56 protein-coding genes (1 of these 56 only partly in view) are annotated in these 55,755 nt (G+C 71.4%); 17 read left to right on the plus strand and 39 right to left on the minus strand.

The annotated features are described in order from the left end of the window. Positions 1-857: 857 nt before the first annotated feature. The 4 genes from LPA41_RS00005 to LPA41_RS00020 all read right to left on the minus strand — a co-directional run bounded on the left by LPA41_RS00005 (position 858) and on the right by LPA41_RS00020 (position 6,253). Positions 858-1,172, minus strand: coding sequence for a YbaB/EbfC family nucleoid-associated protein (locus LPA41_RS00005; RefSeq protein WP_229067337.1), 315 nt, complete (start codon positions 1,170-1,172; stop codon positions 858-860). Between the two features lie 893 nt (positions 1,173-2,065). After that, positions 2,066-2,479: a zf-TFIIB domain-containing protein gene (locus LPA41_RS00010; RefSeq protein ID WP_229067338.1), complete on the minus strand. Its 414-nt coding sequence runs from the start codon at positions 2,477-2,479 to the stop codon at positions 2,066-2,068. A 1-nt stretch (position 2,480) separates the two neighbouring features. Further along, on the minus strand, positions 2,481-3,728 hold the full coding sequence (locus LPA41_RS00015) for a glycosyltransferase 87 family protein (protein ID WP_229067339.1): 1,248 nt from the start codon (positions 3,726-3,728) through the stop codon (positions 2,481-2,483). Further along, positions 3,725-6,253 (minus strand): bifunctional diguanylate cyclase/phosphodiesterase, encoded by a 2,529-nt coding sequence (locus LPA41_RS00020; RefSeq protein ID WP_229068066.1) that lies wholly within the window; start codon positions 6,251-6,253, stop codon positions 3,725-3,727. Before LPA41_RS00020 ends, LPA41_RS00015 begins: the two co-directional genes overlap by 4 nt. Positions 6,254-6,723: 470 nt before the next feature. Between LPA41_RS00020 and moaC the strand changes: the two genes are divergently transcribed. From moaC to LPA41_RS00040, 4 genes are read left to right on the plus strand one after another with little or no spacing between them, the layout of a single operon-like run. Next, positions 6,724-7,215, plus strand: coding sequence for a cyclic pyranopterin monophosphate synthase MoaC (gene moaC / locus LPA41_RS00025; RefSeq protein ID WP_229067340.1), 492 nt, complete (start codon positions 6,724-6,726; stop codon positions 7,213-7,215). After that, positions 7,212-7,679 carry a molybdenum cofactor biosynthesis protein B gene (locus LPA41_RS00030; RefSeq protein ID WP_229067341.1) on the plus strand — a complete coding sequence of 156 codons (468 nt, stop codon included), beginning with the start codon at positions 7,212-7,214 and terminating at the stop codon, positions 7,677-7,679. Before moaC ends, LPA41_RS00030 begins: the two co-directional genes overlap by 4 nt. Before the next feature lie 23 nt (positions 7,680-7,702). Continuing rightward, a complete protein-coding gene (locus LPA41_RS00035; protein WP_229067342.1) occupies positions 7,703-8,911 on the plus strand; it encodes a molybdopterin molybdotransferase MoeA in 1,209 nt (402 codons plus the stop codon). Between the two features lies 1 nt (position 8,912). Further along, complete coding sequence (locus LPA41_RS00040) at positions 8,913-9,347, plus strand: molybdenum cofactor biosynthesis protein MoaE (RefSeq protein WP_229067343.1); 435 nt, start codon at positions 8,913-8,915, stop codon at positions 9,345-9,347. An 82-nt stretch (positions 9,348-9,429) separates the two neighbouring features. Here LPA41_RS00040 and LPA41_RS00045 read toward each other — a convergent pair whose 3' ends face one another. The 4 genes from LPA41_RS00045 to LPA41_RS00060 all read right to left on the minus strand — a co-directional run bounded on the left by LPA41_RS00045 (position 9,430) and on the right by LPA41_RS00060 (position 13,568). Then, entirely contained in the window at positions 9,430-10,815 is a 1,386-nt protein-coding gene (locus tag LPA41_RS00045) for a glycosyltransferase family 87 protein (RefSeq protein WP_229067344.1), read from the minus strand. A gap of 243 nt (positions 10,816-11,058) precedes the next feature. After that, complete coding sequence (locus LPA41_RS00050; protein ID WP_229067345.1) at positions 11,059-11,637, minus strand: DoxX family membrane protein; 579 nt, start codon at positions 11,635-11,637, stop codon at positions 11,059-11,061. A 28-nt stretch (positions 11,638-11,665) separates the two neighbouring features. Continuing rightward, positions 11,666-12,871 carry an ATP-binding protein gene (locus LPA41_RS00055; protein ID WP_229067346.1) on the minus strand — a complete coding sequence of 402 codons (1,206 nt, stop codon included), beginning with the start codon at positions 12,869-12,871 and terminating at the stop codon, positions 11,666-11,668. 91 nt (positions 12,872-12,962) lie between these two features. Continuing rightward, a complete protein-coding gene (locus LPA41_RS00060) occupies positions 12,963-13,568 on the minus strand; it encodes a hypothetical protein (RefSeq protein WP_229067347.1) in 606 nt (201 codons plus the stop codon). Positions 13,569-13,704: 136 nt separating this feature from the next. Between LPA41_RS00060 and LPA41_RS00065 the strand changes: the two genes are divergently transcribed. After that, on the plus strand, positions 13,705-14,412 hold the full coding sequence (locus LPA41_RS00065; RefSeq protein ID WP_229067348.1) for a prepilin peptidase: 708 nt from the start codon (positions 13,705-13,707) through the stop codon (positions 14,410-14,412). A 27-nt stretch (positions 14,413-14,439) separates the two neighbouring features. On the opposite strand, the gene LPA41_RS00070 is transcribed toward LPA41_RS00065, so the two are convergent. The 5 genes from LPA41_RS00070 to LPA41_RS00090 form a co-directional block, all read right to left on the minus strand. After that, on the minus strand, positions 14,440-17,568 hold the full coding sequence (locus LPA41_RS00070) for a UvrD-helicase domain-containing protein (RefSeq protein WP_229068068.1): 3,129 nt from the start codon (positions 17,566-17,568) through the stop codon (positions 14,440-14,442). Between the two features lie 65 nt (positions 17,569-17,633). Further along, positions 17,634-18,983: a metallophosphoesterase gene (locus LPA41_RS00075; RefSeq protein WP_374238098.1), complete on the minus strand. Its 1,350-nt coding sequence runs from the start codon at positions 18,981-18,983 to the stop codon at positions 17,634-17,636. A 980-nt stretch (positions 18,984-19,963) separates the two neighbouring features. Beyond that, entirely contained in the window at positions 19,964-20,206 is a 243-nt protein-coding gene (locus tag LPA41_RS00080; protein ID WP_229067350.1) for a MoaD/ThiS family protein, read from the minus strand. A 3-nt stretch (positions 20,207-20,209) separates the two neighbouring features. Further along, positions 20,210-21,226: a GTP 3',8-cyclase MoaA gene (gene moaA / locus LPA41_RS00085; protein WP_229067351.1), complete on the minus strand. Its 1,017-nt coding sequence runs from the start codon at positions 21,224-21,226 to the stop codon at positions 20,210-20,212. Positions 21,227-21,393: 167 nt separating this feature from the next. After that, positions 21,394-22,272 carry a fructosamine kinase family protein gene (locus LPA41_RS00090; protein WP_229067352.1) on the minus strand — a complete coding sequence of 293 codons (879 nt, stop codon included), beginning with the start codon at positions 22,270-22,272 and terminating at the stop codon, positions 21,394-21,396. A 56-nt stretch (positions 22,273-22,328) separates the two neighbouring features. On the opposite strand from LPA41_RS00090, the gene LPA41_RS00095 reads away from it, so the two are divergent. After that, on the plus strand, positions 22,329-22,832 hold the full coding sequence (locus LPA41_RS00095; RefSeq protein ID WP_229067353.1) for a GNAT family N-acetyltransferase: 504 nt from the start codon (positions 22,329-22,331) through the stop codon (positions 22,830-22,832). Between the two features lie 114 nt (positions 22,833-22,946). After that, positions 22,947-23,969, plus strand: a complete 1,023-nt coding sequence (locus LPA41_RS00100) for a DUF4192 domain-containing protein (RefSeq protein WP_229067354.1) — start codon at positions 22,947-22,949, stop codon at positions 23,967-23,969. 32 nt (positions 23,970-24,001) lie between these two features. On the opposite strand, the gene LPA41_RS00105 is transcribed toward LPA41_RS00100, so the two are convergent. Together LPA41_RS00105 and fdhD are read right to left on the minus strand one after the other, a co-directional pair. Then, on the minus strand, positions 24,002-25,645 hold the full coding sequence (locus tag LPA41_RS00105) for an alkaline phosphatase (protein WP_229067355.1): 1,644 nt from the start codon (positions 25,643-25,645) through the stop codon (positions 24,002-24,004). Positions 25,646-25,716: 71 nt separating this feature from the next. Continuing rightward, complete coding sequence (fdhD, locus tag LPA41_RS00110; RefSeq protein WP_229067356.1) at positions 25,717-26,544, minus strand: formate dehydrogenase accessory sulfurtransferase FdhD; 828 nt, start codon at positions 26,542-26,544, stop codon at positions 25,717-25,719. A gap of 86 nt (positions 26,545-26,630) precedes the next feature. On the opposite strand from fdhD, the gene LPA41_RS00115 reads away from it, so the two are divergent. The 3 genes from LPA41_RS00115 (at position 26,631) to LPA41_RS00125 (ending at position 28,617) form a co-directional block, all read left to right on the plus strand. Then, entirely contained in the window at positions 26,631-27,230 is a 600-nt protein-coding gene (locus LPA41_RS00115; RefSeq protein ID WP_229067357.1) for a molybdenum cofactor guanylyltransferase, read from the plus strand. After that, the gene (locus LPA41_RS00120; RefSeq protein WP_229067358.1) at positions 27,227-27,472 is read left to right on the plus strand and encodes a DUF6457 domain-containing protein; all 246 of its coding nucleotides are present in this window, start codon (positions 27,227-27,229) and stop codon (positions 27,470-27,472) included. The genes LPA41_RS00115 and LPA41_RS00120 overlap by 4 nt, the downstream gene beginning before the upstream one ends. Before the next feature lie 77 nt (positions 27,473-27,549). After that, positions 27,550-28,617, plus strand: a complete 1,068-nt coding sequence (locus LPA41_RS00125; RefSeq protein WP_229067359.1) for a YbjN domain-containing protein — start codon at positions 27,550-27,552, stop codon at positions 28,615-28,617. An 8-nt stretch (positions 28,618-28,625) separates the two neighbouring features. Here LPA41_RS00125 and LPA41_RS00130 read toward each other — a convergent pair whose 3' ends face one another. The 3 genes from LPA41_RS00130 to LPA41_RS00140 are packed head-to-tail and all read right to left on the minus strand — an operon-like array spanning position 28,626 to position 29,908. Beyond that, on the minus strand, positions 28,626-28,928 hold the full coding sequence (locus LPA41_RS00130) for a transcriptional regulator (protein WP_229067360.1): 303 nt from the start codon (positions 28,926-28,928) through the stop codon (positions 28,626-28,628). Beyond that, complete coding sequence (locus LPA41_RS00135; RefSeq protein WP_229067361.1) at positions 28,925-29,380, minus strand: hypothetical protein; 456 nt, start codon at positions 29,378-29,380, stop codon at positions 28,925-28,927. Before LPA41_RS00135 ends, LPA41_RS00130 begins: the two co-directional genes overlap by 4 nt. A gap of 54 nt (positions 29,381-29,434) precedes the next feature. Continuing rightward, positions 29,435-29,908 carry an Lrp/AsnC family transcriptional regulator gene (locus LPA41_RS00140; RefSeq protein WP_229067362.1) on the minus strand — a complete coding sequence of 158 codons (474 nt, stop codon included), beginning with the start codon at positions 29,906-29,908 and terminating at the stop codon, positions 29,435-29,437. A 68-nt stretch (positions 29,909-29,976) separates the two neighbouring features. Here LPA41_RS00140 and ddaH point away from each other — a divergent pair, with 68 nt between their 5' ends. Next, positions 29,977-30,807 carry a dimethylargininase gene (gene ddaH, locus LPA41_RS00145; RefSeq protein WP_229067363.1) on the plus strand — a complete coding sequence of 277 codons (831 nt, stop codon included), beginning with the start codon at positions 29,977-29,979 and terminating at the stop codon, positions 30,805-30,807. Positions 30,808-30,841: 34 nt separating this feature from the next. After that, positions 30,842-31,411: a bacterial proteasome activator family protein gene (locus tag LPA41_RS00150; protein WP_229067364.1), complete on the plus strand. Its 570-nt coding sequence runs from the start codon at positions 30,842-30,844 to the stop codon at positions 31,409-31,411. 193 nt (positions 31,412-31,604) lie between these two features. Here LPA41_RS00150 and LPA41_RS00155 read toward each other — a convergent pair whose 3' ends face one another. From LPA41_RS00155 to LPA41_RS00170, 4 genes are all read right to left on the minus strand, one after another. Next, positions 31,605-32,399, minus strand: a complete 795-nt coding sequence (locus tag LPA41_RS00155; protein WP_229067365.1) for an HAD family hydrolase — start codon at positions 32,397-32,399, stop codon at positions 31,605-31,607. Next, positions 32,399-33,214, minus strand: coding sequence for an HAD family hydrolase (locus tag LPA41_RS00160; RefSeq protein ID WP_229067366.1), 816 nt, complete (start codon positions 33,212-33,214; stop codon positions 32,399-32,401). Before LPA41_RS00160 ends, LPA41_RS00155 begins: the two co-directional genes overlap by 1 nt. A gap of 108 nt (positions 33,215-33,322) precedes the next feature. Then, a complete protein-coding gene (serS, locus tag LPA41_RS00165; protein ID WP_229067367.1) occupies positions 33,323-34,585 on the minus strand; it encodes a serine--tRNA ligase in 1,263 nt (420 codons plus the stop codon). Between the two features lie 65 nt (positions 34,586-34,650). Continuing rightward, positions 34,651-35,340, minus strand: coding sequence for a hypothetical protein (locus LPA41_RS00170; protein ID WP_229067368.1), 690 nt, complete (start codon positions 35,338-35,340; stop codon positions 34,651-34,653). Between the two features lie 67 nt (positions 35,341-35,407). On the opposite strand from LPA41_RS00170, the gene LPA41_RS00175 reads away from it, so the two are divergent. The 3 genes from LPA41_RS00175 (at position 35,408) to LPA41_RS00185 (ending at position 37,146) form a co-directional block, all read left to right on the plus strand. Then, positions 35,408-35,836 (plus strand): OsmC family protein, encoded by a 429-nt coding sequence (locus tag LPA41_RS00175; RefSeq protein ID WP_229067369.1) that lies wholly within the window; start codon positions 35,408-35,410, stop codon positions 35,834-35,836. A gap of 84 nt (positions 35,837-35,920) precedes the next feature. Beyond that, positions 35,921-36,268, plus strand: coding sequence for a metallopeptidase family protein (locus LPA41_RS00180; protein ID WP_229068071.1), 348 nt, complete (start codon positions 35,921-35,923; stop codon positions 36,266-36,268). 134 nt (positions 36,269-36,402) lie between these two features. Continuing rightward, positions 36,403-37,146, plus strand: a complete 744-nt coding sequence (locus LPA41_RS00185; protein ID WP_229067370.1) for an AIM24 family protein — start codon at positions 36,403-36,405, stop codon at positions 37,144-37,146. 664 nt (positions 37,147-37,810) lie between these two features. Here the strand turns inward: LPA41_RS00185 and pheA are convergent. The 5 genes from pheA to LPA41_RS00210 form a co-directional block, all read right to left on the minus strand. After that, positions 37,811-38,749 carry a prephenate dehydratase gene (gene pheA, locus LPA41_RS00190; RefSeq protein ID WP_229067371.1) on the minus strand — a complete coding sequence of 313 codons (939 nt, stop codon included), beginning with the start codon at positions 38,747-38,749 and terminating at the stop codon, positions 37,811-37,813. A 582-nt stretch (positions 38,750-39,331) separates the two neighbouring features. After that, entirely contained in the window at positions 39,332-39,712 is a 381-nt protein-coding gene (locus LPA41_RS00195) for a hypothetical protein (RefSeq protein ID WP_229067372.1), read from the minus strand. Between the two features lie 414 nt (positions 39,713-40,126). Next, on the minus strand, positions 40,127-40,519 hold the full coding sequence (locus LPA41_RS00200; RefSeq protein WP_229067373.1) for an ACT domain-containing protein: 393 nt from the start codon (positions 40,517-40,519) through the stop codon (positions 40,127-40,129). An 83-nt stretch (positions 40,520-40,602) separates the two neighbouring features. Beyond that, positions 40,603-41,064, minus strand: a complete 462-nt coding sequence (locus LPA41_RS00205; protein WP_229067374.1) for a PAS domain-containing protein — start codon at positions 41,062-41,064, stop codon at positions 40,603-40,605. 75 nt (positions 41,065-41,139) lie between these two features. Continuing rightward, the gene (locus LPA41_RS00210; protein WP_229067375.1) at positions 41,140-41,874 is read right to left on the minus strand and encodes a hypothetical protein; all 735 of its coding nucleotides are present in this window, start codon (positions 41,872-41,874) and stop codon (positions 41,140-41,142) included. Between the two features lie 286 nt (positions 41,875-42,160). On the opposite strand from LPA41_RS00210, the gene LPA41_RS00215 reads away from it, so the two are divergent. Beyond that, positions 42,161-43,357, plus strand: a complete 1,197-nt coding sequence (locus LPA41_RS00215; RefSeq protein WP_229067376.1) for an arginine deiminase — start codon at positions 42,161-42,163, stop codon at positions 43,355-43,357. Between the two features lie 58 nt (positions 43,358-43,415). Here the strand turns inward: LPA41_RS00215 and LPA41_RS00220 are convergent, their stop codons facing one another. From LPA41_RS00220 to LPA41_RS00260, 9 genes are all read right to left on the minus strand, one after another. Continuing rightward, on the minus strand, positions 43,416-44,291 hold the full coding sequence (locus LPA41_RS00220) for a DUF5926 family protein (protein WP_229067377.1): 876 nt from the start codon (positions 44,289-44,291) through the stop codon (positions 43,416-43,418). A gap of 69 nt (positions 44,292-44,360) precedes the next feature. Next, complete coding sequence (locus tag LPA41_RS00225) at positions 44,361-45,524, minus strand: sensor histidine kinase KdpD (protein WP_229067378.1); 1,164 nt, start codon at positions 45,522-45,524, stop codon at positions 44,361-44,363. Between the two features lie 84 nt (positions 45,525-45,608). After that, a complete protein-coding gene (locus tag LPA41_RS00230; protein ID WP_229067379.1) occupies positions 45,609-46,403 on the minus strand; it encodes a glycerophosphodiester phosphodiesterase family protein in 795 nt (264 codons plus the stop codon). Positions 46,404-46,414: 11 nt separating this feature from the next. Continuing rightward, entirely contained in the window at positions 46,415-46,750 is a 336-nt protein-coding gene (locus LPA41_RS00235) for a rhodanese-like domain-containing protein (RefSeq protein ID WP_229067380.1), read from the minus strand. 19 nt (positions 46,751-46,769) lie between these two features. Then, positions 46,770-47,951 carry an LCP family protein gene (locus LPA41_RS00240; RefSeq protein WP_229067381.1) on the minus strand — a complete coding sequence of 394 codons (1,182 nt, stop codon included), beginning with the start codon at positions 47,949-47,951 and terminating at the stop codon, positions 46,770-46,772. A 117-nt stretch (positions 47,952-48,068) separates the two neighbouring features. Further along, positions 48,069-49,286, minus strand: a complete 1,218-nt coding sequence (locus LPA41_RS00245) for an LCP family protein (RefSeq protein ID WP_229067382.1) — start codon at positions 49,284-49,286, stop codon at positions 48,069-48,071. A 148-nt stretch (positions 49,287-49,434) separates the two neighbouring features. Beyond that, entirely contained in the window at positions 49,435-51,105 is a 1,671-nt protein-coding gene (locus tag LPA41_RS00250) for a cation acetate symporter (RefSeq protein WP_229067383.1), read from the minus strand. Then, positions 51,105-51,464 carry a DUF485 domain-containing protein gene (locus LPA41_RS00255; RefSeq protein ID WP_229067384.1) on the minus strand — a complete coding sequence of 120 codons (360 nt, stop codon included), beginning with the start codon at positions 51,462-51,464 and terminating at the stop codon, positions 51,105-51,107. Before LPA41_RS00255 ends, LPA41_RS00250 begins: the two co-directional genes overlap by 1 nt. A 119-nt stretch (positions 51,465-51,583) precedes the next feature. Then, positions 51,584-52,108 carry a flavin reductase family protein gene (locus LPA41_RS00260; RefSeq protein ID WP_229067385.1) on the minus strand — a complete coding sequence of 175 codons (525 nt, stop codon included), beginning with the start codon at positions 52,106-52,108 and terminating at the stop codon, positions 51,584-51,586. A 94-nt stretch (positions 52,109-52,202) separates the two neighbouring features. On the opposite strand from LPA41_RS00260, the gene LPA41_RS00265 reads away from it, so the two are divergent. Further along, entirely contained in the window at positions 52,203-52,430 is a 228-nt protein-coding gene (locus LPA41_RS00265) for a hypothetical protein (protein ID WP_229067386.1), read from the plus strand. Positions 52,431-52,466: 36 nt separating this feature from the next. On the opposite strand, the gene LPA41_RS00270 is transcribed toward LPA41_RS00265, so the two are convergent. The 3 genes in view from LPA41_RS00270 to LPA41_RS00280 are tightly spaced (at most 42 nt apart) and all read right to left on the minus strand, a layout consistent with a single transcriptional unit that may run on beyond the window. Further along, positions 52,467-54,056, minus strand: a complete 1,590-nt coding sequence (locus LPA41_RS00270; RefSeq protein ID WP_229067387.1) for an ABC transporter permease — start codon at positions 54,054-54,056, stop codon at positions 52,467-52,469. Continuing rightward, the gene (locus LPA41_RS00275; protein ID WP_229067388.1) at positions 54,053-54,847 is read right to left on the minus strand and encodes an ABC transporter ATP-binding protein; all 795 of its coding nucleotides are present in this window, start codon (positions 54,845-54,847) and stop codon (positions 54,053-54,055) included. The genes LPA41_RS00270 and LPA41_RS00275 overlap by 4 nt, the downstream gene beginning before the upstream one ends. A gap of 42 nt (positions 54,848-54,889) precedes the next feature. Further along, on the minus strand, positions 54,890-55,755 hold the 3' portion of the coding sequence (locus LPA41_RS00280; protein WP_229067389.1) for a cation acetate symporter. Its footprint extends 760 nt past the window's final position; the window shows 866 of its 1,626 coding nt (coding positions 761-1,626); the start codon falls outside the window, past its right edge; it ends in the stop codon at positions 54,890-54,892.

Below are 55,755 nucleotides of genomic sequence, written 5' to 3' on the forward strand. Positions count from 1 at the left end.
GACATCGACCACTACCTCCCCCGGCAGGACACAGGAAGCCCACCACACCACGACCATCCAGCCACCACCAACCACCACACGCCAGCCGACACGCCCACCACACCAAATGGGCAACAGAGTCGCTAGCAGATCAACATCTCGACAGGGACGGCGTGTCCGGCGCCACCGGGACCGGGAGGACGCGGGGTGATGCGCGGGCGGTCTCGGCTGGACGGCGATCGGTGTGCGGCGCTCGGGGAGGGCGCTGGCCGCGCGTGTCGACGGCGAGGCGGTCCTGGCCGCGGGTGGCGGCGGTGGGGGCGGTGCTGGCCGCGGGTGGCGGCGGTGGGCGTTGCACGTGGGCACAGGCTGAGCCGATCGGTCCGGCTGTCGCTCACGGTTGGTGGAGAGCGCTTTTTGTGACCGTGAGCGACAGCCGGATGGACCGGCTTGCGCTCGTGGTTGCTGAGACCGGTCGCGGGCGACCACATCCACAAGCCGGCAGCGACCCGTCCCCGATCCGGCTGCAGGGACCAGCGTGGTGGAAGTCGAGCGTCGGAGGCCGGCAGGACCCCGGCGGCCGACCCAGCAGGAGCGGCAGGACCCGGCAAGAGCGGCCGGAGGAGCGGCCGCAGCCGGCAGGAGCGGCCGGAGGAGCGGCCGCAGCCGGCAGGAGCGGCCGGAGGAGCGGCCGCAGCCGGCAGGAGCGGCCGGAGGAGCGGCCGCACCCGGCAGGAGCGGCCGGTGATCGTTCGCCGGTCAACGGCCAGGCATGTCCGGCGACGCCCAGGGCTCTCCGTCGGCAGTAGTCCTTTGTGGTCCACGCCGGGTCGCGGCTCGGCCGCGGCCCCCGTCCGGCGTGAACGACAGCGGTACTGTCAGGCTTCGTTGCGGTGATTGATGACTAGGTTTTCGATTTGCCGGTGTTTGCCGGCGGATGCGTTCTGCACGGTTTCCACGATTACCCGGGCGAGGGTGCTGGGATCCCACTCACGGCAGGCCTGTGGATTCAGCAACAGATTCACGAGGCGGCCGTCGGCATCCACGGTGGCGCACACCGCGCCGTCCTCGGACTCCGCGCTCACCTGCATCGTCGCGATGCTGCGCTGGAGTTCGTCCACACCGGAACGAAGTTCCTCGTAGCGGCCGTAGACATTTTCCAGATCGCTTCGCAAATCCGTAGTTTCAGTCACGGTTCTTCCTCCGTTCGCCGCGACAGGGGGCGTCGTGACAATACCCAAGATCCGCGACGTTGCGTATTCCGACAACTTCGTAACGCACACGAAAAGAGAGCCTTATCGAAATAGTTCTCTCTTAAGTGATGGAGTGACTCCGGTTGGTGCTCACGTAGCGTGATGAAGAGCACTCCGCCGGGGAGCGGGGCCTCAGCCGATTCCTGGCTTGACGGCCGGTTTTGGCAGGGCCGGGCGGTCGTGGACACAGTGGAGACGACTCGCTGAGAACACGGCGGGTGATCGTTCAGGGGGCGAGCGCGGCGGCATGTGGCCGACGATGGCGGAAAGACAGCGATCCCACAGCGCGGAACTGGTGACGTCCACATGCTGCAAACAGCGAGGTCGACACGGGTCGCGATCGAGCCGCGGAGCCCGGCGACGGACGCGGCGATCAGAAGCGGAGCGCGTGGCGCGGTCAGAAGCGGCGCGGGCAGGTGCGGCGCGGGCAGGTGCGGCGCGGTCAGGTGCGGCGCGGGCAGAAGCGGCGCGGGCAGGTGCGGCCCGGTCAGGAGCGGCCCGGTCAGGTGCGGCCCGGTTAGGTGCGGCGCGGGCAGAAGCGGCCCGGTCAGGAGCGGCCCGGTCAGGAGCGGCGCGGGCAACCGGGCGGGGTAGGGATAGTTCGAGGTCCGGCGCTCAGGGCACCCGGCGGCCGACGTCCTGACCCGCGGGCGGTGTGGTGACCGATGCTGCGTGCCCGGCCCGGCGCGGCTGCGTGCCCGGCCCGGCGCGGCGGAGAGTTGAAGCCCGGATGGGAGAGGCCCGAAATGTCAGGACTCAGGCGGAATGGTGACAAGGCTGCGGGCCGCCGAGGTAGGCCTCGGCGGCTTCGCCGTGTCGCGTGACCGGGTGGGTCAGTCGAACAGGTTGTGCAGGAAGCTCTTGCGGCGGTAGTGGCCGTGGTGCTGCTGCTGCCGGTAGTGGCCGTGGTGACCGTAGCCGGGACGACCGTAGGCCGCGGCTGCCGGCGGGTAGGCCGCTGGGGCGCCGTAAGCCGGCGGGGGCGGCGGCGGGGGCGGGTAGCCGGGCTGGTGGCTCTGGTGCGGTGCGTGCTGAGAGTAGGGCGGGGGCGGCGGGGCTTGCCCCGGGGCGCCGGGACCGTGCCCCGGTGCGCCGGGCCGCGCGTTGAAGGACGCCTCGGCAGCGAAGATCTTTTCGAGCTCACCGCGGTCCAGGAAGATCCCACGGCATTCGGTGCACTGGTCGATCGTCACATTGCTGCGCTCGTAGACCCGCATTTCGCCATGACACTTGGGACAGGTCATCATTTCATTGACGGTACAAGGCCGTGTCGCGCCGTGCAGCGGTTGTAGCTGTGTCCTTGCTGAGTGCACTCGCCCAGATGAGGAACGCGGCCGGGTAGAGGATGTAGCCGAATCGGGTGGTCGGCATCAGCAGGATCGCCGCGAGCAGGCCGAAGCCGCAGAAGAGTGCCGCACTGCGGGCGTCCCGGGGTGGCCGGCGGATCAGCAGGAGACCGATGACGGCGGCGGCCGCGATCAGCAGGCCGGCGGCGACGTAGCGGCCGCCGGGCAGGGCCTGCGAGATCAGGTATCCGGGGAACGGTGACTGTGCGGGGCTGGTGACCAGGCCGTGCCCGAGCGGGAAGCGCAGCACGTTCTCGACGAGGGCGTCGGCGTCGGTGAGCAGGGGCGGGATCAGGGCCAGCAGCGGCAGGCCGAGCGCGGGTGGCAGCAGGCGGCGCCAGTGGCCGGTGGCGACGGCGAGCACGACGAGGACGGCGACGACCGGCAGGGCGAAGAGTTTGCAGGCGGCGGCCGCGCCGGCGGCGGCGCCGGCCCATCCCCAGCGGCCGGCGGCGGTCAGCGCCAGGGCGAGCAGGCACAGGGCGAGGACCGGGATGTCGTCGCCTCCGGTGGCCAGGGTGAGTGCGGTGACCGGCAGTACGGTGGCCGACTGGATTGCCCGTACCCGGCTCGGGGTGGAACGCAGCAGGGTGACCGCCGCCGCCAGCGCGGCCACCGTCGCGATCGCGAACCAGAGCCGGGCGTCGGTCCACCAGTGATCGCCGGCGAAGCCGCGCGGGAGACCGAAAACGGCCATGCCGGGCTGGTACGGGCGATAGCCGAGCAGCCGTTCGTCGAGGGGGATCGCGGCGATTTCGGCACGGCTCAGGTAGGGCGTGCCGGTGCTCAGCAGCGACTCGCCCATGTGCTCGACGACGAGGACTTCCTCCTGGGCGCGGTCGGTGCGCCCGCCGGCCCGCTGCACCGCCTGCACGACCAGGGGCAGGAGGGCGACGGCCACCCAGGTGAGCCAGGCGAGCAGGGCACGGTAGCGGGTCGTGACGGTGCGGCCGGACCGGGCCAGGAGCAGCTGCACCACGACCGCGAGCGTGGCGGCCGCGTAGCCCCACGCCGCCACCGAGCCCCACGCGCGGTGCGGCAGCAGGGTCGAGGTGAGCGCGGTGACCAGGGCGAAAACCGCCGACACCAGGTAGAGGCCGAGGTCGGCAGCGAGCCCGTCGGCTGCTCGGTCGAGGCGTCGCAGGTTCACGCGGGCAAGTGTGGCAGAGGCGATCTTCCGCTGCGGGTGGACCGGCGGACCGGCATCCGGACCACGGCGCCGGCGTCGTGCAGTGCGGTGGCCAGCACGCCCGGCCGGCCGGCGGAGCCGCGCCGCAGAGCGCCGAGGAAACGTGCCGCGGAGTAGGGCCGGGCGAAGAGGTGTCCCTGGCCGGCGAGGCAGCCCAGCTCCCAGAGCGCGCGGCGTTGCGGCTCGCTCTCCACCCCCTCGGCGACGACGGTGAGGTGCAGGTTGCGGGCCAGGTCCACGGTGGTGCGGATGACCGCCGCCGCCTCCGCCGAGGTCTCCACGGCGGCCACGAACGCACTGTCGATCTTCAGTTGGTTGACCGGGATGCGGGACAGGACGGAGAGCGACGAGACCCCCGTGCCGAAGTCGTCGATCGCCAGCCGGATGCCGGCGTCGCGCAGCTCGGCCAGGGCGCGTTCGACCACGTCGAGCTGGCTGATGGTGAGTGTTTCGGCGAGTTCCAGGGTGAGCCGGTCCGGCGCGACGCCGTGCCGGGCGAGCCGTGCCAGCACGGCACCCGGGAACTGCGGGTCGAGCAGGCTGCGCGGTGACACGTTCACCGCGACGGGCAGGTCGAAGCCGGCCTCGCGCCAGGTCTGCATGGCGAGCAGCGACTGTTCCAGCACGGCGTCCGCGAACGCCGGCAGCTGGCCGGACCGCTCCACCGTCTCCAGGAACTGCACGGGCGTGAGGCTGCCCTGGGCGGGGTGCCGCCAGCGGGCCAGCGCCTCGGCGGAGATCACTTCGCCGCTGCCCAGGTCGACGATCGGCTGGAAGTCGACGGTGAACTCGTGCTCGGCGACCGCCCGGCGCAGGTCGCCGGTGAGCATCAGCCGGTCGAGGTCGGCGGTGTCCCGGGCGGGCACGTAGATCGCGGTCTGCTCGCCGGTCCGTTTCGCCTGGTACATCGCGATGTCAGCGCGGCGCATCAGCTCTTCGACGCCGCCCGTGCCGGCGGCCAGCGCGATGCCGCCGGCAGCGTCCACTGTGATCTGCATGCCCTCGACCTCGATGCTGGGGTCCAAGGCGGTGAGCATCGCGGTGGCGCGGTGGGTGGCAAGCGCCGGGGTGGGCAGGCCGGCCATCAGCACGGCGAACTCGTCACCACCGAGGCGGGCCACCAGGTCACCGTCGACGGCCGCGCCGTTGAGCCGGCTGGCCACCTCGCGCAGCACGTCGTCACCGGCGGCGTGCCCCAGCGTGTCGTTGACCTCCTTGAAGTGGTTCAGGTCGATCAGCAGCAGCGCGAAGAGGCCGGCCTGCTCGGTGCTCCGGAACTGCTCGGCGGCGTGCTCGTACAGCCGGCGGCGGTTGGGCAGCCCGGTGAGCGGGTCGTGGGTGGCGGCGTGCTCGTTCTCGGCGGCGATGCGGGCGAGTTCCGCGTACGCCTGGGCGTTGCGGATGGCAGTGCAGAGCGCCGACGCGAAGGTGCGCAGTTTGTACTGCTCGACCTCGGTCAGCCGGACCGCACCGCCGAAGCTGAGCCGCAGCACACCGACCCGGACCCCGCCGTCGTGCGCGACCAGGTCGACCGCCTTCTCGTCCAGCCGGGGCAGGGTGGCGGTCAGCGGGCCGTCGGCGAGGACGCGGGCCTCGGTGGCCCGGACCGTCCGCCCGGCACTGCCGGTCGTGACGTCGATGGTGGCCTCGGCCGCGGAGAAGATCTGTGCCGCGCGCGTCGTCGCCGCGTGCAGCACCTTGGTGAGGTCGACCGCGTTGAGCTCGTCGGTCGCCTTCGCCAGACGTTGCCACGACTCGCGTTCCTCGCGGGTGCGGGCGCTGCGGGACTGCCACAGGTGCATGCAAGCCACAACGAGTGGGACGACCAGCAGGAACAACATGTTGGCGTCGGCGGCGAGGAGCCCGGCGACGAGAAGGCAGGCGGCCAGTTGGCCGAGGTAGCCGATGACCTTGCTCTTGCCGTTCTTCAGCGCGGCCCGCCGGATGCTCGTCCGGCTGTCCGTGGCCATCACGGGGAAGAAGACCAGGTGGTCGACGAGTGTGAAGGCGGTGAGCGCGACGAAGATGGCGACGGCCGGGAACGACGGGTCGGTGAGGTCGGGACGCACGCCGAGGAGCAGGAAGACCGCGCCGGCCGCACTCGCGGTGAGGGTTTCCTTCGCCACCGCGAACAACGTCTTGCGCAGGCCGGCCCGGATCGACACCTTGAGGACCGCGAGGGCGACCGCCGAGCAGAACACCACCCACGGCGCCGGGATCAGCAGCATGCCGACCAGCACCGGCACCTCACCCCAGGCGGTGCCGTCCATGCTGGACCGGATCCGGACCGACACCTTGAGCTTGTTGGCCGCCGCGATCACGGCGGTGAGCAGGGCCAGGATCCAGGGTTGCGGCGGGGGGACCGGATGGTGGAGCAGGGCCAGCACCCAGCCACCGAGGGCGAGGGACGCCGCAACGACGACGAGACCGATGAGCAGCCGTAGCCGCCTATCGGTCGCGTCGTCGTTGGTGCTGGTCTCAGTCATGGTCATCCCGTCGCCGAGCGCAATCAGTTCGTCGCTCAAGGCTCAGGTTATTCATGAGGGCCGCTTCGCGCACCCTCGTCCTTCAGCCCCAGTCGTTGTTGCCGCGCATGGCTTTCTCCTCATTCTGAGTGGACATCAAAGGATTCGAGATCCGATGACGGACTGATCCGATGACGTACATCTGGCACTTGTCTGTCGCGACAAGGACGAACCTAGGGTCTCAGACGTGTCTGTTTCCAGAGGATCGTGTCAGTATGCGCAGAATGCGAGAATAGATCGCGTTGTCGTCACTGATAGTCCCGTAATGGCGACTCAATGCAATGAAGAAAGCATTCCGAATGTCATTTTCGTCCCCGGCCGACGCTTCCTGACCAGTGCCGGAAGCATGACCGGCGGGTATGGACAAAGTGTGAAGCCAATACGGCGGTGATGCGAACGCGACGGCCGTAACGGCTCTATAAGCTCCCGGTATGCCCCAGGAATTCCAGCTGACCCATGTCGACGAGACCGGCGCGGCCCGGATGGTCGACGTGTCCGCCAAGCCGGTGAGTGCCCGCCGAGCCGTCGCGGCGGGCCGGGTCCGGACCACCGCCGAGGTGATCGACCTGCTGCGCCGGGACGGCCTGCCGAAGGGCGACGCCCTCGCCGTGGCCCGCCTTGCCGGCATCATGGGCGCCAAGCGCACCCCGGAACTGATTCCGCTGTGTCACCCGATCGGGCTGCACGGTGTCACCGTGGAGTTGACCCCGACCGACACGACCGTGGAGATCACGGCGACCGCCAAGACCGCGGACCGGACCGGCGTCGAGATGGAGGCGCTCACCGCCGTCGCGACGGCGGGCCTCGCGATGATCGACATGATCAAGGCGGTGGACCCGGCCGCGAGCATCGAGGCGGTGCGGGTGATGCGCAAGGAAGGCGGCAAGACCGGCGATTGGGTACGGCCGGAGGACCGTCCATGAAAGCCCGGGTGATCGTCGCCTCGAACCGTGCCGCGGCCGGCGTCTACGCCGACACCAGCGGTCCCCGCCTGGTCGCCGGTCTCCGCGACCTCGGCTGCGAGGTGACCGGCCCGGTCGTCGTGCCGGACGGCGAGCCGGTGGCCGAGGCGCTGCGGGCGGCCGTCGCCGACGGCGTCGACGTGGTCGTGACGAGCGGCGGCACCGGCGTCACCCCGACCGACCGGACCCCGGAGGCGACCCGGGGCCTGCTGGACTTCGAGATACCGGGCATCGCCGAGGCGATCCGGGCGCACAGCCGGGACGCCGTACCGGCCGCCGCGCTCTCCCGTGGCCTGGCCGGTGTGGCCGGCCGCACCCTGATCGTCAACCTGCCCGGCTCGACCGGCGGCGCGAAGGACGGGCTGGCGGTGCTCGGGCCGATCCTGCGGCACACCGTCGACCAGATCCGCGGCGGAGATCATTGACGGATCGGCGATAGGCTCAGCCGGTGACCGACACGACCCCAGTGGACTGGGAGCAGGCACGCGCCCTGGCGTACGCGGCGGGCCGTGCCGCGGCCGGTGCCGCCGAGCGGGTCCCGCTCGCCGACGCCGACGGCCGGACCCTGGCCGAGCCGCTGCGCGCGCTCACCGACCTGCCGGCCTTTCCGACCTCGAGCATCGACGGCTGGGCGGTGCGCGGGTCCGGCCCGTGGCTGCCGGAGGGCCGGGTGCTGGCCGGCGGCACACCGCCACCGCTGAGCGGGGACGGTGCGTGTGTCGAGATCGCCACCGGCGCGATGGTGCCGGCGGGCGCCACCGCGCTGATCCGGATCGAGGACTCGGCGACCGGAGCGGACGGGCGGGTCACCGGTGAGCCGCGCGCGATCCCCGACTGGCGCCTCCCGGGTGAGGAGGCGAACCGCGGTGAGGAGCTGCTGCCGGCCGGGACCGCTGTCGACCCCGCGGTGATAGGTGTCGCCGCCACCTGCGGGTACTCGTCGCTGGCGGTCCTGGCCGAGCCGCGTGCCGCCCTGCTGGTCTTCGGCGACGAGCTGCTCACCGAGGGCCCACCCGGCGCCGGCCGGGTGCGTGACTCGCTCGGCCCGCAGGTCCCCGGCTGGCTGCGGCGTTACGGCGCGACCGTCACCGGTGTGACCGGCCCGGTCAAGGACACGCTCGCCGCGCACCTCGACGCGATCCGCGACGGCCTGGCAGGCGCCGACCTGGTCTGCACCACCGGTGGCACCATGCACGGCCCGGTCGACCACCTGCATCCCGCGCTCGCCGAGCTGGGCGCGGAGTACATCGTCAACACCGTCGCGGTCCGTCCCGGCTTCCCGATGCTGCTGGCCCGGGTGCCCGGCGACCGGCCGAAGTTCCTGGCCGGGCTGCCCGGCAACCCGCAGTCCGCGGTGATCGCGCTGGTCACGCTCGTCGCGCCGCTGCTGGCCGGCCTGCGCGGCCGCCCACTCCCGCCGCTGCCGCAGGTCGAGGCCGCCACCGACGTGCCGGGCCGGGGCGACTTCACGCACCTGGCGCTGGCCCGGCTGGACCCGGCCGGCCGCACCGCGACACCGACCGGGCACGTCGGCTCGGCGATGCTGCGCGGCCTCGCCAACTCGCACGGTTTCGTGGTGGTCCGGCCCGGCACCCGCGCCGCGACCGGCGACCTGGTTCCCTTCCTGCCCCTTCCGCTGATGCCCGGGGAGCGCTGACATGACTGTCCCAGCCGGTGTGGTGACCCGTTGCGAGGTCGTCGACGCCCCGCTCGACCTCGCCGCGCACGAGGCCGCGGTGGCCGACGCCCGGGCCGGTGCGGTCGTCTCGTTCCAGGGCGTGGTCCGCGACCACGACCACGGGCGGGGGGTGACCCTGCTGGAGTACGAGGGCCACCCGACCGCCGCCGCGATCCTCCGCGAGGTGGCCGACGAGATCGCCGCCGACCCGGCCGTCTACGCGGTCGCTGTGTCGCACCGCATCGGCACTCTCGGGATCGGCGATGTCGCGCTCGTCGCCTCGGTCAGCACGGCGCACCGGGCGGCGGCTTTCGAGGCGTGCGGCCGGCTGGTCGACGAGGCCAAGGCGCGGCTGCCGATCTGGAAACGGCAGGTCTTCACGGACGGCGCCGAGGAGTGGGTGAACTGCCCCTGACCCGGGCATGAGCGGCGGCGTCAGCCGCCACGCGGCGGCGGGGCGTCAGCCGCCACGCGGCACCGACATCGTGGGCGGGGCGTCAGCCGCCGCGCGGGACCGGGATCGCGGCCGCCCGGCGGAACGACCTCCGGACCGGGGCTACCGGTACGGTTTCGTTGCGCCAGGGCAGGGCGTTGACCAGGACGATCAGGGCGATGGCGTACCCGTTCCAGGTGACGGCGCCGTGAGGATCGGCGACGAGCAGGCCGTACCCGGCGATCGCGGCCAGGCCGAACCCTGCACCGGCAAGCCGGGCAGGGGAGAGGCCGGCGCCGGCGAACAGGGCACGGCAGAGCCCGGGCCAGGCCGGCCGGCCGCCGGGCGGACCGGCCGGCCGGCTGCGAATCGCCACGTCGCCGAGGATCAGGACGGCCGGCAGCAGCCAGAGCGCCTCGCCGGCTGCGGCGACCGGACCGGCCACCGTCGCGGCGAGACCGACCAGCGTGAACGCGGCGACCTCGTCGTTGTCGGCGTGGGCCGAGCGGGCGCGGATCAGGCCGACCGCCAGGAGCAGCACGCCGAACGAGAGCCAGACCAGCACCGGGGGCGCGGTGTGACCGTGCAGCCGGGCCAGCAGACCGGCCAGGGACTGGTTGTCGGCGGCGCTGATCGGTGCGGTCCGGTCGAGTTGCCAGAGGGCGTGGCCGTACCAGGTAAGGGTTTCGCCGGGGGCCGCCACGAACGCTCCCAGGCTGACCGCCGCAGCCGTGGACAGCGCGGTCAGGCCGGCTCGCCGCCGGCGGCTGATCAGGAGGTAGCCGATCAGCAGCACCGGGGCCGGGGTCAGCGCGGTGGCCAGGCCGATGCCGGTGCCGGCCCAGGCGCCGGTGATCCAGATGCGGCGCAGGCGCTCGGTGTGTGACTGCTTCCCGTCCGGGAAGCGGGACCGCGGGAAGCGCCCGGGCAGCCAGCGGTCCCGGGCCCAGGCCACCCGGCGCAGGGCTACCAGGTCTACCACGACCAGGGCGAAAAGCAGCAGGTCGGTGCGGCCGAGACCGATCGTGGCGCGGACCGGGCCGGTCAGCAGGGCGAGCGCGGTCAGCGTGAGGACCAGTGGCGCGCGGCTGCGGCCGAGGCGCCGGGCGATCGGGCCGGCCAGCACCAGCAGGGCGAGCAGCAGCGCGGCGAGGCTCGCCAGGGCGAGCAGCCAGCCGGCCACCGGGAGGGGCAGGGCGGCGAGGGGCGCGAGGAGGAGGGCGAGCGCCGGGGAGAGGGCGGCGCCGGTCTGGGTGCCGGGGACGCGGTACGCGTAGAGCCCGTCGCCGACCATCCAGCTCCGGATGGCGGCCAACTGGATTTCGAGCATGCTCAGCCCGTACGCCTGCAGGGAAAGGCTGATCAGCAGAAGCGTGAGCGCGCCGCCGAGCGCGAGCAGCCCGGACCGCATGCGCGCAGCGCGGCGCACATCCCTGTCGATTGCCGGCATGCCGCGACCCCCGTCTCGTCCTCCGGGCACGGCACGGCTGCCGCTCCACCCGTCCCGGGGATTGACCAGGGCTTACCAGGGTGGGAGCGGCGGCAGTTGTAGCCGGGCGGAAGCGAGCTCTGCGAGGCGCAGACCGACCGTGACGGCCCTTCGTCCGCTTTAACGCAAAGGCCGCTTAGAGGTTGTTATCCGGGCAAAGTGGCCACACTCGCCGCGCACGGCGAGTGTGGAAACGCCGGTGGATCAGCCGGGAAGCTTGCGTGCGGCGGTGGCGGAGAGCGCGGCGATCCGGGCCTCCCGCTTGGCCGTCCGCACCGCGCGGCGCATCTCCCGCTGCGAGCGGTCGACCGCGCGGTTCAGCCGGTGCTGGCTGCGGTCCACGGCGTGGGTGGTCCGGTAGCGCAGGCTCGGCTTGCCCTCGGTGTCGGCGGCGGCGAGCAGCAGCCCGCCGAGCAGGCCGAGATTCTTCAGGAAGTGGATCTCCTGGGCGGGCCGCTCCTCCTTGGGCGCCGCCCAGAACGGGTGGCCGGCGACAGTGGTCGGCAGCAGGCCGGCGGCCAGCACCGCGGCGGCCGGGCGGGTGAAGTGCCCGCTGGCGAGGGCGAGGCCGGCCACCACGTCGGCGGCGGCCTTGGCCCGCACGAGCGTGGCCGGGTCGGTGGGCAGGCGCGGGTCGGTCTTCTCGAGCAGCGGCGTGATCCGGTCGGTGACCCGGCGGGCCGATTGCACCCGGCCCTCGCCCGGGTTCATCAGCACGCGGACCCCGCTGATCACGAAGATCGAGGCGAGCATGGCGCGGGCAGCGGTGCGAACGGGCTTCATGAACCTCGTTATACCCGTAACCGCGCGATTACACCGGTTGCGTTCGCAGGTACCGGCCGAAGTGCGGGACGGTGAACGCGACGGTGCCACGCTCGCCCGAGTAGATGAGGCCCTTTTTGATCAACGCGTCCCGGGCCGGTGAGAGGCTGGCCGGCTTGCGCCCCAGCGAGGTGGCGATGTCGGCGGTCGGCACGGCCGCGTCCATGTCGTTGCCCGGATCGCCGGAGAGTGTCGCCATGGCCCGCATGTACTCCCGCTCGGCCGGGGTGGCCCGCTCGAACCGCGAGCCGAAGAAGCCGACGGCCAACTCGCCCTCCGCCTCGGGCGCCGCCACCCGGACGTCGTCGGCCGTGACCGGTGTCTGCGGCGCGTGGTCCCAGGTCGCCTTGCCGTAGGCCTGCACGAAGTACGGGTAGCCGCCGGACTTCTCGTAGAGCAGGTCGAGCGCCTCCCGGTCGTACGCCACGCCCTCCCGCTCGGCCGGAATGCCCAGCGCGAGGTCGGCGGCGTCCCGGTCCAGCCGGTCGATCCGCGCGTACCGGAACAGGCGCTCGGAGTAGGACTTGGCGGCGGACAGCACCGCCGGCAGGTGCGGCAGCCCGGCGCCCACCACGATCAGCGGCGCGCCCAGCTGGGACAGCTCGTGGCAGGCCGCGCAGAGCGCCGACACGTCGGTGGCGCTCAGGTCCTGCATCTCGTCGATGAACAGGGCGATCCCGGTGCCGACGTCGGTGGCGAGCGAGGCCACGTCGGTGAAGAGCTCGACGAGGTCGATCTCGATGTCCCCGGAGTCGGCCCGGCCGCGTGCCGGCGGCACGTCGATGCCCGGCACCCAGCGGTCGCGCAGCTTCGCGTTGCCGTCGTTGGAGCGCAGCGCGAACGCCTTGAGCACGCCGAGCACCTCGTCCACCCGGTCCGGGTCGCGGTGGTGCGGCGCGAGCTCGCGGATCGCCATGTGCAGCGCGCCGGAGACCGGGCGGCGCAACGACTGGTCCGGCCGGGCCTCGATCTTGCCGGTGCCCCAGAGCCGGCCGATCGCGGCCGAGCGCAGGGTGTTCAGCAGGACCGTCTTGCCGACGCCACGCAGGCCGGTCAGGACCAGGCTGCGCTCCGGGCGGCCGCGGGCCACCCGCTCCAGGACGATGTCGAAGGCGTCCAGCTCACGGTCGCGGCCGGCGAGCTCGGGGGGACGCTGGCCGGCGCCGGGAGCGTACGGGTTCCGCACGGGATCCATGGCGTAGCACAGTATCGGGCTGTCTAACGCTGACGCTAGAGTCCACTCGATTTCACTCTCGACCGTCCTCTAGCGCTGTCTAGCAGAATCGCTAGAGCGTCCCATACTCACGGAGACAGAGAACCACGTCGACATCGTCGTACTCGGTGTCGTAGTAGTACCACTTCGTATAGTTCTTGACCTTGGAACACTTGCCCATCGCGTCCTTGTCGCCGGTGGTCCGCCCCTCAATGCGGGCCAGCACCTGATAGGTGTTGGCGGCGCAGGACACCACCCGCAGCTTCGGCTCCAGGTTGGTGCCGTCGTTGCGCACACACTGACCCTTGGCGGCGAACCGGGCGTCCTCACTGGTCTGCGGCCGCGGCCCGGTGCCGGCGGGCGTGGTCGCTGCGGTCACCGCCGGCGGCTCCTCGTCCTCGCGGCCCACCAGGAACCAGGCCACCGTCGCGACACCGCCGCCGACCAGCACGCTCAGCACCGCGACGAGAGCGCCCATGGCGAAACCACGGCGGGCCGGCTGGGACTTCTGGATCCAGTCCTGCGCGTAGGGCTGCTGCGGGATCGGCGGTGCCGGCGGCGGACTCCACGGCTGCGGCTGCTCGTGCTCACTCCACGGATCGGACGGCTCCGCATAGGGCTCGTCGGCGCCGCGGCCCGGCCTCGGCGGCTGACCGGGGGTCGGCCCGTTCTGCGACATCGCCAGTCCCTCCCGAAGCGGATTTCGCTGCCTGACACGGTAGCGTGCGGCACGGATCCGGATGTTGCCGGAATCGCGGGGCTTTGTCGGGAACCCGATCCCCATCGGAACAGACGGAACGTTACCGTCCACGATCGTGTCATCACCACTCGTGATCATGGCCGTCGTCTTCGGCGGCGCGGCGGGAGCGTTCGTGCCGCGCGTCGCGCACCGGCTGGCGGTCGCCCACGGCGAACAACCCCGATCGGCTTGCGCCGGATGCGGGCGGCGCTTCGCCGGCGGCCTCGCCGGATGGGTCCGGGCCGGCGGGGCCTGCGCGGGCTGCGTGCCGGGCAGGCACGGAGAGAGTACGGTCCTCGCGTCCGCCATCGTCACCGGTTCGCTCGCCGTCTCGCTCGGAACGGCATCGCAACTCCCACTCCTGCTCGTCGCGGCCGTCCTGGGCGTCCTCCTCGCGGTGATCGACCTGCGCTGCCACCGGCTGCCCGACACCGTGGTGGCGCTCTTCACGCTGGTCGCCGGCCTGCCGCTCGCGCTGCTCGACCCCGCCCGCCTCCCGGTCGCCGTCGCCGCCGCGGCCCTCGCCGGCGCGGCCTACCTGGCGTTGGCGCTGCTGCCCGGCGGCGGCCTCGGGCTCGGCGACGTGAAACTGGGCGCGGCGCTTGCCTTCGTCCTCGGCTTCGGCGGGTGGCCGGCCGTGGTGGCCGGCCTGGGCGCGGCCCACCTGATCAGCGGCCTGGTCGCCGCCGCCCTCCTGATCACCCGGCGGGCCGACCGGAAACGGGCGCTCCCGTTCGGCCCGGCGCTGCTGGCCGGCGCCCTGATCGCCCTGCTCACGGTCTGATCGAGCGCGGTGCCGGCGGTCCGGTCCCTACAGGAGGCGCAGCTGGCGGTCCTTCGGCTTGGACCGGGCCGCCTCGCCCAGCCGCTCGAACAGGCCCGAATCGATCACGTCCAGGAACGGCGTCGGCTCCTGCTCCCGCTCGCTGCCGTGCCGCGACCGCTTCGCCGCATGACTGACGTAGAGCCGGTCCTGCGCCCGGGTCAGCCCCACGAAGAACAACCGCCGTTCCTCGGCGACCTCCTCGTCGGTGGGCGCCGAACCCGGCCAGCGCAGCGGCAGCAGGCCGTCCTCGCACCCGACCAGGAAGACGACCGGGAACTCCAGCCCCTTCGCGGCGTGCAGGGTGAGCAGGTTGACAGCCTCGGCACGCGGGTCGAGCGCATCCACCTCGGCGCCGGTCTCCAGCTGCTGCAGGAACAGCGGCAGGTCGTCACCGACCCGCTGAGCCAGGGGCAGGAGCAGGTCGGCCGCCGACCAGACGTCCTCGGGGGCCAGCTGGTCGCCGTCGAGCGTCGGGGTCGCGTACCGCTGCGCCAGCATCTGTGCGGCAGCCTTGACCCGCGTGGCGAGCGAACCCTCCGCCCCGCTCGCGTGGCGCAGCTCGCGCGCGATGACCTGGACGCCGGGCCGGTCGCGCAGCCGGTTGTGCGAACGCTTCTGCACGGGCACGCCGGCCCGGGACAGCGCGTCGAGGATCGGCCCGGACTGGGCGTCGGTGCGGTAGAGCACCGCGATGTCCGAAAAGGACAGCGTGCCGGCGACGGCGGCCCGGGAGTCGACCCGGCCCGAGTCCAGCGATCGGTGCGAGAGGCCGCCGACCAGCTCGTCGATGGTCCGCACCACGAAGTCGGCCTCATCGGCCACGCTGCGCGCCGGGTACCGGCCGACGAGCGGCGCCTCCGGGTCCAGCCGGGCCGGATCCAACCGGCGGCCGCTGACCAGCGACGACGGCGCGATGGCCTGCACCGCGGCGGCGAGGATCGGTGCCGACGACCGGTAGTTGCGGGTCAGCCGGACCAGCCGGGCGTCCACGAAGTCGGCGTTGAAGCGCAAGAAGTACTTCACGTCGGCGCCGCGGAACGAGTAGATCGCCTGATCCGGGTCGCCGATCGCGCACAGGTTGCCGTCCGCCGGGCTGAGCAGGCGCAGCAGCTCGTACTGCAGTTCGTCGACGTCCTGGTACTCGTCCACGAAGATCCACTGCCAGCGCCGGCGGTACCGCTCGACGAGCGCCGGGTCGTCCCGCAGCAGCGCCACCGGCAGACTGATCAGGTCGTCCAGGTCCACCAGGTCCTGCTGGCGGAGCAGCTTGCGGTACGCGGCATCGTCCACCCCCGCCTGCTCCCGGGCCTGCGCCTGCTCCTGCTCGTCGGCGATCCGCCAGTTCGCGCCGAGCCCGGCCGCCTTGGCGTTCTCCTTCAGCACGGTCAGGCCGAGCGAGTGGAACGTGCCGACAGTGATGTCCTCGGCCACGTCACCCAGCAGCGCCTCCAGCCGTTCCCGCAGCTCGGCCGCGGCCCGCCGGGTGAACGTGATCGCCAGGCAGCGCTCCGGGAAGACGCCCAGTTCGGCACAGAGGTACGCGATCCGGTGGGTGAGCGTCCGCGTCTTGCCGGTGCCCGGTCCGGCCACGATCAGCAGCGGCCCGCCCGGCGCGGACGCGGCCACCCGCTGCATCGCGTCCAGCCGGTCCAGCAGGCCGGTGCCGACCTCCTCCATCCCGGCGAGCATCGGCTCGAACGGCTCGTGCGGGCTGGGCGGCGGCGCGAGGGGCGGCGGTGCCGGCTTCTCCTTGGCGGGCTTGGTCTTGCGGTCCTTCGCCGGCGGTTCCGTCCGGGACTTCGCGGCCTTCGGCTCCGGGAACATGTCGAAGAGCGTCTCCACCTGCGGGGCGCTGTTCCGGTTGCGCAGCTCACCGGGCTCGAACAGGGTGATCACGCCGTACTCGCCGTCGTAGCCCGGCACCCGCCGCACGTCGCCACGCCGCAGCCGGGTGATGGCCTCACGCAGCTCCTCGCCGCCCGCCTTGCCGATCTCGTCGACCGGCACCTTGCGCAGGATGTCCAGCTCCGGCCCGAGCGTGGCGACCAGGTGATTGAGCCGTTCCTCCACGGTCTTCGACTTCGGGCCCACGCCGTTGATCTCACCGAGGATCTCGTGCAGCTGGATCAGGTGCTCGACGCGCTGCTCCTTGTGGAAACCGGCCGGGCGGTCCGCCAGGTCCTCGACCCGGCTCAGCACACCGACAGTCAGCGGCCGGCCGCACTCCGGGCACCGGCCACCGGCCTCGCGGGTGCGCGCCGGCTCCCAGTTCACGCCGCAGGCCCGGTGGCCGTCCGCGTGGTACTTGCCCTCCTCCGGGAAGAACTCGATCGTGCCGGCCAGGCCGGCACCGTCCCGCACCGCGGCGTAGTCGGGCGTGCCGGTGAAGAGCGTCGCCTCCCGGGCCAGCGCGGCCGGTGAGTGGGCGTCTGAGTTCGAGACCAGGCGGTACCGGTCGAGGCTGGAAACCCGCCAGTTCATCTCCGGGTCCGACGAGAGCCCGGTCTCCACCGCGGTGACATGGTCGGCCAGGTCGGCGTAGCAGTCGGCGATCGCGTCGAAACCGGACTTGGAGCCGAGCGCCGAGAACCACGGCGTCCAGATGTGCGCCGGGATCAGGTAGCCACCGGCCTCCAGGGTGATCTCCAGCAGGTCCCGGGAGTCGAGGCCGAGGATCGGGCGCCCGTCCGCGGTCAGGTTGCCGATCCGGGCCAGCGCCGTGTTGATCTTCTCGACGGAGGCGAAGTCGGGTGCGTACAACAGGTGGTGGACCTTGCGAGTCCGGTCATCCCGCTTGTAGATCGTGGAGATCTCGACGCTGAGCATGAACCGGGCCGGTGTGGTGCCCCGCAGCGAACCGGGCAGGCGCTTCGTCACCGGTTTCTCGTCCGCCAGCCGGAACAGGCCCGGCTCGGCCGGTTCGAGGCTCTCCCGGAGATGCTCGAACCAGGCCGGATGGGTGAAGTCGCCGGTGCCGAGCAGGCCGATGCCCTTGCGCCGGGCCCACCACGCCAGGTTCGGCAGCGTCAGGTCACGGCTGCAGGCACGCGAGTAGCGCGAGTGAATGTGCAGGTCCGCGACATATGTTTCCGCGGTGGCCGCCACGCCCCGCATCCTGTCACGGCCGTCGGTCAGGCCACGAGTCGCCACGCTCAAACACACTTACCGATCTTGATTAGTTAAGCCGTACGCAGTTCGATGACGGTGACTTGCGGAGGGGCACCCACCCGGACCGGCGGACCCCAGTAGCCGGCGCCGTTCGTCACATAGACCGGGACACCGTCCACCCTCCCGAAACCGGACACCACCGGTTGCTCCAGCTTCACCAGCAGGTTGAACGGCACCATCTGCCCACCGTGGGTGTGACCGGAGACCTGCAGGTCCACACCGTACGGCGCGGCGTCCTTCGCGGCCACCGGCTGATGAGCCATCAGCACCACCGGCCGGGCCTGGTCCCGATCACCGAGCGCCCGGCCGAAATCGGCCGAATCGCCGTGCTCCGAGCCGGACACGTCGTTGACGCCGGCCAGATCCAGACCGTCGATCTCCACCCGCTCGTTGCGCAACGGCCGGATCCCGAGCCGCGCGACCTCGTCGATCCACTCCTCGTACCCGGAGTAGTACTCGTGGTTGCCGGTCACGAAGTAGGCGCCCCGCCGCGACTCGATGCCGCCCAGCGGCGCGGCGAACCGGCCCAGCTCCGCCACACTGCCGTCAACCAGGTCCCCGACGACACAGACCAGATCCGCGTTCACCGAGTTGATCACCTTGACGATCCGCTGGGCGTGCTCGACACCGGTCAGCGGGCCGAGATGAATGTCCGAGACGACAGCGAGCCGCGTCCCGTCCATGCCACGGGGCAGCTTCGGCATCGGCATCTGGAAACGGTCGATCCGCGGGGCGCTGGTCGCAGTCTTCACGCCGTAACCGGTGATGCCCGCAGCGGTGAGGCCGGCGAAGATGGCCGTGCCGCGTGCCAGGAGCAGGCGGCGGTTCAGGCGCTGCGGGTCTTCCGGCGAAGTCGCTCTTTCGCCCGGTTTCGGTCCGGCTTGCGCTTGCGGGTCCGCGGCTTGTGGCCGCGCGGCTTGCGCTTCCGGCTTCGCTGCTTGTGGCCGCGTGGCTTGCGCTTGCGGCTCCGCGGCTTGTGGCCCCGCGGCTTGCGCTTCCGGCTCTGTGGCGGTCGGCGATCCTTGCTCGGTCACGGCTCGCGCTGCTGATCTTGCCGCGCCTCGCGCCTCTTGGTCCCCTGCGTGCGTCTCGTGGGTCTCGTGCGTCTCGTGCGCCTCGTGCGCTACGGGTCGCGCGGTCGCCGGCTCCGGTGCGCCCGTGCGTGCCGCCCACAGGCGCATCGCCGCCAGTCTCGGCAGCTCCAACACCGCCAGCACGACGAGCAGGTAGAACATCACCGCGATCCACAGATAGCCCGGCCAGGACAGCCACTGGACGTAGCCGTTACGGACCCCGATCAGCGTGGCCGGCACCAGCAGACCGAGAACGATCACGATCCCCGTGCCGACGCGGCGCGGCATTCCCGGGCGCAGCGTGTCGTGCACCAGCCGCTTCCACAGGTAGAAGTGGATCAGCCCGATGACGATCAGAACGACCGCGACGAAGCCCAACTGAGAACCCTCCCCCTGCGGCCGTCCGTGGCCGTGCCCGCACCAGCTTGCCCGAACCAGTGTCCCCGACCGGAGCCGACCCCTGACCACACTCACCGCACCGCCCGGCGGCGTCACCCGCTCCCGGCCGGGGGGCGCCCGCTTCCGGCCGGGGGGCGCCTGCTTCCGGCCGGGGGTGCGCCCGCTTCCGGCCGGGGCCGTCGCCTTCGGCCGCTGTTCGCTCGCTTTCGATCAGGGGTTGCTCGACTTCGGCCGGGGCCGTCGCCCGCTTTTGGCCCGGCGCCGCCCGCTCCTGGCGCCGGGGGTTGCCCGCTCTTGGTCGGGGCCGTTCGCCATCGGCCGGGGTCTCGCGGCCGGCGGTCCGGCCGAAGCTCACGGCGGGCGGCTCGCCGGGGTGCGCCTGTGGTTCCAAGCAGCGCGAGCTTCCTTGCCATCGGCTCAGTTGCGGTCAGTGGATCAGCAACCACGAGGAGAAGTGGATCTGCTAGCGATGCGAAATCGCGGTGATAGGCCCATGATCACCGCGATTTCGTAGCGCTAGCAGATCCACTTCGACATGGAGGGCGCGTCCGGGGGCCGAAAAAGGTGGATACGCCGCGCTTGCCGGTACCCGAGCGCCAGGTCGCGGGGTAGTCCGGGCGTAAGCGGCCCGGTGGCCCGGTGGCCTGGCGGTCCGGTGGCCTGGCGGCCTGGTGGCTTGGAGATCTGGCGGCCCGGTGGCCCGCGCCCCAGGCGCCCGGCGGTCTGGCGGGCCGGTGGCGTAGGTGGGCCGGTGGCCGAAACCCGGCGATGTTGCCGACTTCGAGCGGGATCCGGACTGCGGTGACAACAGTTCAGGACGGCCCGGGTTCTGGGCCCTCGGGCCCAGGGTGGTTGAGCAGGCCGCGTGCTCAGCCGCCGGCGAAGGGAGGCAGCACGTCGACCGTGGCGTCTGAAGGCAGCGGGGCGGAACGGTCGTGGCAGGTGAGGCCGTCGACGAGGAAGCTGGCGGCTTTCATCACGAGGGTCAGCTTCTCGCCGTGGCGGGCTGCCAGCACCTCGATGAGCTCATCCAGGGATGAGGCTGAGGCGGTCTCGGCTGAGGTGCCGCCGGCGGCCGCTCGGGCGCCGGCGAAGTAGCGCACGGTCAGCACGGTTCAGCCTCCGATTGCGGACATCGGGCGGGCGGGCTGGAGGAACGTGGGGTCGTCGATGCCGTGGCCGGCTCGTTTGCCCCACATGGCGGCCCGCCAGGCGTCGGCGATGCGTTCGTCGGTGGCGCCGGTGCGCAGGTGTTTGCGCAGGTCGCTCTCGTCGGTGGCGAAGAGGCAGTTGCGCACCTGGCCGTCGGCGGTCAGGCGGGTGCGGTCGCAGTCGCCGCAGAACGGCCGGGTCACGCTCGCGATCACGCCGACCCGGGCGGGTTCGCCGGCCGCGTCGAGATGGCCGGGTACGAGCCAGGTCTCGGCCGGCGCTGTTCCACGTGAAACATCGTCGGGACGCAGATCGAAGGGTGCCAGGGCGGCCAGGATCTCCTCGGCCGTGACCATGGCGTGCCGGTCCCACTGGTGCTGGGCGTCGAGCGGCATCTGTTCGATGAAGCGCAGCTGGTAGCCGTGGTCGAGGGCGAAGCGCAGCAGCTCGGCCGCCTCGTCGTCGTTCACCCCTCGCATCAGCACCGTATTGATCTTCACGGGCGTCAGGCCGGCGTCCACCGCGGCGCGCAGACCGGCCAGCACGTCGGCGTGCCGGTCGCGGCGGGTGAGCGTGTGGAAGCGGGCCGGGTCGAGGGTGTCGAGGGAGACGTTCACCCGATCGAGGCCTGCTTCTTTCAGGCCCGCGGCGATCCGGTCCAGCCCGATGCCGTTCGTGGTGACCGACAGCTTGGGCTTGGGATTCAGTCGCGCGGCGGCCGCGACGATGCCGACCAGGCCGCGGCGGATCAGCGGTTCGCCGCCGGTGAACCGGACCTCGGTGACACCGAGCTGCTCGACCGCGATCCGCACCAGGCGGCTCACCTCGTCGTCGGTGAGCTGGTCGGGCTGGGGCATCCACGCGAGACCCTCCGCGGGCATGCAGTAGGTGCACCGCAGATTGCACCGATCGGTGAGCGAGACGCGCAGGTCGGTCGCGATGCGGCCGAACCGGTCGGCGAGCACGGTCACGGACGCCACCCGGTGGTGACGGCTGATCTCACGAAGAGGCTCACGGATCGAATCTAGCCGCTCCGCACCCGGATCGCCGTTACGCATATCGCTCTATGGACTCCCACGTCGAACCGGACGGAGGAGGAAGAAGCAGCAGCGACGGCACGAAAGCGACGGCACAAAAGCCGCGGCCATCAGGTACGCAGGACCGCGTCCGCAGCCGACCGAACCGCCACCCGGTACCCGGACCCGAACGCCGCCGTGTGCACGAGCAGCAGATGCAACTGGTGCAGCGGAACCCGCTCCCGCCATCCGTCGGCGAGCGGCCACTCCTCCCGGTACGCCCCGAGGACGGTGTCAAGATGCGGCACCCCGCCGAACAGGGCCAGCGTCGCGAGGTCCGTCTCCCGGTGACCGCCGTGCGCCGCCGGGTCGACGAGCCAGGCCCGGCCGTCGGCGCCCCAGAGCAGGTTCCCCGGCCACAGGTCACCGTGGATCCGGGCGGGTGGTTCGCTTTCCCCGTACCCCTCGATGCTCTTGATGATTTCCTCGACGGCCGCGATGTCGTCCGCGTGCAGAGATCCGCGATCAGCGGAAAGCCGCAGGTAGGGCAGCAGCCGGCGGGTCCCGAACCAGGTGCCCCAGGAATCCGTGTCGGGCGTGTTGTCGAGCGGGAGCGGCCCGATCCAGCCCGGCCAGGGTGCGCCGAACGCGTCGGCCCCGGCCCGGTGTGTCAGCGCCAGGGACCGGCCGAAGGCAGCGGCCGCCGGTCGGGAAGGCGTTCCCGGCGACACCCATTCCAGGGCCAGCAGGTCGGGCAGGGCCGCGATCACCTCGGGCACCGGTACGGCGCCGGCCGCCCGCAGCCACGCCAGACCGGCAGCCTCCGCCGCGAACATCCCGTCCGGCGCCGGGTCCGACGGCCACGACTTGGCGAACAGCGACGTCCCGTCGTCGAGGGTCAGCCGCCGTGCTGTGCACACCCCGCCGCTGACCGGGGTCTCCCGGATCCGCTGGTGGGTGAGAAATGTCGGGAGGTGCTGGGGATGCGCGCGCAGGTACGCCAGGTCCACTCGCTTATCTTGCGCTTCGCGTGACGTACATCCCAATTCGCAGGCATGATGGCGACATGACGCCTGTCGCTGTGCGTTCCTACCGCCCGAGCGATCACTCCGCGGGCCGGAAGTTGTGGGCCGAGCTCACCCGGCAGCACAACGAGATGTACGGCGAGCACACCGACGACGGCGGCGCCGGCTTCGAGGAGTACCTGACCAGACTCGATCTTTCCGGGCTCTGGGTGGCGGACCATGCCGACGACGGGGTCATCGGCATGGTGGGGTTGATCATGCGGGGCCGGGCCGGCGAGGTCGATCCGGTGGTCGTCACGGTCACCCACCGCCACAAGGGTGTCGGCCGCAACCTGCTGCACCACGTCGCCGCCGAGGCCAAGAACCGGAACATGACGTCGCTGACCATCTCGCCCGAGTCACGCAATGTGGACGCGATCCGCAGCCTGCACGCGGCCGGGTACGACGTGGTCTCCTCGATCGAGCTGACCATGGACCTGGACCGGCACAGCCACGCCTGGCACGAGGAAGGCCTCCAGCTTCACGAGTTGCCCTTCAAAAGCTGAAGGCGCAGCTCACGGGCCATCGCCGGGAACGTGGCCTGTGGACGGACCGGCGTGTCGTCCACAGCCCGCAATTCGGCATCCGGGCGCGTCCGGCCGGCGGCGACGCTGCCTCGTATGACAGCCGACTGCCCGCTCATCGTCCGTACCCCCTCCGATCTGATCGCCGTCCTGCCGTTCGTGCTGGGTTATCACCCGGTGGACTGTGTCGCCGTGCTCGGACTCACCGGCCCCGACGTCGATTTCGGCGCCTGTTACGACCTGCCGGAACCGGGTGGCGACCCGGCGGAGGCCCGCGACGCGGCGCAGGCGACAGCGGCGACGATCGCGCGACAGGGCTCGTCGTCGCTGGTGGTGGTCGGCTTCGGGGCGCCGGCCCGGGTCACTCCCGCGGTGTTGCGCCTGGTGGAGGCGTTGCGGACAGCAGGGGTACGGGTGAACGACGCGCTCCGGGTCACCGACGGGCGCTGGTGGTCGTTCCTGTGCGACGACACCCGTTGCTGCCCGGACGACGGCACGCCGTGCCTGCCCGCGGACAGCGTGATCGCCGCCGAGGCCACGTTCCGCGGTCAGGTGGCGCTGCCCGACCGGCGTGCCCTCGTCGCGCAGGTGGCACCGGTGGAGGGCGACGCGCGGATCGCCATGGGCGAGGCGACCGAACGGGCCCGGAAACGGTTCGCCGCCCTGGTCGCCGAGGACATGGGCGCGAAGCGGTACGCGCGACGCGTCAACCGCGCCGGGCAGCTCGCCGTCCGGCAGGCCGAGACCCGGTACCGCACGGACCGGGCCCTCGACGACGACGAGACCGCCTGGCTCGGTGTGCTGCTGGTGGACCGTTCGGTGGAGGACTACGCCCTGGACCGGGTGGGTCCGCAGGAGTGGCGGATCGCGTTGTGGACGGACGTGCTGCGGCGGATGGAGCGCCTCTACGTGCCGGCGCCCGCGTGCCTGCTCGGCTTCACCGCCTGGCGGGCCGGTCGTGGCGCACTGGCCCGGGTGGCGGTGGACCGGGCGTTGGCAGCCGATCCCCGGCATCACCTGGCCGGGCTGTTGCACCAGGTGCTGGGGTTCGGCCTGGCGCCGGCCCTGGTCGGGCAGCTCAGGTCCGGCCGGGCCCGCCGCGATCGGCGGACCCGGTGAACCCGGGTGTCAGGGCCCGGTGGGTCCGGGTGTCAGGGCCGGCTCGTCTCCTGCTCGACGGTCGCCCGGCCGAGGTCCCCACCGGACCGCAGCGACGCACCAGGTGTCGGGTTGTCGGCGACCTGGTTCAAGCCGGGCACCCGGTCCTCGATGACGAAGCTGGCACGGGTGGTCGCCGGCGCACCCGGCGTGGTCACGTAGGGCACGGTCACGAAGTCGGCGGTGAGCGCGTCACCGGTGATCCGGGTCCGGACGTAACCCCGCTGGTTGTTGTAGAAGCGCAGGTGCGGGTTCCACGCCGCCCACGGGTGGTTGCCGCTGGGCACGTCGGCGCCGTTCCCGCCCGAGGTGATCGAGGAGCAGACCAGTTCGGTGCCGACCGTCTTCGCGGCCGGGTCGTCGTAGTCGAGTTTCAGGTCGGCGGCCCAGTGCGCGTGCACGTCACCGGTGAGCACCACCGGGTTGCGCACGCCCGCCTCGATCCAGCCACGGGTGATCCGGTCCCGGGACGCCTGATATCCGTCCCAGGAGTCCATGCTGAGCACCTTCTGCGGGCCGGAGTTGTTGTCCCGCTGGCCGAAGAAGACCTGCTGGCCGAGGACGTCCCAGCGGGCGGTGGAGCGCCGGAACCCGTCGAGCAGCCACTTCTCCTGCTCGGGGCCGGTGATGCTGCGGGCCGGGTCGTACGCGGCCGGGCAGTCCTTGTACCCGTCACCGCAGCCCTGGTCGTCGCGGTACTGCCGGGTGTCGAGCAGGTGGAACGTGGCGAGCCGGCCCCAGTGCAGCCGCCGGTACAGCTGCATGTCGATGCCCCGCGGGATCGAGGTGCGGCGCAGCGGCATGTTCTCGTAGTAGGCCCGGAAGGCGGCCGCCCGCCGGTCCAGGAAACCGGGGTCGGGCTGTTCGGGCGCCTCGTCGGCCCAGTTGTTCTCGACCTCGTGGTCGTCCCACACCACCGCCCAGGGCGCGGCGGCGTGTGCGGCCTGCAGGTCGGGATCGGTCTTGTACTGGGCGTGCCGCTGCCGGTAGTTCGCCAGCGTGACGGTCTCCGGTCCCTGGTGGTCGCGCGGATTGCCACCGGGGATGTTGTAGGTGTCGGGCGCGTACTCGTACTGGTAGTCGCCGAGGTGCAGGATCAGTTCCGGCTCGTCCTCGGCCAGCCTGCGGTAGGCGGTGAAGTAGCCGTGCTCGTACTGGGAGCAGGAGACGAACGACATGGCGAGGCTGGCGACCCGGGCCGAGCGGGCCGGCGCGGTGCGGGTCCGCCCGACCGGGGAGGTGTACCGCTCGGCGTGGAAGCGGTAGAAGAACTCCCGGCCCGGCGACAGTCCGTCGAGTTCGATGTGGACGCTGTGCCCCCGGTCCGGCCGGGCCACGGCGACACCGCGCCGGACCACCTTGCGGAACCGTTCGTCGGCAGCGAGCTCCCAGGTCACCACGACGTTGCGGGACGGCATGCCACCCAGGCCGTCCGCGGCGAGCGGTTCCGGGGCGAGCCGGGTCCAGAGCACGAAACCGTCGGGGTCCGGGTCGCCGGAGGCCACGCCCAGGGTGAACGGGTCGGAGCGCAGCGGCCCGCGGTACGGCGTGGCGTTCGCGGCCAGCGGCCAGATCGTTGTCGCACCGGCGGCGGAGGCCGCGGAGGTCAGCAGCAGGGTTCGACGCGAGACAGGCATGAGCGCAGCCTGTTTCGCATGGATGAATGTGGATGTACCCCGAACTTTACGGTCCCGGGAAGCTCACGTGGTCAGAAAGTGACGCGCTGCGCTCCGGTGTAGATGTTCATGCGCGGGTCACGGAGGAAACCGATGAGCGACATGCCGGCCTCCTCGGCGAGTTCCACCGCGAGCGTGCTGGGCGCCGAGACGGCCGCCAGCATCGGCAGGCCGGCCATCCACGCCTTCTGCGTCAGCTCGAAACTGGCCCGGCCGGAGACGAGCAGCACGTGGCCGGTCAGCGGCAGCCGGCCCTCGCGCAGAGCCCAGCCGAGCACCTTGTCGACCGCGTTGTGCCGGCCCACGTCCTCGCGCAGCACCAGCAGCTCACCGGCCGCGGTGAACAGGCCGGCCGCGTGCAGGCCCCCGGTGCGGTCGAACGTCCGCTGTGCCGCCCGCAGCTTCCCCGGCAGTCCGGCCAGCACCCGTGCCGGGATCTCCAGCGGGTCACCTGTCACGTCGTAGCTCGACCGGGTCCGTACCGCGTCGATGCTCGCCTTGCCGCAGACCCCGCAGGAGCTGGTGGTGTAGAAGTTCCGGCTCGGATCGGTGACCGGCGGCGGCACCCGCGGGTCGAGGACCACGTCGACCACGTTGTACGTGTTCGGGGTGTCGGTGCCGGCACAGAGCTGTGCCGTGACCACGTCGTCCGGCCTGCCGATCACGCCCTCACCGAGCAGGAAGCCCATCGCCAGGTCGATGTCGTGCCCCGGAGTGCGCATGGTCACAGCGAGAGCCTGCTTGCGGATCCGGATCTCCAGCGGCTCCTCGGCGGCGAGCTCGTCCGGCCGCCGGCGAGAGGCCGGTGAGCCGTCCAAATTCACGCTGACCACGGTCCGGCGTGTCGCGTTCCTGCCCATGCGTGAAGCCTACGGCGGGGTCCACCACACGGTTTCGAAGTGAGCGCGCGGTCACGTCCGGCACGCGGTCGGGATACGGTACTCACGTGGGGGGATTTGCGGCGGTGGTCCTGGCCGGTGGTGCGGCGCGGCGGATGGGTGGTGCGGACAAGCCGACGTTGCCCGTTGCCGGCCAGTCCATGCTGACCAGGGTCCTGGCCGCGGTGCACGACGCGGACCCGCGGGTCGTGGTCGGCCGTGTCCCGGCTGACCTGCCCGTCTCGGTGCACGTGACCCGTGAGGAGCCGCCCGGCGGTGGTCCCGTCGCGGCCGCCGCGGCCGGTCTGGCCCTGGTGCCCGACACGATCACCTACACCGCTCTGCTCGCGGCCGACCTGCCGTTGCTCACCGGCGAGGCGATCGACGTGCTGCGCCTGACCATGGAGTCGGCGCCGATGGAGGGCGCGGTCTACCGCGACACCGAGGGCCATCTCCAGGTGCTCTGCGGCGTGTGGCGGACCCGGGCGCTGCGCGCGGCGCTGGACCGGCTCGCCGAGGAGCGGGGCGGCCTGCACGGCGCGCCGATGCGGGCGCTCATCGGCACGGTGCGTGTCGCCGAGGTCTCCTGGCGCCGTCCCGGCCCGCCGCCGTGGTTCGACTGCGACACCGACGACGATCTGCGGACCGCCGAGGAGTGGGCGCGATGAACCAGATGGACGAGTGGCTGGCGGTGGCCGGCCCCGAGCTCGGTGTGCGGCCGGAGGAGGTGCCGACGACGCAGCTGCTCGACGTGGCACGCGACGTCGCGCACAACGTCCTGCGGCCGGGGGCGCCCGTCACGGCGTACCTCCTGGGGCTGGCCGTGGGTCGCGGCGCCGACCCGGCGGAGGCCGCTCGGAAGATCAGCACCCTGGCGCTGAACTGGGGCAACCGGCAAGATCAATCCTGACCTCCGGACACACCCGGCAGGAGGGCGTTCACGACCCGCCGCCGCTCGATAGGGTGACGGGAACGGAGGTGCGGATCATGACGCCGGACGAAAGCATTCTGCTCGACGAGCCAAGCACGGCCGACCTGCGAGCCAAGGTCACCGAGGCCTGGCGGGAGTTCGCCGGTGCGCTGGCCGAGCTGCTGCCGACCCTGCCGCCTGGCGCGCACGTCGACATCACCCTGGACCCGACCGCCTCCGGCACCGGGACCGCGGTCTACTCGGTGAGCATGCGCGTGGTGCCGGACGGCGTCGTCGAGGCGCTGGCAGTGGGCAACGCGGAGCTTCCCGCGGAGTACCGGATGGACCGCGCCGCGGTCGCCGACATGGTCGCGCTGGGCTGGTCGCCGCCCGGTGTGCTGGCCGGCTCGGGTGACTCGTTCGGCCTGCGTGCCACGCCGGACAAGGCGACGCAGCTTGCCACCGCGGTCTCCCGCACGTTGCGTGACGTCTACGGTGCCCCGCACCCGGCGTTCCTGGTCTACCTGGTGCACGACGACCAGGACGAGCCGCTTGAGACGGCGCCGCTCGGCACCGCCCGCCACGAGCCGTCCGTCGAGGCCGCGGCCGACCTCGGCGACCTCCCCGACGACGCGGCCCTGGAGGCGGCACTGGCGAGCGTCGACCCCGAGGTGGTGCCGCTCGAGGAGCGGGTCCGCACGGTCGTCGCGACCATGTCCAAGACCACGATCGACCAGTTGCAGGTGGACACCGACGGCGACATCGGCATCCGGGCCGGTTCGGCGATGGTCTTCGTCCGGGTCCGTGACAACCCGCCGCTGGTCGACGTCTTCTCGCCGATCCTGACCGAGGTCGAGCCGACCGAGCAGCTTTACGTGAAGCTCTCGGAGCTGACCAACCGGATGCCGATCGGGCGGCTCTACTGTGCGCAGGACACGGTGTGGGCGTCGATCCCGGTGTTCGGCCGCAACTTCCAGGCCATCCACCTCATGCTCGCCGTGCAGGTGATGACGGGTCTCGCCGACGAGCTGGACGACCGGCTGCACGGCGAGTTCGGTGGCAAGCGGTTCTTCGTCGAGGGCGACAAGCCGGTGCCGGCGAAGGACCGCCCGGCCGACGAGCACCGCCCGGGGATGTATCTCTAGCGGCCGACTCAGCCCTCCGCGGGCACCGTCGTCGCGTTCACGATCTCCTGGAGCGCGGCGACGTGCCCCCGGTACGCCTTCATCCCCTGGCGCGTCATCGACAGCCACACCCGCCGGGTGTCCGAGCCGAGACGCTCCTGCTTGACGTAGCCCGCGTCGACGAGGGCGGCCACCTGCTTGCTCAGTGCCGACGGGCTGAGGTCCAGATGTTCCTTGATGACCGACAGTTCCACGGTGCTGCCGGCGACCAGCATCGCGCAGATGCGCAGCCGGTGCGTCGGGTGGATGATCGGGTCGAGTTCCGCGGTCACCGGGGCGTTCCCGTCGACTGCCGCGGCGCCCCCGTGGACCGCCGGTGCGCCACGCCGCCGGCCAGGTAGAAGGCGGCCGCCGCGATGGCGAGGACGACGATCGGCCATCGCTGGGCGGTGAGCTCGGCGACGACGAACGCGGTGAACAAGCACGCGATCGCGGCGCCCACGGAGGCGAGGAAGGCGCGGCTGGTGGGCAGGGTGTACGGCGTACCCATCCGGTAACCGGCCAGCAGGTTGACCGCGATGAGCACCGCACTGGTGGCGAGCAGCGGGACGAAGCCGTCGTCGCCCAGTGCGAAGGTCAGCGTCATGGCGCCCAGCAGGAGCGCGTTGACCGGGTAGATCCACGTCGGCCACGGCGTGTCCCGCACGGCGCGCTGGGCGGTGTCGATGTCAGCAAGCGCCTCGCGAGCCTCGGCGGCGTTCGGGACCTGCGCGTTGTTTTCCATAGCGGAAACTATCTCAGATGTTTTCCACTATGGCAACTATCAACCATGCGGAAACTATGTGGCCCCCGTCTGCTGTGCCGGCCCCACCGTCGTCGGCGTCTCGACCAGCCGCGACAGGACCACCATGCTGCGCGTGGACGTCACGAACGGCTCCGCACGCAGCTTCTCCAGGGCCTGTTCCAGGTGACCGATGTCGGCCGCCCGCAGGTGCACGAGTGCGTCCGCCTGCCCGGACACCGTGTAGGCCGCCACCACCTCGGGGTGCCGCCGGGTGGCCACGGTGATCTGGGCCGGTGTGGTGCGCCCGGTGCAGAACAGCTCCACGAACGCCTCGGTGGTCCAGCCGACCGCGGCCGGTTCGATGACGGCGGTGAATCCCTTGATCACTCCGCTGGAGCGCAGCCGGTCGACCCGGCGTTTCACGGCCGGGGCGGAAAGCGAGACCTTGGCGCCGATGTCGGCGTAGGAGGCACGGGCATCGGCCACCAGCAACGCAATGATTCGCTGGTCAACGGCGTCCATCTGCAACGATTCGCCTCCGAGGAGCAAGACTTCGAGCTGTTTGCTGCACCGCAGCCTACCTACTCTTTAGATTCATGAGCCACGCCGAGCGATTGCCGCGTAACAGGACATATCTGATGTGTCCCCCGGAGCATTTCACGGTCGAGTACGCGATCAACCCGTGGATGAACACCGAGTTCGCGGTGGACGCCGCCCTGGCAGTCCAGCAGTGGGAAGCGCTGCGGGCCACCCTGACCGATCTCGGTCACGAGGTGCATGTGCTCGACCCGCGGCCCGGCCTGCCGGACATGGTCTACTCGGCGAACGGCGCGTTCTCCGTCGACGGCACCGTCTACGGCGCCCGGTTCCGGTTCCCGCAGCGCGCCGACGAGGCCGTGGCGCACCGGGCGTTCTACGCCGACGCCGGCCGGTGGCGGTTCGTCGCACCGGAACACGTGAACGAGGGCGAGGGCGACTTCGCCTACCTGCCGGGCGCCTACGGCGGGATCGTCCTGGCCGGTTACGGCTTCCGCACCGACCCTGCCGCGCACGCCGAGGCGCAGGAGGTGCTCGGCCGGCCGGTGGTCTCGCTGAAGCTGGTCGACCCGGCCTTCTACCACCTGGACACGGCCCTGGCCGCCCTCGACGACCGCCACGTCACGTACTACCCGGACGCCTTCTCCCCGGCCTCGCAGCGGGTCCTCGCCCAGCTCTTCCCGGACGCGTTGCTCGCCGACCGGGAGGACGCGGAGGCGTTCGGCCTGAACCTGGTGAGCGACGGCCGGCACGTGATCCTCAACACCGAGGCATCGGCGATGGGACGCAAGGTCCGGGATGCCGGATATCTGCCGGTGCACGTCAATCTCTCCGAGCTCAAGCGCGGCGGCGGAAGTGTCAAGTGCGCGGTCGCCGAGTTGCGCCCCTGACACCCGCGAGATTCGGTGCGCAAAGATAGGACGCATGACCGACGACACCCGCAACACTGAGCACTCCGAAGACGGCTCCGTCATCGTCGTGGGCCCGGACGGCCGCCCGATGGGCACGGTCGAGGCGGACGGCTCGCTCACACCCGAGGAGCCGGGCAACCTCATCGAGCAGCCCGCGAAGGTCATGCGCGTCGGCAGCATGATCAAGCAGCTGCTGGAGGAGGTTCGCGCCGCGCCGCTCGACGAGGCGAGCCGCAGCCGGCTGCGGGAGATCCACCAGCGGTCGATCAAGGAGCTGGAGGACGGCCTCGCCCCCGAGCTCCGCGAGGAGCTGGAGCGGCTCTCCCTGCCCTTCGAAGGCGAGACCCCGCCGAGCGAGGCCGAGCTGCGGATCGCGCAGGCCCAGCTGGTCGGCTGGCTCGAAGGCCTCTTCCACGGCATCCAGGCCGCGCTCGTGGCCCAGCAGATGGCCGCCCGCCTCCAGCTCGAGCAGATGCGCGGCGGCGGCGCCCGCCCCGCCCTGCCGATGGGCGGCGGCCTGATCCCGGGACGGCCCGCCGCCGGCCCCGGCGAGGGCCAGGCGAGCACGGGCCAATACCTCTAGGAGTACGGCAGGAGACGTCACCAACAGCAGCCGGCCCCGTCACGCCGGCTCGCGGTGACTGACGTCCATGCCCCGGCTCACGCCCCCGCCGGCACCGGCGGGGGCTGGGCTCTGCGAGGGCCGGGCCCTGCGGGGGCCGGGCTCTGCGGGGGCCGGGCTCTGCGGGGGCTGCGATCGCCGGTGCGGCGCCGGGTCAGATGCCGAAGGCTTCCGCCAGGTATTCCGCGACGCCGTCCTCGTCGTTGGTGGCGCAGACGTCGTCGGCCACCGCGCGCACGGCGGGGTGGGCGTTGCCCATCGCCACCGCCCGTCCGGCCCAGGTGAGCATCGGGATGTCGTTGGGCATGTCGCCGAACGCCACGACCTGCTCGGCCGTGATGCCGTCGCGCTCGCAGAGCCAGGCGAGACCGGCCGCCTTCGTCACACCGGCCGCGGAGATCTCCACCAGGGCCGAGGACGCCGACCGGGTGGCCTCGGCGACGCCGCCCAGCGTGCGGCTGACCAGCTCCAGGAACTCGTCGGGGTCGGCCGTCGCGGACCGGGCCAGCAGCTTCACGGCCGGCACCGAGGTCAGCTCCTCGGGCGACCCGATCACCTGGATCCGATGGTCACCCTCCCAGCGCAGCGGCCAGGCCTGCTCGTGCCGGAACGATCGGCCGTCCTCGACCTCGACTGCCAGCACGACGTCCGGCACGGCGTCACGCAGCCGTTTCGTCACGTCCAGCAGCAGCTCGACGGGCATCGAGTGGGCGCGCAGGATTTCGTCGTTGTCCGGGTCGTAGATCACCGCGCCGTTGGCGCAGACCGCCGGCAGCGGGCTGGGCAGCTGGCTGTTGAGCTGGTCGAGCCAGCGCAGCGGCCGGCCGGTCACCAGGACCACCGGGACCGGGACCCGGGCGAGCACCTCGAGGGTGCGCGGGCTGACATCGCGCTCGCTGTTGATCAGAGTGCCGTCGATGTCGGTGGCGACAAGTCGGAAGGGTGGCATCACCTCGACAATAGCCGGTCCAGAAAGACCGCCACCCCGTCCTCGTCATTGGTGAGCGTCACCGCGTCGGCGGCCGACAGCAGCTCCGGGTGCGCGTTCGCAACCGCGACCCGGCCCCACCCGGCCCAGGCGAACATCGGCAGGTCGTTGGGCATGTCACCGAAGACGAGCACGTCCGCCGGATCGACACCGACCGCCTCGGCGACCACCGCGAGACCGGTGCCCTTGTCCACGTCGGCCGGGCAGATCTCCACGTAGTCGAGGCCGGCCTGGGTGACCGTCGCCAGGTCCGTCGGCACCACGCGCCGGGCGACCGCGAGCAGCTCGTCCACGTCCAGCTCGAAGGACCGGGCGAACGCCTTGATCACGTCACCGGTGAGGCACTCCGCACGCGTACGCGTCTCCACCGTCACCGGGTAACGCCAGGTCGGGTCGTAGTCGCCCCAGAGCGGGGACTCGTCGTGCTCGAGCGCCTCGAACATCACCGACAGCGGGCTGCCGGTCGCCGCCTCGATCGCCGCCAGGGCCCGGCCCAGGGCGTCGCCGGGAAGTCTCGCCTGCCGCAGGTAACGGCCCTCCGCCTGGTCCAGCACCCAGCCGCCCTGTGCCAGGACCAGATAGTCGGCGACCCGGATGTCGGAGCGGATCAGCGAGGTGAGCCGCGGCCCGCGACCGGTCGCCGCGACGATCCGGATGCCGGCACCGCGAACCCGGTCCAGCACGTCGTGCGTGAACGCGGAGACGGTGTCGTCACTGCGCACCAGGGTGCCGTCGAGATCCGTGGCGATCAGCTTGGGGAGCCCAGGCTTGAGCATCGAAACCTCCGAGGGTCGGTGAACCCCCGCGGAGGGCGGAAGGAGAACGGTACACCCGCCCGGCGACCAGCTGCTATCACAACTGGTAGCCGGGCGATTGCTAGATCATTACCTGGTGGGTTCGAGGACGTCGCGGCCACCGAGGAACGGCTGCAGCGCCTTCGGCACCCGCACCGAACCGTCCGGCTGCTGGTGGTTCTCCAGGATCGGGATCAGCCAGCGGGTGGTGGCGAGCGTGCCGTTCAGCGTGGCCGCGGTCTGCGGCTTGCCGTCGGCGTCCCGGTAGCGGATGTTGAGCCGGCGGGCCTGGAACGTGGTGCAGTTCGACGTCGAGGTGACTTCGCGGTACCGGCCCTGCGACGGCACCCAGGCCTCGCAGTCGTACTTGCGGGCCGCGCTCGTGCCGAGGTCGCCGGCCGCCACGTCGATCACCCGGTACGGGATTTCGACCTTGGCGAGCATCTCCTCCTCCATGGCGAGCAGGCGCTGATGCTCGGTGAGCGCGTCCTCCGGCTTGCAGAACGAGAACATCTCGACCTTGTCGAACTGGTGCACCCGGAGGATGCCGCGCACGTCCTTGCCGTGCGAGCCGGCCTCCCGCCGGTAACAGGTCGACCAGCCGGCGAACCGCTCGGCGCCGTTGCTCAGGTCGATGATCTCGTTCGAGTGGTAGGCCGCGAGCGCCACCTCCGACGTACCGACAAGGTAGAGGTCGTCGGCCTCCAGCCGGTAGATCTCGCTGGCGTGCGCCCCCAGGAAGCCGGTGCCCTCCATCGACTCGGGCCGGACCAGGGTCGGCGTGATCGACGGGATGAAACCGTGCTCCACCGCCTGCTGGATCGCCAGCTGGAGCATGCCCAGCTGCAGCAGCGCGCCGACGCCGGTGAGGAAGTAGAACCGCGAGCCGGACACCTTCGCACCGCGCTCGGTGTCGATCGCGCCGAGCGCCTCGCCGATCTCCAGGTGGTCTTTCGGGTTCGCGATCTCGGGGATCGTGCCGACCTCGCGGAGCACCGTGAAGTCGTCCTCACCGCCGGCGGGCGCGCCCTCCTCGACCACGTTGGGCACCGCCAGGTGCGCGCGCCGCAGGGCCTGCTCGGCCTCGCCGGCCGCGGCCTCGGCCGCCTTGACCGCCTGGGCCAGCTCCTTGGTGCGGGCCAGCAGAGCTGCCCGCTCGTCGCCGGACGCCTTCGCGACCTCCTTGCCGATGGACTTCTGCTCGGCGCGGACCGACTCGAACCGCTGCGTGGCGGCCCGGCGTTCCTCGTCGGCACGCAGCAGCGCGTCCACCACGTCGGTGGACTCGCCGCGCAGTCGCTGGCTGGCGCGGATCAGTTCGGGGTCTTCCCGGAGCAGGCGCAGGTCAATCACGGTTGTCGAGCCTACCGGGGTGCCGGTCCGGTCAGCACCCGGATATCCCCCGGTGTCAGGTTTCGCTACGACCGGTGCGGCTGATCGCGGTCACCCGGGAACTGGGCGAACGGCTCGGCCGGGGCGATGCTGAGCTCCAGCGGGGTGTCCGGCACGACGTCCTCGACGGGCCTCGCCTGTCGCGGCGCCGTGTTCGCCCGCCGGTCGACGAGCCAGAGGGCGACCAGGGCGGCGGTCACCGCGGCCAGGGCACACCAGATCCCCCGCCCGTACGCGAAGTCGGGTTGCTGCTCGGGCCCCAGCCCGACACTCGCGATCCGCGAGATCAGCACCGACTCGGCACCGAGCATGTGCACCACCGCCAGCAGCACGGCGAGCAGCACGCCGCCGACGCTGAAACCGGCCAGCCGGGCGTAGCGCCGGCCGGGCTCCGGGCCGAACAGCGTCAGCACCACACCCGTCACGAGCAGGACGAGACCCACCAGGTACGCCGCGCCGATGCCACCCAGGTCCATCAGATCGGTCGGGAACGTCTCGACCTGGGCCGGCTCCCCGTCCTCGAAGAACACGTTCTGCACGGTCGTGGTCTGCCACTCCGAGATCATCGACGCGAAGGCCGCGACCGCGCCCAGGCCCGCGACCAGGGCCGGCAGTCGGTGATCGCCGCCGAGGTCACGCAGAAACGGCAGGCGGCGCGGCCGGTCGTCCTCGTCGGGCGCACCGAACTCGATCACGGACTCGGAATCGGCGGACATGCGCTCCATAATGGCCCCTTGCGGTGACCGCATACCAACATCCCCGTGATGCGTTAGCGTTCTGGTCATGCCTATTCGTTCTGCTACTGCTCGCTGGGAAGGGAACCTCACCGAGGGTTCCGGCTCCGTCAAGACCGGTAAGGGTGGCCTGCAGGGGAACTACTCCTTCAAGTCGCGCTTCGAAGAGGGCGAGGGGACCAACCCCGAGGAGCTCATCGCCGCCGCGCACTCCGGCTGTTTCTCGATGGCCTTCTCGAAGGGGCTCGCCGACGCGGGCTTCACGCCGAACTCGGTGGAGACGGTGGCCAAGGTCCGGCTGGACAAGGTCGAGGGCGGCTTCGGGGTCACCGGCATCGACCTGGAGACCGTCGGTGACGTCCCCGGCATCGACGAGGCCACCTTCCAGAAGATCGCCGAGGGTGCCAAGGAGAACTGCCCGATCTCGCGTCTGCTCAGCCCGGGCGCGCCGATCACGCTTTCCGCCAAGCTCGCCTGAGTTCCGGCTGGGACACCGGCGCGGTTCCGGCCGCGCCGGTTTTCCGTCAACGGCCCATTTCCCGGCACAATTGCGACCGTGCCGGTGAACATGAGTCGCGAACGCTTCGAAGAGCTCGTCGGGGACGCCCTCGACGAGGTGCCCAACGAGTTGCTGTCCCTCATGAACAACGTCGTGTTCCTGGTGGAGGACGCCCCGCCGGACGGCAGCGACGACCTGCTCGGCCTCTACGAGGGGACCGCGCTGCCCGACCGCGGCTGGGACTACGCCGGCATGCTCCCGGACCGGATCACCATCTACCGCAATCCCACGCTGCAGGTGTGCGACAGCGAGGACGACGTGGTGGAGGAGGTGGCGATCACCGTGGTGCACGAGATCGCCCACCATTTCGGCATCGACGACCAGCGGCTGCACGAACTGGGCTGGGGCTGATCGCGCCCGTCCTGGTGTTGCTGATCGCTCATCCGGCGCCGCCGATCGCTCATCCGGCGCCGCCGATCGCTCGTCCGGCGCCGCTGATAGCTCGCCCGGCGCCGCTGATTGCGGGGAGTTTCTACGCTGGGATCATGCGCAGCGAACTTTTCTCAGCGGACAACCTCGAGAAGGAATCGGCTCAGCCGGGACTTCGGCTGCAGAACTCCAAGCTGCTCAAGGCCGAACTGAACGGCGACTTCCTGGCCCGGACCGGCTCGATGGTGGCCTATCAGGGGCAGGTGAAGTTCGAGGCCCTCGGCTCGGGTGGCCTAGGCAAGTTCCTCAAGCAGAAACTGACCGGTGAGGGCGTGCCGCTGATGCGGGTGCGCGGTCAGGGTGACGTCTTCCTCGCCGACAACGCCGCCGACATCCACCTCATCGACCTGGAGCCGGGCGACTCCCTCTCCATCAACGGGTCGAACGTGCTGGCTTTCGACTCGAGCCTCAGCTACGACATCAAGGTCGTCAGCGGTGCCGGGATGATGTCCAACGCCGGCCTCTTCAACTGCGTCTTCACCGGCGCGGGCCGGATCGCGGTGACGACGCACGGCACGCCGGTGGTGCTCAACGTCGACGCACCTACCTATGTCGACCCGCAGGCGGCGATCGCCTGGTCGGCGAGCCTGCAGACCGGGTTCCACCGGGCCGAGCAGTTCAGCTTCGGCAACCTGCTGGGACGCAGCACGGGCGAGCGCTTCACGATGAGCTTCAGCGGACAGGGCTTCGTCATCGTGCAGCCCTCGGAGGTGCCGCCGGGCGGTCTCGCCGGCGCCGGCAACGGCTCGTCGTCCTCGAAGTCCGGCGGCGGCATCCTGGAGAACCTCTTCGACGACTGAGCCGCGCCCGGCTGTCGGTGGTCCTGGCTCCGTCCAAGCTTTTCACCGGCTTGTGCTGGTAGAAGGCGCGAGTGCCGAGCATGGCTCGCTGGATGCCGACGCGGCGGCGGGCGAGGCAGAGAAAGCGCGGCGTGGCGTCGATTGCCCTCGACCCTGTTGCGGTCCTGTTGCGGTCCCTGAACAGGTAGCCGGGTTCGGTCGCGGCGGGTCCGCGCGGCGATGTTGATCTGCTAGCGATGCGAAATCGCGGCTTCAGGCCCATGATCACAGCGATTTCGTAGCGCTAGCAGATCAACATCTCGCCGTGGCGCGAGCCTCGCGTACCGTGCAGCCCGGGTATCGGATGATTTGTCCGGTGCTACCTGGGCCAGACCCGGGAGCCAGGGTCGACGCACGGGCCGCATCGGCGAACCGGCGATCGGGGTGCAGCGCCCACGGGGCCGCTCGGCTCGGCTGGGCCTGCTCGGCTCTGCTGGGCCTGCTCGGTCCTGGTGGTCCTGCTCGGCCCTGCTCGGCCTTGCTCGGCCTTGCTCGGCCTTGCTCGGCCTTGCTCGGCCTTGCTCGGCCCGGCGGCACCTGCCGATCATGCGTGCGCCTGGGGCAGTCATGCCGGACCGAGCGACCGACCGGCTCTCGGCTGGGGACTGGCGAAAGGTGGCGGGTGTCAGCCGTTGCGCAGGCGGGCCAGCCAGGCTGCCGAGTCGGCGAAGTCGGCGTCGGACAGTCCCGGCGGGGCTGCCACCGGTGGCTCCGGCTGGAGGCGGTGCTTGGGGTAACTGCCCAGGAACCGGACCTCCGCGCAGATCCGGCGCAGCCCCTGGAGGGCTTCGCCGAGACGCGGCTCGGCCACGTGGCCGGTGCAGTCGAGGAAGAAGACGTACGTGCCCAGCCGCTCACCGGTGGGCCGGGACTCGATGCGGGACAGGTTGATGCCGCGTACCGCCAGTTCGGTGAGCACCGCGAGCAACGCGCCCACCTGGTCGTGCCGGATCGAGACGGCCAGTGACGTCACGTCGTCGCCGGTCGGCGTGGCTGGCGCGCCGGGGCGGCTGAGCAGCGCGAACCTGGTCACCGCCTCGGCCCGGTCGGCCACCTTGCCGGCGAGCACGGTGAGCCCGTGGCGCGGCACGCCGATCGGGGCGCAGAGGGCCGCGTCGTACTCCCCGGCGGCCGCGCTGACCGCCGCCGCCGCGTTGGAGAGCACGTCCACGACGACGGCATCCGGCACGTTCGCCTGGAGCCAGTGCCGGCACTGGGCAGACGCCTGCGGGTGGGCCGCGATGGAACGCAGGTCGGCGAGCGGGGTCAGGGAGCGCGCGGCGAGCACGAACTCGACCGGCAGCAACACTTCCCGCGTGATCATCAGAGGGCTGCCGGTGATCAGCTCGTCCAGGGTGACCGGGACCGCGCCGCCGACCGAGTTCTCCAGCGGCACCAGCGCCGCGTCCGCCTCCCCGGAACGGACCGCCTCGAGCGCCTCCGGGACGCTGCGGGCCGGGGTGCGGACCCCGTGTTCCGCGGCGGGGATGGTGCGCAGGGCGGCCTCGGTGAAGGTGCCCTCCGGGCCGAGGTAGGCGAATTTCGTGGGCGGCGTTCCGGGCATCGACCCAGTCTAGGTGCCCCGGCCGGGCGGGAGCGGTCGCCAGGAAGGTGTCCCGGGCCGGCGGGGGTGTCCGATGACCTTTATCAATCGGCTTTTCGCCGGTTCGTGCTGGTAGGGGACGGGACATGGCGTGCGGGATATCGGACGCGGCGGGAGAGGCAGTGGAGGGCAGCGTGGCCTCGCGGGCGGTCGCCCCGTGCGGTCGCCCCGTGCGGTCGCTCGTGCGGTGGGCCCGTGCGGTCGCTCGTGCGGTGGGCCCGTGCGGTCGGCCTGTGTGGTGGCCTCGTGCGGTCGGCCTGTGCGGTGGGCCCGTGCGGTCGTCTCGTGCGGTCGTCTCGTGCGGTGGGCCCGTGCGGTCGCCCCGTGCGATCAGCCGGCGCGGGGCCGCTGTTGATCTGCTAGCGCTACGAAATCGCGGTGATCAAGGGGTTGGAACCGCGATTTCGCATCGCTAGCAGATCAACATCTCTACAGGGGTGGCGCGTCTGACCTCACCGGGGCCGGCGGCCCCGGTGGACCGGGCCGCGGCGGTGGCGGTGGCGGTGGCGTGAACAGGTGACGAGGGCGGCGTGTGCTCGTGGTTCAGAAGCCGCAGGCGAGCACCCGGATGCCGGCCGGGGCCTGTGCCTGCACCTGGGGGTTGCAGACGTCGGTGCCGGCGGTGATCAGGGTCAGGGTGGCGCCCTTGCCGGTGGTGACGACCTGGAGGGATTCGGCGCCGCCGGTGGCCAGTTTCACGGTGGTGAACGACCAGGTGCCGGCGCAGAACGGGCCGTCGGCGACCTTCAGTTCGGCGTCGGGGACGCTCGGGTTGTTCTTGATCAGGGCGAGGATCTGCTGCTTCGTGGGCTCGCCGGTGCACTTGGGTGCGCGGCTGGGGGTGGGCGAGGGCGACCGTGGCGGCGGGGTGGTGGTCGCCGCGGTCGTCGGGGTGGCCGGGCGATAAGTCGGATAAGTCGGCACCCTGGCTGGCGGTACGACACCACCTGGCGGGACACCACCTGGCGGGACACCGCCCGGCGGAACGACACCGCCCGGTGGAACGCCACCCGGCGGAACGACACCGCCTGGTGGAACCGCACCGCCTGGTGGAACCGCACCGCCTGGCGGAACGACACCGCCTGGCGGAACCGTGCCGCCCGGTGGGACGGCGCCCGGCGGGACGGCCCCGGTCGGGTCGAGCGGGACGAACGTGATCCAGGGCAGCGACGGCACCGCGGCGGCCGAGGGCGGTGGAGTGGCGCTCGGGGGTGGTGCGGCAGCCTCCGGGCGCCCACCGCAGCCGGCCATCAGGGCGAGGCCCATGACGGCCGTCGATGCTATGGCCGGAACTGCGCGTGTGCGGGGGAACACCGCTTCATCGTAGGAGCCGGGGAGTCATCCGGCGATACGGTGGCCGACCGAAGTCAGGGTGTTGACCGCCTCGGTGAGCCGCACGGCCGGGACCAGCAAATAGTCCGTGTCGTACGTCGAGAACGTCACGATGTTGACCCGGGCGTCGGCGAGCGGGCCGACGAGGGAGGCCAGTACGCCGGTCATCGTCAGGTTCAGGTCGAGGCCGGTGACCCGCAGGCAGCGCCACGCCGTGTCGGCGACGGCGCCGTCCGGCACCCGGTCGTTCGGGCAGATCACGGAGAGTTCGTCGACGCCCCAGGTGACCGAGATGACGGCTTTGTCGTCCGGACCCGTGGTGAGCGAGGCGGGCAGAGTCGAGCCGGCCGGGAGCCGGCACACCGCGTACTCACCTGGTAACAGGTCTAGATCGAGCATGAGGGCAGACTACGTTGCGGCCGTGTAACGACCAATGCCCCTCAGCTGCGGTGAACGCCACATCTTCGGGGACAAAGGGGACGTCAGTACCGTACCGGGGACAGGAAGGTCAGCGATCCGCCCACCCGGTCGCCGGTCAGCAGTGGCGTGGCGACGGCGTCCACGGTCAGCGGGGACTCCCCGGCGACCGGCGCCACCCGCATCAGCCCGCGCGCGAGGCGCTCACTGCGCACCGCCAGCAACGGCGGAATCTTCTCTGCCTCCGGCTCCTCCAGCGGGCCCGCGCCCGCCGTGAAGTCGATCAGCTGGATTGCCTCGCCGAGCCGGCGGCCCAGGGCCTCGGCCGGCTTGCCCAGGCCGAGCAGTTCGCTGCCCGACGGTGAGACGGCAAGGATCAGGCCGTTGGTGTCGATGACGAGGCACGGCTCGTCGGCGATGGCGACCGTGGCGCTCCAGCGCTCGACGCTGGAGACGAACTCGGCCTCGGCCGGTGTCCGCGCCTGGGGGACGAACGCTCCCGAGAGGGAGAGCTCAACATGCGCCACCCGCTCCTCCTCGTTTCTGTCGCGTCGACCGCCGGCGCAGTAGCGCGCCGGCTGTCGACGACGTCGAGGGGAACGTTACCGGCGGGTCGGCCGCTTGTCAGCGGCCGTCTGTCCGTTGCTGTACCAACGGTAGTCACCGGCCGGCCGATAGGGCGCGTTTGCCCAGGTGCCCGGATGATGAGCAACAGCTGAGAGTTTGTTCGCGGTGGCCGGGGAGATCTTTGCGCCACCGGCGATCAGGAGGCGGTCGAGCTCCTTGTCGGTCGCGACGAGGCAGTCCTTCGGCAGGCCGTGGACGCTGATCACGCCCGAGCCGACGAAGGCCAGCACCGCGGTGACGGGCACGTTCAGACCGACGGCTGCGGAGAGCGCCTTGGCGGCGCGGCGGGCGTCCCGGCGGGCTTCCGCGATGTACTGCGGGCGCTTGCCGTTGATCTGGACGACGTCACCGGCGATCAGGACGCGGGACCGGCCGTGGTCGGCGACGGTGACGGCGTAGACGCCACCGGGGCCGATGGCCAGGAATCCGGCGCGCTCGTCGGCCGGGTCGGGCTCGTGGTAGGCCTGCATGACGTCGGTGCGGGGCCAGTCCACGATGTGCCAGTTCGGCCCGAGACGGTCGAGCCGGGTCAGGGCTCGTGCCCCGGCGGCCTCGAGACGGCGGGCCTCCCGGTCCGCGCGGCGGCGGCGGGCCCACTCGGCGGGCGACAGGCGTGGCGGTGCGTCGAGCGCTGACTGCGACTGCGGGTCGGCGGGCGTAAGGGCCCTCGACGGAACGGGCAGAGCGGGGCGGGCGGGGAAGACAGTCACTGCGACCTCCGGCAAAAGGTCAGTCGGGCTCTCTTTTCCAACTACCGTACGTGCTCGTGTGCCTACGGAACAGGTCTGGGGTAGGGAAAGAAAGGTGAAGGACTATGGATGAATGCCGCATTCACGGACAACATCTTCTTTCGGATGGTGCATCTGTACGCCTGAGTGCCGCAGTCTCGTCGCACCCACACAAGTTATCGCCGTCGTCCGTCCGACGCATGGCCGTCCCAAGATCTAGTCACAACGTCACGACCTGATAGCGCTCGGTACCGGCTAACGTCGTTCTGTGTACGTCGACAGTGAAGTCAGCGCGCTGCGCACCGTCCTGCTGCACCGGCCCGGCCCCGAGCTGGCCCGGCTGACGCCGCGAAACAACGATTCCCTGCTCTTCGACGCTATTCCGTGGGTCGGCCGGGCTCAAGAGGAACACGATTCCTTCGCGGAGGCCCTCCGGTCCCGTGGCGTGGAGGTGCTCTACCTCGGCACGCTGCTCACCGAGACCCTGGCCGTGCCCGAGGCCCGGGCCGAGCTCACCGGCGACGTGCTGGCGAACCCTCGGCTCGGTGACACGCTGCGGCGCGGCGTCGCCGCGTACCTCCAAGATCTTGAACCGGACCGCCTGGCCGGTGTCCTGATGGCCGGCCTGGCCCACGAGGAGATCAAGCCGGGTGCCGGCGGCCTGGTCTACGAGATGATGGACCGGCACGACTTCGTGATCGATCCCCTGCCCAACCTGCTCTTCACCCGGGACTCCTCGCTCTGGGTGGGCGACCGGGTCGCCGTCACCAGTCTCGCCATGCCGGCCCGCCGCAGGGAGACGACTCTCACACACGCGATCTACCGGTTCCACCCGCGGTTCGCCGGTGCGCCGCTGCTCTACGAACCCGCACTGGAACCCGTCGAGGGCGGCGACGTCCTGGTGCTCGCGCCCGGGGTGCTGGCCATCGGGGTGGGTGAGCGGACCACCGCGGCCGGGGCCGAACGCCTCGCCCGCCGCCTGCTCGGCGCCGGCCTCGCACACACCGTGCTGGCCGTGCCGATCGCACAGGAGCGCGCCACCATGCACCTCGACACCGTTTGCACGATGGTGGACGTCGACGCCGTGGTGATGTACCCGGCGATCGCCGGCTCGCTCGTCGCCTGGACGGTCACCGCGGGCCTCGGCGACGAACTTCGGGTCCGCGCGCCGCGTCCGTTCCTGGAGGCCGCCGCCGAGGCGATGGGCATCGACCACCTGCGGATCATCGACACCGGTCTCGACCCGGTCACCGCCGAGCGCGAGCAGTGGGACGACGGCAACAACACCCTCGCCCTGGCGCCGCGGCTCTGCGTGGCCTACGAGCGCAACGTCGAGACGAACGCTCAGCTGGAACGCGCCGGCATCGAGGTGATCCGGATCAGTGGCAGCGAACTCGGCAGCGGCCGCGGCGGGCCACGCTGCATGAGCTGCCCGATCGAGCGCGACCCGATCGCGGTGCCCTGACGATCGCACCGCTGCGAGGGACCGGGCCGCCCACGCGGCCCGGACCCCCGGCGGCAGATCAGCGGAGCGTCAGCTGGCGGCCGATCAGGCCCTGCTTGGCGCGGCGCCCGGCGGCGTCCAGCGGCTCGGAGACCCCGAGGGTGTCGGCGTAGCGCTTCGCGAAGGCGGCGAGCGGCGCCTCGAAGTCGGCACCCTCCGGCTCGCCCGGTACGTCCCAGACCGGGACCAGCAGGCCGTGTGCGCGGAACATCCCGGCGAACTTGGTGCCGTCGCCGAGCAGCAGCTCACCGGCCGCGGAGAGGCGGGCCAGCGCGTCCAGCGCCTGGTCCTCCGGTTCGGCGAGCACCCAGCGGATGTGGCTCTTGTCGGCGGCGACCCGGCACCAGTACGCGGCCCGGGCGGCCGCCAGGCGCACGGTGGGGTAGATGGAGGCGTTCGCCCGTTCGAGCGACGCCTTCACGCTGGCGTCCTGGATCTGATCGGCGTCCAGCCAGTACTCGAAGCCGTCGTGCATGGTGATCTCGAGCGGGCCGTCGGCCAGCACGTCCTGCAGGCGCAGTCCCTCGCCGGGCAGGGCCGGGACGGCGACCGTGTCACCGGGCTCGGTGTGGAGCGCGGCCAGGATCGCCACGGCCAGGTCCCGGGAGACGTCACCGGACTGGACGTGCCGCTGCAGGCCGATGAAGATGCGGCCGTCGCGACGGGTCATCGCGGGCCAGGCCATCGGAAGCACGGTGGAGAGGGTGACCGGGCGGTCACCGTACTCCTCGATGATCTCCGGTTTGAGGGTCAGCGGCGCGGAGGCGGCCGGGACCAGCTCGCGCAGCGCGACCCACTCCGGCTCGTCCGCCAGGCCCTCGAAGGGGCGGGCGACGAAGATGTCGCGCACCTTGGTCTTCGGTGCGGTTTCGCGGGATTTCCGACGCTTGCTCACGAGGGACCAGCGTAGGCGGTCAGCCCGGGACACCGGTGATGTGGGCCACCCGTGTCACCGGACGGCGGCTCAGGAGCGGGGCAGGCGGACCTCGGCGACCGTGCCGCCGCCCTCACGCGGGCGCAGCGAGACCCAGCCGCTCTGCCGCTCCACCAGCCGGCGGACCAGGTAGAGGCCGAGGCCGGCGCCGTGCGGCCGCTGGTCGCCGGTGCCGGCCTGCCAGTACCGCTCGAAGGCGCGCTCGACGTGCTCGGGAGCTATGCCGACGCCACGGTCGGAGACCCGGAAACGCAGCGTGTCGTCGTCCGTGCCGGCGCAGACCTCGATCGGGGTGTCGGGCCCGGAGTTGCGCTCGGCGTTGGTGGCGAGCTCGGTGAGGATGGTGGCGATCGAGTCCCGGTTCCCGTACGCCTTCGGCAACCCCCCCGGCAGCTCGCCGAAGTGGATCCGCTGCCGCAACGCGCCGGGCAGCTCGCCGGCCGCTTCCCGCAGGGCTTCCGCCAGGTCGAACGGGCCGGCCGCCGGCGCACCCGCCGAGCCGTCGTCGGTGGCGGCCGTGAGCAGGCGGTCCAGCAGGCGGGCCAGTTCGGCGGCCCGGGTGCCGACGACGCGCACGGCCTCCCGGCGCCCCGGTTCGCCGAGTGTCTCCCAGTGGTTGGTGAGTGTGTCCGCGTACCCCTTGATGACCGTGACGGGAGTGCGCAGCTCGTGGCTGGTGACCGCCACCCAGAGGTCGCGGTCCTCCTGGCGGCGGTCCTGGTCGGGAGCGGGCGCGGGGTGCACCGGCAGCCCGGCGTGCGCGCCGTAGAGCCGGCCCGCATAACCGGCGAGCAGTTCCAGCACGGCGTGGTGCTCGGGGCCGGCCGGCTCGTGGTCGCCGAAGTGGACGTGCAGGGAGCCGACGACCGTGCCGTTCAGCTCGCAGCGGGCCCCGAGCATGTGCCGCAGGTCGCCGTTCTCGATCTGGCGGGCGAAGGCCTTGTTCACCGAGCCGAGGTCGTCGGTGTGCTCCACCCGGCGGCCGATCGCCGGCTCGCAGTCGCCGGTGGCCGCGACGATCCGGCCGTGACCCGCCGCGTATTCGGCGAAGCCGGCACCGAGGGCGCCGAGCGTGTCCTGTGCCAGCCGGACCATCTGCTGCAGCACGGACAGACCCGAGTCGCCGGCGTTGACGCGGTCGAGCACCGCGAGCTGACCCCGGGTCAGTGTCACGTAGTCGGGACGGTCCGGCATGTCTGCGAGTGTGCCTCGCCCGTCGCGTTTTGGGCAGATGAACCTGGGCGGATCCTGGCTTTGACGGGCAGTCAGTGTTGTACGTCACATCCGGTCGAGCTGGTCGAGCACGAAGCGAGGACGGTCGGTGATCACCCCGTCCACCCGGTGTGCGAGGACCAGTTCGAGATCGGCCGCGGTGTTGACGGTCCAGACGTAGGCCTGGTGACCGGCGGCCTGGACGGCCGGCAGCAGGGCCGGCCGCGCCCGGATCAGGTCGACGCCGGGGCCCGCGGTGCCGGCGCCGAACGGCAGCCGGCCCCGGCCTGCACCGGGCGGCACGAACTCCATCAGATAGACGCGTGGCAGCGCGGGCGCCTGTGCGCGGATTCGGCGCAGCGCCAGCGCGGCGAACGACATCACCGTCACCTGGACACGATCGTCCGGCTTCGGCTCCGCAAGCCCGAAGTGCCGCAGTGTCCGGACGAGTCGCCGCTCGACCTCGGCGCCGTACCGCGACGGGTGTTTCGTCTCGATCAGCAGCCGCACCTGCCGGCCGCAGGAGAGCACCGCGTCCAGCAGCCGGTCCAGGGTGAGCAGCCGGGACAGGTCGGGCAGTTCCTCGTCGGCGGGGTAACCGGGGTGCCAGGAGCCGTAGTTGAGCGCGTCCAGCTCGGCGAGGGTCTTGGCGCTGACCAGACCCCGCCCGTTGCTGGTGCGCTCGAGTCGCCGGTCGTGCACGCAGACCAGGTGGCCGTCGCGCGTGAGCCGGACGTCGCACTCCAGCCCGTCGGCGCCGTCGTCGAGCGCTCGAAGGTACGCCCCGAGGGTGTGCTCGGGCAGCGCGTCGGCACCACCGCGGTGGGCGAAGACGAGCGGCCGGTAGGAGTCGGCGGACATCTCGGATCGGCTCAGATGACGCGGGGCGGCTGTCCGTCCTCACTCACCACGTCACGGCCGGCAGCGGCCCAGGCCCGCATGCCGCCGTCGAGGTTGCGCAGGTTGTCCCACCCGTTGTTCATCAGGTAGGAGACGACCTGGCCGGATCGGCCGCCGGCGCGGCAGACCACCACGACCTCGGCGTCGGTCGGCACCTCCGCCATCCGGGCCGGCACCTCCATCATCGGCAGGTGATGGGCGCCGGGCGCGTGGCCGGCGGTCCACTCGTCGGGTTCGCGCACGTCGAGCAGGTAAGCGCCGGGCTCGACGTCGGCAGGGGCAACGCTGGGTACCTGAGGTCCGAACACGGGAACAGCGTACGGCGGTTCACTTCTCGGTGGCGACGACGTCCGGGTTGTCGAGCACGAAGCGGGCCAGGGTGTCGTCCTTGACCGCCTGGAACATCTCCTGGCTCTTGTCGTTGAGGACCTCCCGGCCGGCCCCGTTGCCGGAGAACGTGCCGTTGTTGGTCCGCAGCAGCACCATGTCGTTGGCGGCGACGCCGGAGAGCCCGAGCACGAAGTCGGTGAGCTCGATGTCGCCGATGTCGAGCACGAGCGCCTCACCGGCCGACTGGACGATCGAGCTGATCTTGAGCGGGTTGCTGAGCGTGCCACTGCTCGCGGCCTTCTTCGCCATCGCCTTGATCAGCTGCTGCTGGTGGCGCTGCCGGTCGTAGTCACCGTTCTTCAGGCCGTAGCGCTGCCGGGCGTAGTCGAGCGCCTCCCAGCCCTCCATCTGCTTGCAACCGACCTTGTGCACGACGTCCTTCGTCGGCCCGCCGGCTTTGCGCGCCTCGGCCAGCCACGTCGGCTTGCCGTCGACGAGCTTCATGTGCTTGGAGGTGACCTGCTGGTCGACACACATCCGGACACCGCCGAGCTGGTCGATCACCTGCTTGAAGCCGCCGAAGTTGATGATGCCGGCGCCGTCGAAGCTGATGCCGGTCATGTCCTTCAGCGTCTTGGCGAGCAGTTGGGCGCCACCGGTCCAGCCGGCGCCGTTCTGCGCCCCCCAGTAGAACGCCTCGGTGGCCTTGACCGTGCCGCCGGCGTACCTGCTGGGCTCGAACGCCGGGGCCTGCACCTCGGTGTCCCGGGGGATGGAGATGAGGTAGGCCTGGTCGTGGCTGGCCGGGATGTGCAGGATGATGATCGTGTCGGACCGCAGCTCGTCGGCGGCCCAGCGCTCCCGCGCGTCCACGCCCATCAGGAGCATGTCGATCGGGCCTTCGAGGGTGGCGCCGCCACCCTCCTCGACCGTCTTCTTCGCGTCGCCGGTCAGGTTCTCCAGGGCGATGTTGTCGGTGGTCTTGCTGATCATCAGCTTGCCACCGATCAGGCCGCCCCCGCTCACCACCAGCAGCAGCACGCCGAGTGAGGTGGTGAGCCGGGCCCAGAGCGGCGAACGCCGCTTCTTCGTCTTCCGCGGCGGCTCCGCGGGGGAGTCGGAGCCGAGCAGCGTGGCGAGGTCCGATGACGGCGTTGGCTGATCGGCCGTGACGGTCATGCAGCTCTCCAGGCGGCGCGGAGGTCGGGGGCTGCATAACCTTACGGACACTTGCCGGCCAACTGAAGATCCGCCAAGTTTCAATATGAAGACACGTCTGACCAGGGAATCCGTTACTTACTTCTTTGTCGGATTCGCCGCCATCCAGTCGGCCATCTTGTCCTCGGCCATCGCCTTGTAGAGGCCCAGCGCCTTCTCCCGGTCGGAGACCACCACGGACTGGCCGTCGATGGTGTCGCTGCCCTTGTTCGGGCTGGTGAGGAACGTCAGGTTCTCGCCGCGCAGGTTGCGGAACTGCAGTGCCATGTCCTTGAGCGAGAACGTCTCGTCGACGGTGACGGCCGCGGAGACCGAGTCGAGGAAGGCGTCCAGCTTGCTCGGGCTGGTCAGGGTGCCGCTGCTCGCCGCCTTGTCCATCACCGCTTTGAGGAACTGCTGCTGGTGCTGCATGCGGGCGAAGTCGCCGCGGGCGAACTGCTTGCGCTGCCGGACCCAGTCGAGTGCCTGGGCGCCGTCCATGTGCATCATGCCCTTGGTGAACTTGCGGTACGGCTTGTGGATCGACGTGATGCTCTGGTCCACCTTGAGGTCGACGCCGCCGAGCGCGTCGGTGACCTCCTTGAAGCCGCCGAAGTCGATCGCCATGACGTGGTCGATGCGCACGTCGGTCATGCACTCCACGGTCCGCACGGCGCGCGGGATGCCGCCGAAGGCGAAGGCCGCATTGATCTTGGCCCGGCTGCCCGAGGTGCACGCCTCGTTGTTGCCGCTCGGGATCTGCACCCACAGGTCACGCGGGATCGAGACGATCTGCGCCGAATTGTGGTCGGCCGGGATGTGCATGATCATCAGCGTGTCGGCGCGCCAGGCGTTCTTCTGGTCCTTCTGGGCGTCCGGGTCCCGGGAGTCGCTGCCGACGAGCAGGATGTTGAACGCGCCGTCGACGGTCTTGGCCGGGCGCTCCGCGGTGATCTCCGAGAACGCGTCGGTGCGCTTGAGGTTGTTGTCCAGGCCGTTGACGTAGCCGTAGGCCGCGATGCCGCCGATGATCGCCAGCACCAGCAGGACGACGCCGGCCACCAGGGCGATGCGCTTCCAGCGGGGACGCGGGCGCCGGCCGCCGCCGAACGACCGGCCGCCCGAACGGCCCGGTCCGCCGGGACCGCCGGGGCCGCCCGGGCCACTGCCGCCGGGGCGGTCGGAGGGCGCCCAGTTGTAGTCGTCGTAGTCGTCGCGCGGGCCTCCCGCGGGACGAGCCGGAGCCCGGCCCCCGTGGGCGGGCACCGACGCCCGTCCGGAGGGGTAGCCGCCGCTGTGGGAGGAGGTGGTCGACATGGATCCAGATTACGTAGCGAAGGCGAGCCATCCGGCCCCGCGGCTCGCTTCGGCACGAAGGTGGGAGTTTTTCAGCAGGCCCGGCGCATGTGAGAGATAGCACACGGGCCGGCGTGGCGACGCGCCGGCCCGTGTACCAGGTGTCGGATCAGTGCGCCCCGTGACCGGTCAGTGACCGGACCTCGAGTTCCGCGTACTTCTCCACGTCGGTCTCCTTGGAGATGATCGTGCCGATCCAGCCGAACAGGAAGCCGAGCGGGATCGAGATGATGCCCGGGTTGGACAGCGGGAACCACTGCCAGTCGGAGTCCGGGAACATCGCCGTGGCCGAGCCGGACACGACCGGCGAGAAGAACACCAGCAGTACCGCGGAGCCCAGGCCGCCGTAGATCGACCAGAGCGCGCCGGAGGTGTTGAACCGCCGCCAGAAGAGGCTGTAGAGGATCGCCGGCAGGTTCGCCGACGCCGCCACCGCGAACGCGAGGGCCACCAGGAAGGCCACGTTCAGGCTCTGCGCGAAGATCGACAGGGCGATCGCGACCGCGCCGATGATCAGGGCCGAGAACCGGGCGACCCGGACCTCGTCGCGCTCCGAGGCGTTGCCCCGCTTGATCACGTTGGCGTAGAAGTCGTGCGCCAGGCTCGACGACGACGCCAGCGTGAGTCCGGCGACCACGGCCAGGATCGTCGCGAACGCGACCGCCGCGATGACCGCCAGCATGATCGCGCCGCCGGTCTCGCCGCCCAGGTAGTCGATGCCGAGCGCCTGGGCCAGCTGCGGCGCGGCGGTGTTGCCGGCCTTGTCCTGCGCGGTGATGTTGGCGCCTCCCACCAGGGCCGCCGCGCCGAAGCCGAGGGCCAGCGTGAAGAGGTAGAAGGTGCCGATGATGCCGATCGCCCAGAGCACGCTCTTCCGTGCGATCCGGCTGGTCGGCACGGTGTAGAAGCGGGTCAGGATGTGCGGCAGGCCGGCCGTGCCGAGCACCAGCGCGAGACCGAGCGAGAGCAGGTCCATCTTGCTGTAGAAGGTGGCCGACGCGCTGTCCGACTCGATGCCGTACCGCAGGCCGGGTTCCAGGAACGCATCACCCTTGCCGGACCGGGCGGCGGCGTCGCCGAGCAGGGACGACAGGTTGAACTTGTAGTGCGCCAGCACCATGATCACCATGATCAGGGCGCCGCCCATCAGCATGAAGGCCTTGACGATCTGGACGTACGTGGTGCCCTTCATGCCGCCGACCGTCACGTAGATGATCATCAGCGCGCCGACCAGGATGATCGTGGCGACCTTGGCGGTGTCGGCGTCCATGCCCAGGAACGTGGTGTCCGGCTTGATGCCGAGCAGCAGCGAGACGAGCGCGCCGGCGCCGACCATCTGGGCGATCAGGTAGAAGATCGACACCACGATGGTGGAGACGCTCGCCGCGGTGCGTACCGGCCGCTGGCGCATCCGGAACGCCAGCACGTCGGCCATCGTGTAGCGGCCGGAGTTGCGCAGCAGTTCGGCGACCAGGAGCAGCGCGATCAGCCAGGCGACCAGGAAGCCGATCGAGTAGAGGAAGCCGTCGTAGCCGTACAGGGCGATCAGGCCGGCGATGCCGAGGAAGGACGCGGCCGACATGTAGTCGCCGCCGATCGCCATGCCGTTCTGGAACCCGGAGAACTGCCGGCCGCCGGCGTAGAAGTCGGTGGCGGTCTTGGTCTGCCGGCTGGCCCAGACGGTGATGCCCAGGGTGATCGCCACGAAGACCAGGAACAGCGTGATGGTCAGGGTCCGCGAGGTGCTGGTGCTGGCCTCGGCGGCGAGAAGGGACTCCATCAGCGGGCACCTCCGTCAGCGGCGGGAGCCGAACCGGCCGCGGCCGAGCCGTTCTCCAGCTCGTCGTAGACGCGGTCGGCGCGCGGGTCGAGCTCCTTCGCCGCGTACCGGGAGTAGACCCAGGCGATCGCGAAGGTCGAGACGAACTGCAGGACACCGAAGACCAGAGCGACGTTGATGTTGCCGATCAGCTTGATGCTCATGAAATCCCGCGCGTACGCGGACAGCAGCACGTAGAGGGCGTACCAGACGATGAACGCGATCGTCGTCGGGAAAATGAAGCGGCGCAGCTTGTGGCGCAGTTCTGCGAACTCCTCGGAGTTCTGCACTTCGAGGTATCTCTCGGCGGGTGCCGGCACGGTGATTCACCACCTTCGTCGGGGCGGAGCTTTCCGGCACCGTACGAAGGTGTGCGCCACGTCACCGGCCGCCGGTCGTCGTGTGCGCCAAGTGGTGGTTTGACTGCGCCGAGCGGCGGTCAGGCCAGTTCCGCGTACCGCCCCCGGTAGTGCACCAGCGGCCGCGGCGCGCCATCGACGGTGATCGTCTCGATCACGCCCTCGACCAGCAGCGCCCAGCCGCACTCCCGGCTGGACGACAGCCGGCAGCCGGCCCAGCTCGCGGCGCCCGCCGGCACCGGGCCGAACGGGGTCTGCTGCCACTCGCCGGCCGCGAACAGGCCGCCCGGCGACGGCATCAGCCCGGCGAAGCGGTCCGCCAGCTGCCGGTCGGCCGGGGTCAGCGGCACCACCGCGAACCGCCCGGCCGCCTCGGCGGCGTCCCAGAAGTCGCTCTCCTCGTCGATCAGGCCGAGGATCCGTCCCGGGTCGCCGTCGGCGACCACCGTCGACGACACGGTGAGCCCGCCCGGTCCGGGAGTGGTCCAGATCGTGACGGGCGCGGCGAACCGGCCGCGCAGCCGGCGCACCGCCGACTTCGCCGAGTCGGGTACGGCGAACGGATCGGTGGAGTGGATGCGGCCACCCGGCTCATTGACGCTCACCCGATCATTCTCGGCGATTACAGATCGCGCATGCCGCGGTGCCCATCAATTGATCATGAACTATTTTGAAGGAACCCAGATGCCGGGAGGGTGGATGCCACAAGGGGTGCTGCGGCCGGGTGACGTCGTCCGGGTCGGTGCCGAGGCGAGCGTCCAGTTCTCGGGCGATCGGGCGCTGACGTTCCGGGTCATCCGGGTCGATCCGCGGGTCACCTACGACGGGTGGATCTGGTTGGAGGGCTATGTGCTCGGCCCGGCCGGGAACGCCGTGCAGCGCCGCCGGATCTTCGTGCGCCAGGACGGGCTGTACAAGCTGCGCTGACGCGTCGTGCGCCAGGAGGGGCCGCACCGGGCTGCGCTAACGCGTCGAGACCGCGCTCAGCAGCTCGGGCATCCGGCGGTCGAGCAGGGCGCCGGCCAGATGGGAGCCGGCGAGGTAGGCGGCCAGGCCGTACCCGGCGCCGATCGGCAGACCCAGCCACAGCCACGCCGGCCCGAGTAGGTAGGCCGTCACCAGCACCGGAACCGCACCGAGCAGCGCACCGACCATCGAACCCAGGCTGGGCAGCGCCTTGCTGATGCCGCCGCCCGAGGAGAGCGCGAACGGCGTGTTCGGGTCCGGCAGCGCGTAGGCGAACACCACCGAGACCGGCAGCACCAGCGCCAGGCCGACGCCGTAGGTGGCCAGCAGCGTGCCGAACTGTGCCGGGATGCTCTCCGGCCGGCTCGTCGCGAACCCGGTCACGATCGCGACGAGCAGCAGCATCGGCAGCGTGAACAGGGCGTGCGCGGCGGCCCGGGAGTGCACCTCGAGACGGCCCGGAACCCCGGTCGCCAGGTTGGTGGCGTAGGCGCTGCCCTCGTACCCGAACTGGTTCGCCAGGCCGATCGGGGCGATCGCGCCCACCAGGACCGCGAGTCCGCCGGCGCCCGCGCCCTGCGTGCCGAACGCGGTGGAGACCGGCAGGAAGACGCCGGCCACGGCCAGGGTGATCAGGGTGGCGCGGCGCCGGTTCTCCCGCCACCAGTACCGCGTCTCGCGGGCCAGCAACGCGCCGAACCGCGACCGGGGCGCCCAGCGGGGCAGCAGCCGATCCACCGGGCCGCGGGTGTCGGCCGTGCCGGTTCGCTCCCGCCGCCGCGAGCCGGCGGTCCCGGCCATCGCCCCCTCGATCGTCCGGCTCCACCAGAACAACAGCCCGGCGATCACCAGCAGGACGATCAGGAGCTTCAGGGGTACGGCCCAGGCCTGCCCCGCCACCACGTCGAGACCCATCGTGTACGGCGCCGCCAGTGGCGTCCACCCGACCACCGCGGCGATCCGTGCGGCACCCTCCCAGTCGGCCCGGTTCACCATGCCGAGCAGCAGCAACTGGGCCGGCCCGAGCGACGCGGCCACCACGGCGAGCAGCACGGTCGCCAGGTCCCGGGCCCGGCGCGATCGCAACGCGGTGGCGAACGCGCTGGTCAGGGCGCGACTGACGGCGACGCAGAGCAGCAGGCCGACGAGGATGCCGAACAGCTGGACGAACGCGGCCCCGGCACCACCCAGCCGGGCCGCCGAGTGCACCGTCCCGGCCGTCGCGGCGAGCGTGGCGAGCGCCGGCAACCCGGCCAGCGCGGCCACGCCCAGCCCGGCGAGCAACCGGCGGCGCGGGATCGGCAGCAGCGCGAACTGGGCCGGGTCCAGCGAGTCGTCGACACCGAAGAAGAGCAGCGGCAGGAACAGCCAGCCGAGCACGACGACCGCGCCGCCGAACGGGAAGAGCAGGGCGGCGGCGCGTGGCTCCTCGAGCAGGCCGGGCACCGCGAAGATCGCGTAACCGGCGACGGCGGCGAACCCGGCGGCCACCGCGCCCAGGACGAAGACCGCGATCCGGGCCGGCCGGCCGCGCAGCCCGTTGCCGGTGACCCGCAGCTTGAGCCGGACGAAGGATCCGACGCTCACAGCCACGCCAGCTCCGAACCCGTCGCCACCCGGCCGCCGACGACCTGCACGAAGACGTCCTGCAACGGACGGTCGCCGCGGACCTGGGCGAGCGTGCCGTGCAGCCGCAGCACCCCGTCCGACATGATCGCGACGTGCGAGCAGAGCCGCTCCACCACCTCCAGGACGTGACTGGAGAAGACCACCGTGCCGCCGCCCGTCACGTACCGCTGCAGGATGTCGCGGATCAGTGCGGCCGACACCGGGTCGACCGCCTCGAACGGCTCGTCCAGCACCAGCAGCCGGGGCGCGTGCAGCAGCGCACAGGCCAGGCCGATCTTCTTCTTCATGCCGGCCGAGTAGTCGACCACCAGGGTCCGGCCGGCGGCGCGGAGTTCCAGCACGTCGAGCAGGTCCCGGGCCCGCCGGTCGACCACGTCGGCGGGCATCCCGCGGAGCAGGCCGTGATAGGCGAGCAGCTCCGGGCCGCTCAGCCGGTCGAACATGCGCACACCGTCCGGCAGCACACCGACCAGCGCTTTCGCCTCGCTCGGGGAGTGCCAGACGTCGTACCCCAGCAGCACGGCTTGGCCCGCGTCCGGCCGCAACAGACCCACCGCCATGGAAAGGGTGGTGGTCTTGCCGGCCCCGTTGGGTCCGAGCAGGCCGTAGAACGAACCGGCCGGCACGTCCAGGCTGATCCCGGAGACGGCGAGACGCGCGTCGAAGTGCTTCACGAGGCCGCGCAGCGACATCGCGGGCGCCGCGGCGCCGGTCGGTTCGCCGGGGACGCGCTGTGCCGGGATGGTCATGCGTCGAACGTATCGGCCTGCGAGGCCGGCCGGGAACCACCCTCAGGTGCGCAGTGATTCCGGTGCGTGCAGGCGGAGCATCGTGGCACCGACGTCGGCCGGCACCCGCCGGCCGGTCATCAGCGAGACACCGATCATCACCAGGAAGGCGAGCGGAACGGTGAACGCGGCGGGCTGTTCGACGACGGTGGCCACCCAGCCGTGCAGGGGCGGGCCGAGCACGGTCAGCAGCACCGCGGCCATCGACGCGCCGCCACCGGCGACAAGTCCGGCGATCGCCCCCGCATCGGTCAGTTTCCGCCACCAGATGCCGAGCACCAGGAGCGGGCAGAAACTCGACGCCGCCACCGCGAAGGCCAGGCCGACCACCTTCGAGACGTCCATGTCGGAGACGTAGAGGGCGAGGACCGTCGGCACCACCGCGGCCAGCAGCGTGGCCAGCCGGAACTCCCGGATCGAGCCGCTGCGCCCGGACCGCAGGACGTCCGTGAAGATCACCCCGGCGACGCTGGTGAGCAGCCCCGACGAGGTGGACAGGAACGCGGCGAGCGCGCCCGCGGCGACGAGCGCGCCGAGCAGCCGGCCCAGGTGCCCGCCGCCGAGCGCGGCCTCCGGGAGCAGCAGCACCACCGCGTCGGTGCGGCCGGTCATCAGCAGCTGCGGTGTGTAGATCCGGCCGAGCACGCCGTAGAGGGTGGGCAGCAGATAGAAGAGCCCGACCAGGGCGAGCACCACGAGGGTGGTGCGGCGGGCCGAGGCGCCGTCCGGGTTCGTGTAGAAGCGGACGAGCACGTGCGGCAGACCCATCGTGCCGAGGAACGTGGCGAGGATCAGCGAGTACGTCGCGAACAGCTCCCGGTCGCCGCTGGGCAGCAGCCAGTCCGGCCCGAAACCGGCGTCGACCGTGC

Source organism: Actinoplanes sp. DH11 (assembly GCF_020873875.1).
Lineage (GTDB): Bacteria > Actinomycetota > Actinomycetes > Mycobacteriales > Micromonosporaceae > Actinoplanes.

Bases quoted from the DNA above. Each gene is read 5' to 3' on its own strand.
- LPA41_RS00010 (WP_229067338.1), bottom strand. From the start codon at position 2,479: ATGATGACCTGTCCCAAGTGTCATGGCGAAATGCGGGTCTACGAGCGC.
- LPA41_RS00020 (WP_229068066.1), bottom strand. From the start codon at position 6,253: ATGACTGAGACCAGCACCAACGACGACGCGACCGATAGGCGGCTACGG.
- moaC (WP_229067340.1), top strand. From the start codon at position 6,724: ATGCCCCAGGAATTCCAGCTGACCCATGTCGACGAGACCGGCGCGGCC.
- LPA41_RS00030 (WP_229067341.1), top strand. From the start codon at position 7,212: ATGAAAGCCCGGGTGATCGTCGCCTCGAACCGTGCCGCGGCCGGCGTC.
- LPA41_RS00040 (WP_229067343.1), top strand. From the start codon at position 8,913: ATGACTGTCCCAGCCGGTGTGGTGACCCGTTGCGAGGTCGTCGACGCC.
- LPA41_RS00045 (WP_229067344.1), bottom strand. From the start codon at position 10,815: ATGCCGGCAATCGACAGGGATGTGCGCCGCGCTGCGCGCATGCGGTCC.
- LPA41_RS00050 (WP_229067345.1), bottom strand. From the start codon at position 11,637: ATGAAGCCCGTTCGCACCGCTGCCCGCGCCATGCTCGCCTCGATCTTC.
- LPA41_RS00055 (WP_229067346.1), bottom strand. From the start codon at position 12,871: ATGGATCCCGTGCGGAACCCGTACGCTCCCGGCGCCGGCCAGCGTCCC.
- LPA41_RS00060 (WP_229067347.1), bottom strand. From the start codon at position 13,568: ATGTCGCAGAACGGGCCGACCCCCGGTCAGCCGCCGAGGCCGGGCCGC.
- LPA41_RS00070 (WP_229068068.1), bottom strand. From the start codon at position 17,568: ATGCGGGGCGTGGCGGCCACCGCGGAAACATATGTCGCGGACCTGCAC.
- LPA41_RS00075 (WP_374238098.1), bottom strand. From the start codon at position 18,983: ATGCCGCGCCGCGTCGGCACGGGGATCGTGATCGTTCTCGGTCTGCTG.
- LPA41_RS00095 (WP_229067353.1), top strand. From the start codon at position 22,329: ATGACGCCTGTCGCTGTGCGTTCCTACCGCCCGAGCGATCACTCCGCG.
- LPA41_RS00100 (WP_229067354.1), top strand. From the start codon at position 22,947: ATGACAGCCGACTGCCCGCTCATCGTCCGTACCCCCTCCGATCTGATC.
- LPA41_RS00105 (WP_229067355.1), bottom strand. From the start codon at position 25,645: ATGCCTGTCTCGCGTCGAACCCTGCTGCTGACCTCCGCGGCCTCCGCC.
- fdhD (WP_229067356.1), bottom strand. From the start codon at position 26,544: ATGGGCAGGAACGCGACACGCCGGACCGTGGTCAGCGTGAATTTGGAC.
- LPA41_RS00120 (WP_229067358.1), top strand. From the start codon at position 27,227: ATGAACCAGATGGACGAGTGGCTGGCGGTGGCCGGCCCCGAGCTCGGT.
- LPA41_RS00125 (WP_229067359.1), top strand. From the start codon at position 27,550: ATGACGCCGGACGAAAGCATTCTGCTCGACGAGCCAAGCACGGCCGAC.
- LPA41_RS00135 (WP_229067361.1), bottom strand. From the start codon at position 29,380: ATGGAAAACAACGCGCAGGTCCCGAACGCCGCCGAGGCTCGCGAGGCG.
- ddaH (WP_229067363.1), top strand. From the start codon at position 29,977: ATGAGCCACGCCGAGCGATTGCCGCGTAACAGGACATATCTGATGTGT.
- LPA41_RS00150 (WP_229067364.1), top strand. From the start codon at position 30,842: ATGACCGACGACACCCGCAACACTGAGCACTCCGAAGACGGCTCCGTC.
- LPA41_RS00155 (WP_229067365.1), bottom strand. From the start codon at position 32,399: ATGCCACCCTTCCGACTTGTCGCCACCGACATCGACGGCACTCTGATC.
- LPA41_RS00160 (WP_229067366.1), bottom strand. From the start codon at position 33,214: ATGCTCAAGCCTGGGCTCCCCAAGCTGATCGCCACGGATCTCGACGGC.
- LPA41_RS00170 (WP_229067368.1), bottom strand. From the start codon at position 35,340: ATGTCCGCCGATTCCGAGTCCGTGATCGAGTTCGGTGCGCCCGACGAG.
- LPA41_RS00175 (WP_229067369.1), top strand. From the start codon at position 35,408: ATGCCTATTCGTTCTGCTACTGCTCGCTGGGAAGGGAACCTCACCGAG.
- LPA41_RS00185 (WP_229067370.1), top strand. From the start codon at position 36,403: ATGCGCAGCGAACTTTTCTCAGCGGACAACCTCGAGAAGGAATCGGCT.
- pheA (WP_229067371.1), bottom strand. From the start codon at position 38,749: ATGCCCGGAACGCCGCCCACGAAATTCGCCTACCTCGGCCCGGAGGGC.
- LPA41_RS00200 (WP_229067373.1), bottom strand. From the start codon at position 40,519: ATGCTCGATCTAGACCTGTTACCAGGTGAGTACGCGGTGTGCCGGCTC.
- LPA41_RS00225 (WP_229067378.1), bottom strand. From the start codon at position 45,524: ATGCCGGACCGTCCCGACTACGTGACACTGACCCGGGGTCAGCTCGCG.
- LPA41_RS00230 (WP_229067379.1), bottom strand. From the start codon at position 46,403: ATGTCCGCCGACTCCTACCGGCCGCTCGTCTTCGCCCACCGCGGTGGT.
- LPA41_RS00240 (WP_229067381.1), bottom strand. From the start codon at position 47,951: ATGACCGTCACGGCCGATCAGCCAACGCCGTCATCGGACCTCGCCACG.
- LPA41_RS00245 (WP_229067382.1), bottom strand. From the start codon at position 49,286: ATGTCGACCACCTCCTCCCACAGCGGCGGCTACCCCTCCGGACGGGCG.
- LPA41_RS00250 (WP_229067383.1), bottom strand. From the start codon at position 51,105: ATGGAGTCCCTTCTCGCCGCCGAGGCCAGCACCAGCACCTCGCGGACC.
- LPA41_RS00265 (WP_229067386.1), top strand. From the start codon at position 52,203: ATGCCACAAGGGGTGCTGCGGCCGGGTGACGTCGTCCGGGTCGGTGCC.
- LPA41_RS00275 (WP_229067388.1), bottom strand. From the start codon at position 54,847: ATGACCATCCCGGCACAGCGCGTCCCCGGCGAACCGACCGGCGCCGCG.